The sequence below is a fragment of the Rossellomorea marisflavi genome (assembly GCF_001274775.1).
Lineage (GTDB): Bacteria > Bacillota > Bacilli > Bacillales > Bacillaceae_B > Rossellomorea > Rossellomorea marisflavi.
This window is the reverse complement of sequence record NZ_LGUE01000005.1, coordinates 115343-173013: the sequence shown is the minus strand read 5'-3', so window position 1 is coordinate 173013 and position 57671 is coordinate 115343. Positions and strand designations below refer to the sequence as shown.

At 49.5% G+C, this 57671-nt stretch carries 55 protein-coding genes and 3 riboswitches (1 of these 58 cut by a window edge); of the genes, 7 read left to right on the top strand and 48 right to left on the bottom strand.

The window, feature by feature from the left end; all coding sequences use genetic code 11:
* Positions 1 to 100: 100 nt before the first annotated feature.
* From AF331_RS16075 to AF331_RS16060, 4 genes are all read right to left on the bottom strand, one after another.
* On the bottom strand, positions 101 to 1276 hold the full coding sequence (locus AF331_RS16075) for a phosphoglycerate dehydrogenase (protein ID WP_053429109.1): 1176 nt from the start codon (positions 1274 to 1276) through the stop codon (positions 101 to 103).
* A complete protein-coding gene (gene serC / locus AF331_RS16070) occupies positions 1263 to 2351 on the bottom strand; it encodes a 3-phosphoserine/phosphohydroxythreonine transaminase (RefSeq protein WP_053429386.1) in 1089 nt (362 codons plus the stop codon). Before serC ends, AF331_RS16075 begins: the two co-directional genes overlap by 14 nt.
* Before the next feature lie 194 nt (positions 2352 to 2545).
* Positions 2546 to 3868, bottom strand: a complete 1323-nt coding sequence (locus AF331_RS16065; protein WP_053429108.1) for a TrkH family potassium uptake protein — start codon at positions 3866 to 3868, stop codon at positions 2546 to 2548.
* Between the two features lie 2 nt (positions 3869 to 3870).
* The gene (locus tag AF331_RS16060; protein ID WP_053429385.1) at positions 3871 to 4527 is read right to left on the bottom strand and encodes a potassium channel family protein; all 657 of its coding nucleotides are present in this window, start codon (positions 4525 to 4527) and stop codon (positions 3871 to 3873) included.
* A gap of 168 nt (positions 4528 to 4695) precedes the next feature.
* Positions 4696 to 4826, bottom strand: a riboswitch (cyclic di-AMP (ydaO/yuaA leader).
* Positions 4827 to 5018: 192 nt separating this feature from the next.
* On the opposite strand from AF331_RS16060, the gene AF331_RS16055 reads away from it, so the two are divergent.
* The 3 genes from AF331_RS16055 to AF331_RS22535 all read left to right on the top strand — a co-directional run bounded on the left by AF331_RS16055 (position 5019) and on the right by AF331_RS22535 (position 8150).
* Positions 5019 to 5855 (top strand): DUF1206 domain-containing protein, encoded by an 837-nt coding sequence (locus AF331_RS16055; protein WP_235576420.1) that lies wholly within the window; start codon positions 5019 to 5021, stop codon positions 5853 to 5855.
* 41 nt (positions 5856 to 5896) lie between these two features.
* Positions 5897 to 7114 (top strand): dicarboxylate/amino acid:cation symporter, encoded by a 1218-nt coding sequence (locus tag AF331_RS16050; protein WP_053429107.1) that lies wholly within the window; start codon positions 5897 to 5899, stop codon positions 7112 to 7114.
* 850 nt (positions 7115 to 7964) lie between these two features.
* Positions 7965 to 8150, top strand: coding sequence for a hypothetical protein (locus tag AF331_RS22535; protein ID WP_160316573.1), 186 nt, complete (start codon positions 7965 to 7967; stop codon positions 8148 to 8150).
* Between the two features lie 256 nt (positions 8151 to 8406).
* Here AF331_RS22535 and AF331_RS16045 read toward each other — a convergent pair whose 3' ends face one another.
* From AF331_RS16045 to AF331_RS16000, 10 genes are all read right to left on the bottom strand, one after another.
* Positions 8407 to 8940, bottom strand: a complete 534-nt coding sequence (locus AF331_RS16045; protein ID WP_053429106.1) for a chromate transporter — start codon at positions 8938 to 8940, stop codon at positions 8407 to 8409.
* The gene (locus AF331_RS16040) at positions 8937 to 9497 is read right to left on the bottom strand and encodes a chromate transporter (RefSeq protein ID WP_053429105.1); all 561 of its coding nucleotides are present in this window, start codon (positions 9495 to 9497) and stop codon (positions 8937 to 8939) included. The genes AF331_RS16045 and AF331_RS16040 overlap by 4 nt, the downstream gene beginning before the upstream one ends.
* Positions 9498 to 9532: 35 nt before the next feature.
* Positions 9533 to 11143: a gamma-glutamyltransferase family protein gene (locus AF331_RS16035; RefSeq protein WP_053429104.1), complete on the bottom strand. Its 1611-nt coding sequence runs from the start codon at positions 11141 to 11143 to the stop codon at positions 9533 to 9535.
* Complete coding sequence (locus tag AF331_RS16030) at positions 11140 to 12141, bottom strand: ABC transporter ATP-binding protein (RefSeq protein WP_053429103.1); 1002 nt, start codon at positions 12139 to 12141, stop codon at positions 11140 to 11142. The genes AF331_RS16035 and AF331_RS16030 overlap by 4 nt, the downstream gene beginning before the upstream one ends.
* The gene (locus AF331_RS16025) at positions 12107 to 13114 is read right to left on the bottom strand and encodes an ABC transporter ATP-binding protein (RefSeq protein WP_053429102.1); all 1008 of its coding nucleotides are present in this window, start codon (positions 13112 to 13114) and stop codon (positions 12107 to 12109) included. The genes AF331_RS16030 and AF331_RS16025 overlap by 35 nt, the downstream gene beginning before the upstream one ends.
* Positions 13115 to 13122: 8 nt before the next feature.
* Positions 13123 to 14646 (bottom strand): glutathione ABC transporter substrate-binding protein, encoded by a 1524-nt coding sequence (locus AF331_RS16020; RefSeq protein ID WP_053429101.1) that lies wholly within the window; start codon positions 14644 to 14646, stop codon positions 13123 to 13125.
* 19 nt (positions 14647 to 14665) lie between these two features.
* Positions 14666 to 15550, bottom strand: a complete 885-nt coding sequence (locus AF331_RS16015) for an ABC transporter permease (protein ID WP_053429383.1) — start codon at positions 15548 to 15550, stop codon at positions 14666 to 14668.
* A gap of 32 nt (positions 15551 to 15582) precedes the next feature.
* Positions 15583 to 16524 (bottom strand): nickel ABC transporter permease, encoded by a 942-nt coding sequence (gene nikB / locus AF331_RS16010; RefSeq protein ID WP_053429100.1) that lies wholly within the window; start codon positions 16522 to 16524, stop codon positions 15583 to 15585.
* A gap of 325 nt (positions 16525 to 16849) precedes the next feature.
* The gene (locus tag AF331_RS16005; RefSeq protein WP_048006668.1) at positions 16850 to 17299 is read right to left on the bottom strand and encodes an Lrp/AsnC family transcriptional regulator; all 450 of its coding nucleotides are present in this window, start codon (positions 17297 to 17299) and stop codon (positions 16850 to 16852) included.
* 417 nt (positions 17300 to 17716) lie between these two features.
* Positions 17717 to 18457 (bottom strand): alpha/beta hydrolase, encoded by a 741-nt coding sequence (locus AF331_RS16000; protein ID WP_053429099.1) that lies wholly within the window; start codon positions 18455 to 18457, stop codon positions 17717 to 17719.
* Positions 18458 to 18623: 166 nt separating this feature from the next.
* Here AF331_RS16000 and AF331_RS15995 point away from each other — a divergent pair, with 166 nt between their 5' ends.
* Together AF331_RS15995 and AF331_RS15990 are read left to right on the top strand one after the other, a co-directional pair.
* Positions 18624 to 19520 carry a LysR family transcriptional regulator gene (locus AF331_RS15995; RefSeq protein WP_053429098.1) on the top strand — a complete coding sequence of 299 codons (897 nt, stop codon included), beginning with the start codon at positions 18624 to 18626 and terminating at the stop codon, positions 19518 to 19520.
* Positions 19521 to 19525: 5 nt separating this feature from the next.
* The gene (locus tag AF331_RS15990) at positions 19526 to 20722 is read left to right on the top strand and encodes an MFS transporter (RefSeq protein WP_053429097.1); all 1197 of its coding nucleotides are present in this window, start codon (positions 19526 to 19528) and stop codon (positions 20720 to 20722) included.
* A gap of 46 nt (positions 20723 to 20768) precedes the next feature.
* Here AF331_RS15990 and qoxD read toward each other — a convergent pair whose 3' ends face one another.
* Genes qoxD through qoxA form a run of 4 tightly spaced genes read right to left on the bottom strand, consistent with a single transcriptional unit; the run spans position 20769 to position 24675 of the window.
* Complete coding sequence (gene qoxD / locus AF331_RS15985; protein WP_048006664.1) at positions 20769 to 21068, bottom strand: cytochrome aa3 quinol oxidase subunit IV; 300 nt, start codon at positions 21066 to 21068, stop codon at positions 20769 to 20771.
* Positions 21069 to 21686 (bottom strand): cytochrome aa3 quinol oxidase subunit III, encoded by a 618-nt coding sequence (qoxC, locus tag AF331_RS15980; protein WP_048006663.1) that lies wholly within the window; start codon positions 21684 to 21686, stop codon positions 21069 to 21071.
* Positions 21687 to 21689: 3 nt separating this feature from the next.
* A complete protein-coding gene (gene qoxB, locus AF331_RS15975; RefSeq protein ID WP_152915673.1) occupies positions 21690 to 23660 on the bottom strand; it encodes a cytochrome aa3 quinol oxidase subunit I in 1971 nt (656 codons plus the stop codon).
* Positions 23661 to 23676: 16 nt separating this feature from the next.
* Entirely contained in the window at positions 23677 to 24675 is a 999-nt protein-coding gene (gene qoxA / locus AF331_RS15970) for a cytochrome aa3 quinol oxidase subunit II (protein ID WP_082347012.1), read from the bottom strand.
* A 509-nt stretch (positions 24676 to 25184) separates the two neighbouring features.
* Here qoxA and AF331_RS15965 point away from each other — a divergent pair.
* Complete coding sequence (locus tag AF331_RS15965; RefSeq protein WP_053429096.1) at positions 25185 to 26054, top strand: cation diffusion facilitator family transporter; 870 nt, start codon at positions 25185 to 25187, stop codon at positions 26052 to 26054.
* Between the two features lie 308 nt (positions 26055 to 26362).
* On the opposite strand, the gene AF331_RS15960 is transcribed toward AF331_RS15965, so the two are convergent.
* From AF331_RS15960 to flaG, 30 genes are all read right to left on the bottom strand, one after another.
* Positions 26363 to 27571, bottom strand: a complete 1209-nt coding sequence (locus AF331_RS15960; RefSeq protein ID WP_235576418.1) for a PDZ domain-containing protein — start codon at positions 27569 to 27571, stop codon at positions 26363 to 26365.
* Positions 27572 to 29503: 1932 nt separating this feature from the next.
* Positions 29504 to 30520: an alpha/beta fold hydrolase gene (locus AF331_RS15950; protein WP_053429093.1), complete on the bottom strand. Its 1017-nt coding sequence runs from the start codon at positions 30518 to 30520 to the stop codon at positions 29504 to 29506.
* The gene (locus tag AF331_RS15945; RefSeq protein WP_048006659.1) at positions 30520 to 30726 is read right to left on the bottom strand and encodes a hypothetical protein; all 207 of its coding nucleotides are present in this window, start codon (positions 30724 to 30726) and stop codon (positions 30520 to 30522) included. Before AF331_RS15945 ends, AF331_RS15950 begins: the two co-directional genes overlap by 1 nt.
* A gap of 13 nt (positions 30727 to 30739) precedes the next feature.
* Positions 30740 to 31501 carry a glucose 1-dehydrogenase gene (locus AF331_RS15940; protein ID WP_235576417.1) on the bottom strand — a complete coding sequence of 254 codons (762 nt, stop codon included), beginning with the start codon at positions 31499 to 31501 and terminating at the stop codon, positions 30740 to 30742.
* Between the two features lie 175 nt (positions 31502 to 31676).
* Positions 31677 to 33107: a S41 family peptidase gene (locus AF331_RS15935; RefSeq protein WP_053429091.1), complete on the bottom strand. Its 1431-nt coding sequence runs from the start codon at positions 33105 to 33107 to the stop codon at positions 31677 to 31679.
* A gap of 110 nt (positions 33108 to 33217) precedes the next feature.
* The gene (metX, locus tag AF331_RS15930; protein ID WP_053429090.1) at positions 33218 to 34282 is read right to left on the bottom strand and encodes a homoserine O-acetyltransferase MetX; all 1065 of its coding nucleotides are present in this window, start codon (positions 34280 to 34282) and stop codon (positions 33218 to 33220) included.
* 13 nt (positions 34283 to 34295) lie between these two features.
* A complete protein-coding gene (locus tag AF331_RS15925; RefSeq protein WP_053429089.1) occupies positions 34296 to 35591 on the bottom strand; it encodes an O-acetylhomoserine aminocarboxypropyltransferase/cysteine synthase family protein in 1296 nt (431 codons plus the stop codon).
* A 128-nt stretch (positions 35592 to 35719) separates the two neighbouring features.
* Positions 35720 to 35833, bottom strand: a riboswitch (SAM riboswitch).
* A gap of 131 nt (positions 35834 to 35964) precedes the next feature.
* The gene (locus AF331_RS15920) at positions 35965 to 37104 is read right to left on the bottom strand and encodes a trans-sulfuration enzyme family protein (RefSeq protein WP_053429088.1); all 1140 of its coding nucleotides are present in this window, start codon (positions 37102 to 37104) and stop codon (positions 35965 to 35967) included.
* An 80-nt stretch (positions 37105 to 37184) separates the two neighbouring features.
* Positions 37185 to 37757 carry a redoxin domain-containing protein gene (locus AF331_RS15915; protein WP_053429087.1) on the bottom strand — a complete coding sequence of 191 codons (573 nt, stop codon included), beginning with the start codon at positions 37755 to 37757 and terminating at the stop codon, positions 37185 to 37187.
* Positions 37758 to 37770: 13 nt separating this feature from the next.
* Positions 37771 to 38295, bottom strand: coding sequence for a class I SAM-dependent methyltransferase (locus AF331_RS15910; RefSeq protein WP_053429086.1), 525 nt, complete (start codon positions 38293 to 38295; stop codon positions 37771 to 37773).
* A 196-nt stretch (positions 38296 to 38491) separates the two neighbouring features.
* Positions 38492 to 38845: a hypothetical protein gene (locus AF331_RS15905; RefSeq protein WP_053429085.1), complete on the bottom strand. Its 354-nt coding sequence runs from the start codon at positions 38843 to 38845 to the stop codon at positions 38492 to 38494.
* 21 nt (positions 38846 to 38866) lie between these two features.
* Positions 38867 to 39112, bottom strand: coding sequence for a type B 50S ribosomal protein L31 (locus AF331_RS15900; RefSeq protein ID WP_048016172.1), 246 nt, complete (start codon positions 39110 to 39112; stop codon positions 38867 to 38869).
* A gap of 11 nt (positions 39113 to 39123) precedes the next feature.
* Positions 39124 to 39393, bottom strand: a complete 270-nt coding sequence (gene rpsN, locus AF331_RS15895; protein ID WP_053429084.1) for a 30S ribosomal protein S14 — start codon at positions 39391 to 39393, stop codon at positions 39124 to 39126.
* A gap of 170 nt (positions 39394 to 39563) precedes the next feature.
* A complete protein-coding gene (locus tag AF331_RS15890; RefSeq protein ID WP_048006648.1) occupies positions 39564 to 39836 on the bottom strand; it encodes a hypothetical protein in 273 nt (90 codons plus the stop codon).
* 97 nt (positions 39837 to 39933) lie between these two features.
* A riboswitch (cyclic di-GMP riboswitch) is annotated at positions 39934 to 40020 on the bottom strand.
* Positions 40021 to 40154: 134 nt separating this feature from the next.
* Positions 40155 to 41480: a peptide MFS transporter gene (locus AF331_RS15885; protein WP_053429083.1), complete on the bottom strand. Its 1326-nt coding sequence runs from the start codon at positions 41478 to 41480 to the stop codon at positions 40155 to 40157.
* Positions 41481 to 41842: 362 nt separating this feature from the next.
* On the bottom strand, positions 41843 to 43210 hold the full coding sequence (locus AF331_RS15880; RefSeq protein WP_053429082.1) for a murein hydrolase activator EnvC family protein: 1368 nt from the start codon (positions 43208 to 43210) through the stop codon (positions 41843 to 41845).
* Between the two features lie 39 nt (positions 43211 to 43249).
* Positions 43250 to 44134, bottom strand: a complete 885-nt coding sequence (ftsX, locus tag AF331_RS15875) for a permease-like cell division protein FtsX (RefSeq protein WP_048006645.1) — start codon at positions 44132 to 44134, stop codon at positions 43250 to 43252.
* The gene (ftsE, locus tag AF331_RS15870) at positions 44124 to 44810 is read right to left on the bottom strand and encodes a cell division ATP-binding protein FtsE (RefSeq protein WP_053429081.1); all 687 of its coding nucleotides are present in this window, start codon (positions 44808 to 44810) and stop codon (positions 44124 to 44126) included. Before ftsE ends, ftsX begins: the two co-directional genes overlap by 11 nt.
* Before the next feature lie 471 nt (positions 44811 to 45281).
* The gene (gene cccB, locus AF331_RS15865) at positions 45282 to 45590 is read right to left on the bottom strand and encodes a cytochrome c551 (RefSeq protein ID WP_048006643.1); all 309 of its coding nucleotides are present in this window, start codon (positions 45588 to 45590) and stop codon (positions 45282 to 45284) included.
* Positions 45591 to 45655: 65 nt separating this feature from the next.
* The gene (locus tag AF331_RS15860) at positions 45656 to 46522 is read right to left on the bottom strand and encodes a YitT family protein (RefSeq protein ID WP_053429080.1); all 867 of its coding nucleotides are present in this window, start codon (positions 46520 to 46522) and stop codon (positions 45656 to 45658) included.
* Positions 46523 to 46725: 203 nt separating this feature from the next.
* Positions 46726 to 47827 (bottom strand): peptide chain release factor 2 gene (gene prfB / locus AF331_RS15855; protein WP_152915672.1). Its coding sequence is split into 2 segments (ribosomal slippage): positions 46726 to 47754 and positions 47756 to 47827, totalling 1101 coding nucleotides; the frame shifts between segments, so codons are not numbered across the junction.
* A gap of 76 nt (positions 47828 to 47903) precedes the next feature.
* Positions 47904 to 50414, bottom strand: a complete 2511-nt coding sequence (secA, locus tag AF331_RS15850; protein WP_053429078.1) for a preprotein translocase subunit SecA — start codon at positions 50412 to 50414, stop codon at positions 47904 to 47906.
* Between the two features lie 237 nt (positions 50415 to 50651).
* A complete protein-coding gene (locus tag AF331_RS15845; RefSeq protein WP_053429077.1) occupies positions 50652 to 51764 on the bottom strand; it encodes a YecA family protein in 1113 nt (370 codons plus the stop codon).
* Between the two features lie 129 nt (positions 51765 to 51893).
* Entirely contained in the window at positions 51894 to 52730 is an 837-nt protein-coding gene (locus AF331_RS15840) for a DUF1028 domain-containing protein (RefSeq protein WP_053429076.1), read from the bottom strand.
* A gap of 170 nt (positions 52731 to 52900) precedes the next feature.
* Positions 52901 to 53482 (bottom strand): ribosome hibernation-promoting factor, HPF/YfiA family, encoded by a 582-nt coding sequence (gene hpf, locus AF331_RS15835; RefSeq protein ID WP_048006637.1) that lies wholly within the window; start codon positions 53480 to 53482, stop codon positions 52901 to 52903.
* A gap of 267 nt (positions 53483 to 53749) precedes the next feature.
* Positions 53750 to 54262 (bottom strand): transposase, encoded by a 513-nt coding sequence (locus AF331_RS23190; protein WP_412177726.1) that lies wholly within the window; start codon positions 54260 to 54262, stop codon positions 53750 to 53752.
* Between the two features lie 140 nt (positions 54263 to 54402).
* On the bottom strand, positions 54403 to 54744 hold the full coding sequence (locus AF331_RS15825; protein WP_053429074.1) for a flagellar protein FliT: 342 nt from the start codon (positions 54742 to 54744) through the stop codon (positions 54403 to 54405).
* Positions 54744 to 55148: a flagellar export chaperone FliS gene (fliS, locus tag AF331_RS15820; protein ID WP_048006634.1), complete on the bottom strand. Its 405-nt coding sequence runs from the start codon at positions 55146 to 55148 to the stop codon at positions 54744 to 54746. The genes AF331_RS15825 and fliS overlap by 1 nt, the downstream gene beginning before the upstream one ends.
* Positions 55149 to 55169: 21 nt before the next feature.
* The gene (locus AF331_RS15815) at positions 55170 to 56666 is read right to left on the bottom strand and encodes a flagellar hook-associated protein 2 (protein ID WP_082347030.1); all 1497 of its coding nucleotides are present in this window, start codon (positions 56664 to 56666) and stop codon (positions 55170 to 55172) included.
* A 27-nt stretch (positions 56667 to 56693) separates the two neighbouring features.
* Positions 56694 to 57035, bottom strand: coding sequence for a flagellar protein FlaG (gene flaG, locus AF331_RS15810; protein WP_053429072.1), 342 nt, complete (start codon positions 57033 to 57035; stop codon positions 56694 to 56696).
* A 142-nt stretch (positions 57036 to 57177) separates the two neighbouring features.
* Here flaG and AF331_RS15805 point away from each other — a divergent pair, with 142 nt between their 5' ends.
* Positions 57178 to 57671: the 5' portion of an endonuclease gene (locus AF331_RS15805; protein ID WP_160316572.1), read on the top strand. Its footprint extends 412 nt past the window's final position; the window shows 494 of its 906 coding nt (coding positions 1-494); it begins with the start codon at positions 57178 to 57180; its stop codon lies beyond the right edge, outside the window.

Here is a 57671-nt window from a genome sequence, read left to right as displayed (position 1 = left end):
TTGCCAATGGCAGAAGCCCTTAGCCATAGACTTCCCCGCTTACCTGAATATAAAACAAATCCCCCTTACACGGTGCAAGGAAGGATTTGTTGATTCCATATTAAATCAGTCTGACCGATACGACCCCTTCGATGCTTTCGATCTTCTGCTTCAGTCCCGCCTGCTCTTCTTCCGTCAGGACATGGTCAAGATCGATCATCGTGTAGGCCCATGTAGCCTTGCTTCGATTGATCATATCGGCAATATTGACAGCAAACCCGGAAAGGGCCGTCGTGATCTGGCCAACCATGTTCGGAATATTTTTGTGCATGACAGTGAGTCTCATCTTCCCGCTATAGGGAAGTTCGACATCAGGAAGATTCACGGCATGCTTGATATTCCCGGTTTCAAGGTAGGTCTTCAGCTGCTTCGTCGCCATGACGGCACAGTTCTCTTCCGATTCCACCGTTGAAGCCCCAAGATGGGGAACCGGGACGACATTCTTCATGGAGAGGACCCGGGGATTCGGGAAGTCGGTCACATATTTACCTACAGTCCCAGACTCGAGCGCCTGCCCGAGGGTACTTTCATCCACAAGCTCACCACGTGAGAAGTTCAGGATGGTCATCCCTTCTTTCATCTTGTTGAAGCTCGATCCGTTCACCAAACGATTCGTCTTATCGGTCAGCGGGATGTGGAGGGTGACGAAATCGCACTCCGCCCATACTTCATCGATGTGCATGGCACGGTTGACATCGCGCGAAAGCCTCCAGGCCGCATCCACTGAAATGAACGGATCATACGCAACCACGTCCATTCCCAGGGCCAGTGCATCATTGGCCACGAGGACACCGATGGCACCAAGCCCGACAACGCCCAGCTTCTTGCCTTTGATCTCACTCCCGACAAACTCCTTCTTCTTTGCTTCCACCACAGCTGCCACGTCATCCCCATGTTCCTGGAGGGTTTGTGCCCATCCTACCGCGGAAAAAAGATTCCTAGATGAAGCAATGAGATTGGCAAGGACAAGTTCTTTCACCGCATTGGCATTTGCACCAGGCGTATTGAACACGACGATCCCTTTTTCCGTACACTCGTCGATGGGGATATTATTCACACCGGCACCTGCCCTGGCGATGGCTTTCACAGACTCGGGAAACTCGAAGTCATGTAGATTCTTGGATCTCACAAGAATTCCATCGGGATCACCGCTTCCGTTCAGATAATAATTCAAATCTTCTTCAATAAGGGACAAACCCCTTTGACTGATGGCATTGAATGTATTAATGGTCAACATGTGATGTTCCTCCTTGGTCTGCTTCGAATTCTTTCATGAAATCAACCAGTGCCCTGACTCCTTCAAGGGGCATGGCGTTATAGAGGCTAGCCCGCATTCCGCCGACGGAACGATGACCCTTCAGGAACTCGAATCCGCGCCGTTTCGCCTGTTCCAGGAAGAGCTTATTTACCTCATCACTGTCTGTGGTGAACGGGATATTCATCAGGGAACGGCTCGCTTCCGGAACAGGGTTGGAGAACAGACTGGATTCATCGATACAGCTATAGAGCAATCCCGCTTTTTCCCGATTTAGTGCCTCCATGCCTGCAACACCACCGTTTTCCTTCACCCACTCAAGCACGAGCTTCAGCACATAGATGGCGAATGTAGGAGGCGTATTGAACATGGATCCGTTCTCCACATACGTTTCGTACTTCAACATAGTCGGACATGTCTCCGGTGCTTTTCCGATGAGATCCTTGCGGACGATGGCAACGGTCACCCCGGATGGACCAAGGTTCTTCTGGGCCCCCGCGTAAATCAAACCGAACGAAGACACGTCTATCGGTTCCGAAAGGATATGGGATGACATATCCGCCACGAGGGGAATCCCGCCTGTTTCAGGGTAAGTGGTGTACCTCGTCCCTTCTATTGTATTGTTGGACGTGATGTGGACGTACGATGCCTCAGGAGAGAAATCTTCTTTCGTATAAGCAGGAATGTCTCCCGGTGACTTTATTTGATGGATGGTTCCGATTTTTCCCGCTTCCTTGACGGCTTTCTTCGACCAGCTTCCCGTCACGACATAGTCAGCGACACCATGTTCCCCAAGTAGATTCATCGGGATCATGGAAAACTGAAGTGAGGCGCCTCCTTGAAGAAAAAGAACTTCATACTCTTCAGGAATGTCCATAAGCTCCCTCAGCAAGGTTTCAGCACCCTGGATGATTTCTTCGAACGGACCGGAACGATGACTCAATTCCATGACAGACATGCCAGTCCCGCTGTAGTTCAATAATTCCTTTTGTACTTTTTCCAATACTGGACGGGGGAGAACCGCTGGACCTGCAGAAAAATTGAACACTTGCTTCAACAAAAAACACCACCTGCACATTCGTTCAGAATTTTCCCAAAGTATATGAAGAAACACGGTATCCGTCAACAACCCTGACAAACGAAGAAAACGCTTACGAAGTAGGATTTTAAGAGATAGCGCAAAAATCGTTGGGTTCTTATTGTTTTTGGAATAATCACTTAACCATAAAAAATAAGACAGCAAGAGCTGCCTTATCCTGTCAGTATGTCTTCTTTTGGATAGCGGATCTTCTCTTTACCCGGCCTTGAGAGGGAGTAGGCGAGTGTCAACGGACCCATCTTCCCTGCGAACATGACGAAGATGATGATCCATTTCCCGACGGTGCTTAACTCCGGACTGAAGTTCATAGACAAGCCCACGGTTCCGAAAGCCGATACCACTTCGAATAATAGCGTCTGGAAATCCGCTCCTTTTTCCGAAATGGTAAGGACGAACAACGCCGAGAACACCAAGAGGACACTCAGCGTGGAGATCGCCAGGGATTTCAGGATGATTGTTTGATCGATGGAGCGCCGAAAGATTTTGATATCCTTCTTCTCTCTTAAAAACGCCCCTACTGCCAGAAGAATCATCAGGAATGTCGTCAGCTTAATCCCCCCGCCTGTGGATGCACTTCCGGCTCCGATGAACATAAGAAGGACCGTAAAGAGAATGGTCGGACTTTCCATCTCACCGTAATCAAGCGTATTGAAGCCTGCTGTCCTTGGGGTCACGGCTTGAAAGTAGGAAGCCAACCCCTTATCCCCAAGGGAAAGATGGCCCAGCGTACCCGGGTTGTTATACTCCAGGATAAAAATAATGAGCGTAGCTGCCACGTTGATCATAAGCGTACCCAAAATCATGATCTTGGAGTGGAGGGACAGCTTTCTAAACGCACGGGATTTCCATGCATCTACGAGCACCGTGAACCCTACCCCACCGATGATAAAGAGGAACGACAAAGTGAAATTGATAACGGGATTGCCCACAAACTGCATCATGCTGTCTGACCATAGCCCGAAACCAGCATTATTAAAAGCAGAAACCGAATGGAAGAGGCTATAATAGAGCCCTTGTTCCCAACCATACCGGGGGACCCACTGGGTAGCCAGGAACACCATCCCAATCCCCTCGACCAAAAGCGAGAATGTGAAAAGGTATCTTACTAACATGATCACGCCGCCCACTGATGTCTGATTCAACGACTGCTGCAGCAACAGCCTTTCCTTGAATCCGATTTTCTTCCCGAGCATCATGACAATAAGGACGGCGAATGACATGATGCCAAGTCCCCCAAGCTGTATGAGGCACATGACGACAATCTGGCCGAAAACGGTGTAGACGGAGCCGGTATCGACAACGGCAAGCCCCGTCACCGTCATGGCTGAAGTTGTGGTAAAAAGGGCTTCGAGCCACGTGATCGGCTCAGTCGTCGAGATGGGAAGCTTCAATAGAACCATTCCCACCATGATGAAAAAGGCGAAGACCGCCACCAGCAACTGCGGTGGACTTAACTGGATGACCCTGTACTTCATGGTTATACCCCTTCTTTTTCGAATCGATTGATATCGCGATTATGTCCGATGACAATCAACAGATCTTCCAGTTCAACCGTATCGTCGGCGCTCGGCGAGACAATGACCTCATCTCCCCGGTGGATAGCAATGATATTGCATCCATACCGAGCCCGGACGTCAAGATCCATCAGCGTACGGTTCGCGACTTTGGACGAAGCCCTGACCTCTACGATGCTGTGCTCCTTTGAAAGTTCGATGTAATCGATGATTTTCTCCGATGTCATATGATGAGCGATTTTTTTTGCCATATCCCGTTCAGGATGAATGACCTTGTCTGCACCGATCCTCTCAAGCACCTTCTGATGGTAGGCGTTCGACGCCTTCACCCAAACCTCTTTGACCCCCAGCTCTTTTAGAAGCAGTGTCGTCAGGATGCTCGCCTCCACGCTTTCACCGAATGAAACGATCACGTGATCGAAGTTCCGTAGTCCGAGGGATCTCAAAACGGACTCATCCATGGCGTTGGCCTGGACGGCGTGAGTCGCCACATCCGCGTATCGCTGAACCACCTCTTCGTGCAGGTCGATCGCCAGTACCTCTGTATCAAGCCTGCTCAATTCCTCCACCAGGTTCCCCCCGAATTTTCCAAGACCGATAACGGCGAATTGCTTCTTCATGATGTACTCCTCCAACTGAACGTTACTGATATTTTTGTATCTTTTGTTGTTTCCCACCTGTTCATTCATCTTCCAGGCTTTTGTTTACCTAGGACCTCTTTAAATGAAGGCACAAAAAAAACCGCAGGAACTAAGCCTGTGGTCATCGTCAACACGATTCCAAGGTTCATTCACTCCCATTTACGCTTACGAGGTTAGCTGACGGATTCGGGCCATGGAAGCAGCCCTACCTTAGAAGGATTCACCCCTGTATGAACTCGGGTCCCCCGCTTCTGTAAAGAATTAAGCGATGATATGATATAAAGCAACCAGCTTTGATGATAGATATATTACTCCTAGACACATTCATTGTCTATAACTAATTTAGCCTTTTTTTCGCAAAAAAAGAGAAATGGATGGACCACCATCATTTACTTGCTCCGCCAATGGTTTCGAAGACTTCATTTGGGGAATATTGCTTATAAAATGCAAACTGAAGGGAAGAAGTAGCCATGGCTGACATGACATCAGTCCTGCCTTCCGGTAAGGACAACTCAAAGGATATCAAACCCTGGATCAGGGGGTTCGCCCGCATAGGATTCATATCAAAGGGACTCGTCTATATGCTGATCGGCGCCCTTGCCGTCATGGCGGCATTCGGAGCGGGAGGAAGCACATCAGACTCGAACGGCGCATTCGCAGCCATTGCATCCAAGCCTTTCGGTGAGGTATTATTATGGATCGTCGGTATCGGGCTCCTCGGCGTGGTCATATGGAGCCTCATCCAGGCTATCACCGATCCTGAATACCACGGAGACCAGGGGAAATCCATCGTACGGAGGATCACCCACATCTTTACAGGCGCCGCTTACGGAATCCTCGGCTTCAATGCCATTGCCATCGCTCTTCACGCCAAAGGCGGCTCCAGTTCCGAGCAGACCATGTCTGCAAAACTCCTTTCCCAGCCTTTCGGTCAGTGGATCGTGGGTATCGTAGGGCTGGCCATCATCGGATTCGCCCTTCACGAGCTTTACTCTGCGTATACAGAAAAATTCGCGAAGCAGTTCAAGAAAGGCAGCATGTCAAAGCAGGAGTGGACATTCAGCAAAAGGACAGGAAAAATCGGTCTCACTGCCCGAGGCATCGTATTCCTTCTCGTAGGCTACTTCTTCATCCGGACCGCCATCACGGCAGACCCTGACAAAACAAAAGGTCTGGACGGGGCACTATCCGAAATTGCCCAGCAGCCCTTCGGCAAATGGCTGCTCGCCATCGTGGCAGCCGGACTGTTCCTCTACGGGGTCTTTGAGATCCTCAGAGGGAAGAATCGACATTTAAGCATATTCTAAGCCCATCCCCGGGCTTTTTTATTTGAAAAGAGGTATCAACTATGAAGACATTATGGACGAAATACAAGAGCATATCCCTGATCACGAAAATCACCGTTGCGCTGATCCTTGGGGTCATTGCAGGCGTGACCTTCGGAGAGCGCGCCGCCTCCATTTCCATCCTGGGGGACATCCTTATCCATCTCCTGTCGTTCCTGATCATCCCCCTTATCCTCTTCACACTCATGACAGGGGTGAACCAAACAAGTATAAAAGAACTCGGGAAAACGGGGAGCAAGGTGTTCCTCTACTATCTTCTTTCATCCGCCTTCGCCATCGTCGTGGGGTTGGCTGTCGCGAGCATCTTTCAACCAGGGACAGGAATGGAGCTCGACCAATCCCAATCATTCGATGTTCCCGATGATCCGGGCTTAAAAAGCGTCTTCCTGTCAATCATTCCAGACAATATCACAAAAGCCTTCACCGAACTGAACCTGCAGGGAATCATCTTCACCGCCATCGTGTTCGGGACCGCCATCTCCTATTTGCGTTCCACGAAAGAATACGGTGAACTGGGTGAGCATGTCTTCAAAGTCATCGAGGGACTCAATGAAGCCAGTCTCGCCATCATGAAGGCAATCCTGCACTACCTACCTATCGGCATTTTCGCCATCATGGCCAAAACGGTGGGAGAACAGGGTGCGGGGACACTCCTGTCCCTCGGCAACATGATCATGGTCCTGTATATCGCACTCATCGTCCAGCTGGTTCTCTACACTGTTGCCATGGTTATGGTCAAGATCAACCCCCTTTCGTTTTATTCAAAGGCACGCACTCCCATGATCACGGCCTTCGTGACACAAAGCAGCACCGGCACCCTGCCTTTATCCCTTCAAGCCGCAAGGGAAATGGGGATTCCGAAGAGCCTCTACGGGTTAAGCCTACCCCTTGGTGCAACAATTAACATGGACGGGGCCGCCATCCGCATTGCCGTATCCGCCGTATTCGCAGCAAATGTTGTAGGTGACCCGCTGAGCCTGACTGATATGGTCCTCGTTGTGGTGGTCGGAACCCTCGCCTCCATCGGAACGGCTGGCGTCCCGGGAGCAGGCATCCTCATGATCGCCACGGTGTTCACCCAAATCGGCCTCCCCATGGAAGCCGTTGCCCTCCTGACCGCCATCGACGCCCTTGTCGGCATGGGCTGCACGGCCATCAACATCACGGGTGACCTTGCAGGAACGTCGATCATTCATCGGTTGAGCGGTAGAAAGAAATGAAATAGGGTAAAAGGCTGTCGCGGTGTGCGACAGCCTTTTTGGTGCGGACAATAAGTGAGGTTAAGGTGAATTCTTGTAGAGTAAGTGAATGAGGATGGGACCGTTCCTTTTCGCTACAGGCGCCTGCTTTCCTGCGGGGTCTTGCCATTCTTTCTTTTCAGCTGGAGTCAGGCGTCTTCCACTGCAATTCACTCTTTGGTTCGAGATGAGGTGAGTTTCTATTACTTCTGCACAGTTATCAGAGCCGATTGTTTTTTCGGGTGACACTGTCCGTTACCCATACCGGTTAACTTCATGATAGTGTGCTAAGGTATGGGACCGTTCCTTTTCGCTTCAGACGCCTGCTTTCCTGCGGGAAGGGCGTCAAGCCTCCTCGTGCCTGCGGGGTCTTGCCACTCCTTCTTTTCCGCTGGAGTCAGGCGCCTTTCGCTTCAATCCACTCTTTGGTTCGGGATTAGAGATAAAGGAACCTTAGACTGGTGGGTTTATTTCATAGTTCAGCGATACTGAAAACCAGCGGAGCGGGACCGACTCCAACGGGAAAATGCGGGCAGGGTGAGACCCCGCAAGCATGAGGAGGCTCACCGCACGACCCGTGGAAAGCGGGCTCCCGCAGCGAAACGGAACGACCCCATCTTTCCAGATAACCCCATACTTACAGGATGAGGTCGAAGATAGCCCTATCAAATCCTCCTATAGGCAGAGAATCCCAACCTTCATAGCAAAGAGTGCAGCGATAAGGAACAATCCCCTCTTTTCACTCCCCCATAAATGCTGGATGGGATAAAGGTATCCCTCTCCAAAACCCTTATAGGTGGAGAACTGAATCAAGCTACCACCACACAGTGCAGTGCAGCGGAGGACGGACGACTCCCGCGGGAATAGAGGCAAGGTTGAGACCCTGCAGGCGCAGCCGAAGCGGCTCAACTGCCTCCCCGCAGGAAAGCGGCCGACCGCAGCGAAACGAAACGGTCCCCTCTTTCCACTCCACCCATACCTACTGGATGGGAATGAAGATAGACCGATCAAACCTTAGGTAAAGAACTCAATCACCCTGTAACCAAAGAGTGCAGTGCAGCGGAGGACGGCCGACTCCCGCGGGAATAGAGGCAAGGTTGAGACCCTGCAGGCGCAGTCGAAGCGGCTCAACTGCCTCCCCGCAGGAAAGCGGGCTCACGCAGCGAAACGGAACGTGCCCCTCTTTTCACTCCACCCATACCTACTGGATGGGAATGAAGATAACCCCCCAAAAAAAAATCCCCCACCGGCATCAAACCAGTGAGGGATTTCCCTTATCCTCCAAGAAACACAGCACCGTACACGAGCGCCCCGCCAATCACAAACGCAGGACTCACCTTCCACCTCTCCAACAAGAGATAGCTGGCAACCCCGATAATCAACGTCTGCACAATCCCGATCCCACCATACGAATCCACAAGGAATTCCATCGTCATGATACCAAGCAGGATCGCAATCGTCGGCCTGACGATCGTCGTCATGTTCTTCACCTTAGGAGAATCTTTAAACTTCATCAACAATCCGAGCAAGAACAGCATCAGCAGCAGCGAAGGAGCAATCGTCGAGAACAACCCGATCGCGGCCCCCAGCACACCGCCTTGCTGATAGCCGATATAGCCGGCCATTTTCGTATTGATCGGACCCGGAAGCGCATTGGCAAGGGCGAGCATTTCGCTGAACTGACTATCCGTCAGCCATCCGTACCGGTCCACGACCTCCGCCTGGATAAGGGGGATCGAGGACGGCCCGCCGCCATACCCTAAGATATTCGGAACAAAGAAAGCCATGAAAATATGCACATATGTCATGAAGCTTTCACCTGCTTTTCATTCACAGGTTTCTTAGACATAAGGGCAAGCCCGAGTAACACTGCAATCACAATTCCCGGGTGCACGCCAAGTCCTGAAAGTAGTAACAGGCTCACTGCCAAGAGTCCGATCGTGATTTTCCAGCCGAGGCTCTTCTTCGACTTTTTCACAAAGTCCCACGTCAGGACACCGAGCATGACCGCGACCACGGGGACGACCGCCTGGGACATTCCGTGGACCCACGGGCGGTCCTTGTAGGAATTCAAGGCCGTCAGCATCAGGATCAAGAGCAGGACGGTCGGGACGCTTGTGGCGATGATGCTCACGAGCATGCCGAGCACTCCCCCCACCCGATGCCCGATATATCCGGCCATCTTCGTTGCAATCGGTCCAGGCAGGGCATTTGCCAAAGCGAGGGTATCCGAAAACTCATCGTCACTCATCCATTTATATTTCTCGACTACTTCTTTATGAAATAGTGGTATGGAGGAAGGACCCCCCCCGAATCCAAGCATCCCTACGCGGAAAAATGCCAGAAATAACTGCCACTGTTTCATTCATCACACCTCATTTCAATCGTTAGCGGGGTCTCCTACCAAGCGGAGATGGCCCCGTCCGTACGGGATTCCGTCCCTCCCATTAAAACACCATTGGTAGGGTTTCTCCAAATGATTTGCCCCCGGCCAAATGAACCGTGATCGGTCGCGACCTGAATCTCGTGACCGCGCCTGGCGAGTGCTTGTGCGATGTGATTCGGGAATGTCGGTTCGACAGCTACCTGTTTACCCTTCATCCACTGCCATCTTGGTGCATCGAGGGCAGCCTGTGGATTCAGATGAAAATCAATGGTGTTCATGACGACTTGAAAATGACCTTGAGGCTGCATGTAGCCCCCCATGACGCCGAATGGGCCAACAGCCTCGCCTGCTTTCGTCAGGAAGCCAGGAATGATTGTATGGTATGTCTTCTTTCCAGGTTGAAGGGCGTTCGGATGCGTTGGATCCAAGGAGAAATCATGTCCGCGGTTTTGCAGTCCGATCCCGGTGCCAGGCACCACGATTCCGGATCCGAAGCCCATATAGTTGCTCTGGATGAATGAAACCATATTCCCTTCTCCATCAGCAGTGGCTAGGTATACGGTTCCCCCTTTGGGAGGCTCATATTCCGTAGGGGTGATGGCTTCTTCCCCGATGACAGAGCGCCTTGCTTCGGCATATTCTTCGCTCAGGAGATGCTCAACGGAGACGGGCATATCCTTCTCTTCTGTGATGAACGCTTTTCCGTCGGTAAAGGCGAGCTTCATGGCTTCGATTTGTTTATGGTATGTATCGATGCTCTCCTTCTCCGTGACGTCAAAGCCTTTCATGATGTTCAGCCCCATGAGGGTGACAAGGCCCTGGCCGTTCGGTGGGATTTCCCACACATCGTATCCTTTATAATCAGTAGAAATCGGCTTCACCCATTGTGGTCGGTAGGAGGCGAGGTCCTCTTTTGACAGGAAGCCTCCGCCCTGTTGGACAGCTTCCGCTATTTGTCCGGCCAAGTCTCCCCGGTAGAAGCTTTCCGCCTTCGTTTCTGCAATGGAGCGGAGGGTTTCCGCATGACCTTTCGAAGACCATACTTCCCCGATTTCCGGAGCCCTGCCTTCCGGGGCAAAGGTGTCGAACCACGCCTGATATTCCTCTCCTTTGAAAGAATCTCTGAACTTCTTATGGGCGAGACTCCAATACTTGCCGAGTACCGGGCTGATCGGGTACCCTTCTTCCGCATAGGCGATCGCCGGTGCCAACACCTCGGTCAATGGCAGTTTACCGAAGCGTTCCGAAAGTTCAGCCCATGCTGACGGAGCTCCCGGGACCGTGATGGGAATCGCGCCGTGTACCGGCATGGTGTCGTGTCCCTTTTCCTTCACAGCCTCAATGGAAATGGATGCAGGCGATGGACCACTTGCATTGAGTCCGTGAAGTTCTCCCTTCACCCATACAAGGGCGAATGCGTCCCCACCGATTCCGTTCGAAGTCGGTTCGACGACGGTCAGGGCTGCAGCCGTAGCGATGGCTGCATCAATGGCGTTCCCTCCTTTTTGGAGGATCTCCAAACCTGCCTGGGAGGCGAGGGGCTGGGAAGTCGCCACCATTCCTTTTTTGGCAAACACTGTGTTACGTATGGAGGAATACGGTTGATACAGGTGATCCATGTTCATAAAACTTCACGTCCTTTTTCTACATGATGACAGGCGACAAAATGCTGATCGCCCATGTCCCGCCATTCGGGTTTCTTCTGTTTGCAGAGGTCTGTAGCGATGGGACATCTTGTGTGGAACGCACAGCCTGACGGTGGATTTGCCGGATTTGGGATTTCTCCCTCCAGGCGGATGCGCTTTCGATCCTTCTGAATGGATGGCCTTGGTATCGATGATAATAGTGCTTTCGTATAAGGATGTAGCGGATTGGTGTACAGCTGTTCCGCTGAAGCTAGTTCAGCCGTATTACCAAGGTACATGACCATGACCCGGCTGCAGAAGTAGCGGACGACACCGAGATCATGGGAGATGAAGAGATACGTCAACCCATATTTGGACTGGAGGGTCTTCAGGAGCTTCAGAACCTGCGCCTGCACAGATACATCGAGTGCAGACACAGCTTCATCACATACAACAACAGATGGATTCAACGCAATGGCGCGGGCGATGCCGATCCGCTGACGCTGACCTCCACTGAATTCATGGGGTAGACGATCATAGTGATCTTCCTTCAGTCCGACCTCTCTCAATAAGTCTATCACTTTCTTCTTCCGCTCAGAGGCTGAAAGATCCGTATGGATGACAAATACTTCTTCAAGTGCCGCTCCGATCTTTTGCCTCGGGTTCAGGGATGCGTATGGATCCTGGAAGATCATCTGCATCTGCTTCTTAAATGGAAGACGCTGGCGATTCGAGAGGCTCTGAACCTCTTTCCCCTGGAAGATGACCTTCCCGTCCGTGACATCCTCAAGCCCGAGGATCGTACGGCCGAGGGTCGACTTCCCACACCCTGATTCCCCTACGACTCCAAGGCTCTCACCTTCGAATAACTCGAGTGATACCTCTTCTACGGCCTTCACATGACCTTGGATGCGTTTCAGCATCCCGCCTTTGATCGGGTAATATTTTTTGACTCCTTCGAGTTTAAGAATGGACGGTTTCTCTCGTAGTGCAGACATCCTCATCAGCCTCCTGTAGCCAGCATTTCACCTTGTGTTCACCCGCCACGATGTATTCAGGCGGTGTCTCGGATTTGCAACGGTCCATTGCATATGGACAGCGGGGATGGAACCTGCAGCCGCTGATCTGCTCATCGATGTTCGGCAGGGATCCTGGTATCGCTTCAAGTTCAAAGTCCGGATCATCCAGGTTCGGAACCGAGTTTAGTAGCCCCTTTGTGTAGGGATGCTGAGGGTTTTCGAAGATAGACTCCACGTTCCCTTCTTCGATCTTTTCTCCTGCGTACATGACCATGACGCGATCGGCGACTTCCGCCACGACACCCATGTCATGGGTGATCATCATGACCCCCATCCCGTATTGCTCTTTCGCGTCCTGGATCAGATCGAGGATCTGGGCCTGAATCGTTACATCCAGCGCCGTGGTCGGCTCATCGGCAATCAATAGCTTCGGGGAGCAGGCGAGGGCGATGGCAATCATCACCCGCTGCCTCATCCCTCCGCTTAGTTCATGGGGATACTGCTTCATCCGTTTTTCGGGATAGGGGATCCCTACCTGCTTCAAGAGATCGATTCCTTGCTTCGTCGCCTCGCTCTTCCCGATTTGCTTATGCAGCATCAGCGGCTCCCTGAGCTGGTAGCCGATCGTGAGGACCGGGTTCAAGGCGGTCATCGGTTCCTGGAAGATCATCGACATGTCTTTTCCCCTTATTTTCCTGAGTTGCTCAGGCGAATAGGCAACAAGATCATTCCCGTCGAACTCAATGCTTCCTTCTTTGATCGAGCCATTGCTTGGAAGTAGCCCCATGACGGAGAGGGAGGTAATGCTTTTCCCGCATCCCGACTCCCCTACGACACAAAGCGTCTCACCTTTTTTCACGGAGAAGGAGATGCCCCGCACGGCAGATACTTCTCCGTTAGCTGTGCGGAAGGCAGTGACCATATTCTTTACATATAATAGATCTGTCTTCATCGTTATCCCTACTCTCTGTAAACGTTATAGAGTTTCCAAGAACCTGTCGGATCGAGCTTCAACCCTTTGACGCTCTTATCGGTTGCGGATGTATTCACACCGTGGTTCATGACGACGATCGGGGCATCTTTCACGATCAGCTTGTTGGCTTCATCAAGCTTCTTCGCACGGACGTCTTCATCGATATTCTCACGTGATTCATCTACAAGCTTGTCGAAGTCCGGGTTGTTATACTGAACGCGGTTGGATGATCCAATATTGTCTGAGTGGAAGTTCGGGTAAAGAAGTTCACTTCCATCAGAGGTCGAGTTCGCCCATCCGAGGAATGTGATATCGTACTTGCCATCGCGTACCGTATCGAGGAATGTACCCCATTCCATGGATTCGATCTTCACGTTGAAACCTGCATCCTGAAGCTGTGACTGGGCGATTTCAGCCATGAGCATATAGTTATCACGATTCGGTGTCAGGATGGTGAGTGCTTTGCTTCCAAAGTCATTTTTCTTCACCATTTCTTTTGCCTTCTCAGGATCATAGGCATATCCTGCATCATCTGCAGAGGCGTCGTATCCAAATACTTTCGGACCGATTAGGCTGTTGCCTTCGACACCAAGGCCGTTCATTTTCTTCACGTATGATGCACGGTCAAGGGCATACGCCACTGCCTGACGGAATTCAGGGTTATTCATCGGCTCTTTGCTCATATTGAAACCAAGATATGAAACCGGAGTCCCTTCTTCCTTGGAAACATTGACGTTCTTCAGCGCTTCGATCCGTTTGACCTGTTCAGTGGGAAGGGCATCAAGGAATTGAACCTTTCCTGTTTGAAGCATGGAGATCGCCGTGGATACTTCCGGAACGACTTTGTATGTCACCTTATCGAGTTTCGCTGGATCTCTCCAGTAGTCTTTGTTCTTCTCAAGGACGATTTGATCGCCAGGCGTCCAGCTTACGAATTTGAATGGACCGGTTCCGACAGGCTCTTTCATGAGATCCTGGGATTGATCCGCTTCAGGGCTGACAATCGCAGCGTTCGAGTGGCTCAACGCGGCAAGAAGGGGTCCATACGGATATTTGGTCTTGATCTCCACAGTGTAGTCATCGACCACAGTCACAGACTCGATCGGTTCGAGTAGTGAAGCCCTCGGTGCCGCTGTCTTTGGATCTCTGAATTTATCAAACGTATATTTGACGGCTTCAGCATTGAAGTCCGTTCCGTCCTGGAACTTGATGTCTTTCTTCAATTTGATGACCCAGGTCTGGTCATCAGGCGTTTCATATGATTCTGCAAGGAGCGGTTCAATTTCATTGGTCTTGATGTTCCGTTCGAACAATGTCTCATACACTTGATCGATGACATTCGCCGAAACGGAATCATTCGTCATGATCGGGGAGAGTCCCACGGCATCGGATGTTGTTGCATAGGTCAACTCCTGGGCTGCGCTTCCCCCGCTCTTCTTCTGTCCGCCCCCGCTACAGGCAGCGGTTACCATCATTACGATTGCGACTACTAGTACCAACCATTTCTTCATCTCTTCATTCCTCCTCTTATTATTGGTTCAAGTTCATATTTGGATCGAGGGCATCCCGAAGGCCGTCCCCGACAACATTGAAAGCAAATACGATCAGCATGATGGCGATACCTGGCACGATGGTCATATGAGGTGATGTCCACATGAAGTCCTGCCCTTGTGAGATCATTGCTCCCCACTCCGGTGTCGGAGGCTGAGCCCCGAGGCCGAGATAGCTGAGGGAAGCAGTAGACAGGATGGCCGTCGCCATCCTCATCGTGGCAAATACGATGATCGGTGCCGAACAATTCGGCAGGATGTGCTTTACGAGGATACGGAAATCACTCGCACCGAGAGATTTCATGGCTTGCACGTACTCCTGCTTTTTCACGGATAGGACCGATCCCCTGACGATCCGTGCACAGGTCGGAATCGACCAGATCGAAATGGCGATGGCCACATTCACAAGGCTTGTGCCAAGAACGGCGATGATCAGCATGGCCAGCAGGATTCCCGGGAAGGCAAATAGAAGGTCGACGATCCGCATGATGATTCCGTCAAGTCTCCTATAGTAACCGGCGATTAACCCGAGGGTCACGCCACCTGCCAATCCGAGTCCGACCGCCGTAATCCCTACCAGCAAGGAAATCCTTGCCCCGTACACGATCCTGCTCCACAGGTCGCGTCCGAAGTTATCGGTTCCGAGGAAATGGCCTTCCGAGAAGAGGGGCAGCTCGCTTTGTGCCAGATTCTGCTTGAATGGACTATGTATCGTGATGACCGGTGCGGCAATGGCCATGACCACCTGAAGCAGGATGATGATGAGGCCGAAGATGGCCAGCTTATTCTTCAGCAATCGTTTCATGGTGGTGACAAACGTACGGTCTTTTTTCTTTTTCGTCTGGACGGCTGTTGTAGCAGCCACAGCTTCTGCACTCAATTGCTTCTCCCCCTCTATTAGTCGTAACTGATCCTAGGATCAACGAAGACGTAGATGATATCGACGATCAGATTAACGAGAACAAACAGCGTTGCGACCAGGAGTACCGACCCCTGTACCATCGGGAAATCCCTCGCGGCGATGGCATCGATCATCAAACGACCGACGCCGTTGATGGCGAATACCTGCTCCGTGATGATGGTTCCGCCAAGAAGGAAACCGAAGTTCAATCCGATAACCGTGATGACCGGGATCATGGAGTTTTTCAATGCATGGATCCAGACGATCGTCTTTTCTTTCATCCCCTTCGCCCTAGCCGTCCTGATGTAGTCCGCCCGGATGACCTCAAGCATGGAAGATCGGCTCATTCGGGCAATCATGGCGGCCGATCCTGTCCCTAGCGTAATGGCCGGGAGGATCAACTGTTTAAACCCTTCGGCCGTCCAGAACGAGGCGTCCAGTCCTCCCACCGGCAGGATCTGCAGGTTCACCCCGAAGATGAGAATGAGGAGTGCACCGAGCCAGAAGTTCGGGATCGAGATCCCTGCGAGTGCAACCACTGTACTCGACACATCCAACCAGGAATTTTGCTTCAGCGCCGATATGATTCCCGCACCCAATCCGATGATCACAGCCACGATCATACTCGCCACGGCCAAGTTCAACGTATTGGGGAACCGTACAGCGAGAGCTTCTGAAACAGATTGCTTCGTCTGATAGGAGTACCCGAAGTCCCCTTGAAAAATATTCTTCAGATAGTCCCAATACTGCACCAGGAATGGGTCATTCAATCCCAGGCTATCCCTGATGGCAGCAATATCCGACTTCGTTGCCGTCGGTCCTCCGATGATCGATGCCGGATCACCGGGTGCCAGGTGCATGCTACCAAATACCAAAAATGAAATCCCCACCAGTAACAGCAGGAGTTCTAAAAATCTTCGTCCAATCATTGCAGCCACGTGGACCCTTCCCCCTTTATGAAATAGAGAATAAAAGCATTTCATTTGTTAGGTAAAATAATTATTTAACCTAACAAACGTAACCGTAATTACGATAAATCCGATTATATCGAATGCCGAAAGAAAAATCTATACATTTTTCTAAAAAATAAATTAATTGTGAATATTCACTAATTGTTAGCGTTTTCACTGATATATAAAGAATGTCGAAGTGACGATTTTACAACCTCACCATGACCTTGGTCGCATAAAAATGTTGGGGTTTGCATATTTAGTCGTACATGCAAAAAAAAGAACCCAACCATCGTTGGATTCTTCCTATTCCTTATAGTTTCAAACCGCTGCGGCTTTTAAATCTCCGGAGAAGGATGTGACTTTCCACCCGTGTGATGCCCTCCAATGAATACAGTTCATTGTTGATGAATTGTTCAAGGGCCGCGAAGTCCTCCACCAATACGTGCATGTGCAGGGTACTCGGGCCTGTCATCTGATAGCAGCTCGCCACCGTAGGGTTGTCAGCCAGATTCTGAGCTACTTCCACAAGGAACGCAGGCTCGCAGTCCACCTCGAAGAAGGCCGAAACCCGCTTCCCCACTTTCTCCGAATTGATGACAACGCTGAAGCGCTCGATCACGCCGTTATCCTTCAGTTGATGAACCCTTTCCCTTACCGTCACCCTGGAAAGTCCGAGTGACTTTCCTATATCGGCATAGGACAACCTCCCGTCTTCTGTCAGGAGCTGCAGTATTTTTCGATCTGTCTCATCTATTTTCATTCCAACACCTCTCAGTTTCTGACCCTCAATCGTATCCCTATTATATCGATAAACTAATCTTGTGCAAGCATTTTATCAGAATCTTCCAATAAAACACCGTGAAAAAGAGGTTGAGACAAATCAAAAAAGGGATCATGTAATGACGACCATTATCAGTATAGGTTCTTACTACCGCTCATGATTTCCGTGCAAGACTACGCTTTCCGCGGGTAGCCCGTGAGCCTCCTCGGCAAGCCTGCGGGGTCTCACATCAGCTACTCTTCCCGCAGGAGTCTTCGTCTTGCACTCCAATCAACCGCTGGCAATAATGACATCAAAATGCTCATAAATGAAAAACCCAAACTACCTTGCCTGATCGTAGGCAAATGAATTCGGGTTTTCCCTTGATTAAAACACACTTTTCCCTGCCGTGCTCCACTACCAGTCCAACTTCAGTAAAAAGTCCTTCACATCTTCACAAACTTGCTGTCGCTCTTGATCCAGGGTAATGATATGACCCGATTCCCCGTACCATTTCAATTCCTTCTCTTCACTGAGGATCTCATCATGGATCCTGATGGCACTTTCTTTATAGAGTGCAGCATCCTTGGCTCCCTGCAAGATGAGGGCCGGATCCTTGATGGCGTGGAGGCGGTCGCCCGTATCATCAATGAAGGATTGAAGCTCATCGAGAAAGCTCATGTCCCTTTGTGCCAGTTCATCCATCTCTTTCTTACGCAGTTCCTCCTCTTTCCCTTCAAATGTTTTGAACCGCTCCGCGTAATCAATGACCCTGTCGGCAAGATCGGTACGACTCTTCCCCCTGGTCGGTGCGCACATGGAAACCAGCCCGGCTACAGGGTGCATCATGGCAAGTCGCAGGGCGAATGTACCTCCTAAGGACACGCCGGCAACAGCTATTTTCATGTATCCAAGCTCCCGGAGATAACGATATCCCTCTTGGGCACTCCTCCACCATTCGTCCGGTGTTGTTTGGATCAAGACTTCTGCTTCCCCGCCGTGGCCCGTATAAAGCGGTGCGTGACACGTAAATCCAGCTTGCCGGAGCACCCTGCCAAGACCCTTTACATCGATCGTCGACCCTGTGAATCCATGAAGGAGAAGGACGGCCCGATCCCCTTCTTCATATGTGAACGGTTTTGGAGCCACCACTTTCATTTCGCCATTCCCCGCCTTCTCTTTTTGATGATTTCATTATAGGCGAAGAACAGCCGGCTGAATAATGCCTGGCAGACATCGATTTGATGCATAACAACCATTAGAAGTCATTGCCAATCAGGTGTATGATGGAATTAAAAACATTTTATTAAAGAGAGGTCTCGGCGTGGATTGGCATCAGATCAATTATTTTAGAACGGTTGCAACTATACAGCACATCACAAAAGCCGCCAAGGAGCTCGCCATTTCACAACCTGCCCTTAGCCGCTCGATCGCGAAACTCGAAGACGAACTGGGCGTCCCCTTGTTCGACCGTAAAGGCCGGCGGATTTATCTGAACCGATACGGGAAGATGTTCTTAAGGCGCGTGGAAGAATCCATCATGCAGATTGAAGAAGGGAAGAGGGAAATATGGCGGGAAACCCATCCAGATCACGGGACGATTTCCCTTTCATTCCTGCCTTCTCTAGGAGCAAGCGTGATTCCCGAAATGGTGAGTGCCTATCAGAAAGAACACCCCCATGTGAAATTCCAGCTTGCCCAATCGTCCAATCGGCAGATCATCCATCAGCTAAAGGAGCGTCAGGCAGATCTTGCCCTGATTTCCTATTATCAAGAAGATGAAGAGATCCTTTGCTTCCCTCTCGTCACCGAAGAACTTTTTCTCGTCGTAGCCAATGATCATCCTCTCGCCTCCTTGGAAAAGGTGGAGTTGGACATGGTCAAAGATGAGCCTTTCATCTCATTCAAAGAAGCCAATGAGCTCGGCACCATCATCCATGAGCTTTGCGTATCCGCCGGATTCACCCCGAATGTTGTTTTCGAAGGGGAAGATATCGGGACGGTGGCTGGCCTCGCCGGTGCACGTCTGGGCGTTTCCCTCGTTCCCGATCTGAAGCTTCTGGACCGGGAAAAAGTCACATTGGTGCCAGTCTCTTCTCCGGTATGTGCACGGGAACTTGGACTTGCCAGTTTAAAAAATACCTATCAATCCCCGGTTGTGAGGGAATTCGTCACGTTCGTCCAAACCTTCATAACTGAAAAACAGAATCAAAAGGAATGACAGCCATGAGCTATTTACAACGGAATACCCCGGCTTTCAAGCGGGCCAATCTCGCCCTCTTCGCCGGAGGCTTCAGTACGTTCGCCATCCTGTGGGGAACCCAGCCTCTCCTGCCTGAGATCGCTGATGAATTTCACGTCTCACCGGCCATGGCGAGCCTGACCCAATCGTCTGCAACCATCGCCCTGGCAGTGGGGCTCCTGATTGCAGGATCACTTTCTGAAGTATTCGGCCGCAAATCGATCATGGCCTTTTCTCTCTTCATCTCCTCTGTCATCGCCCTCTTCACGGGACTTTCATCAAGCTTTGAACTGCTGGTCCTGTCAAGGGCTTTTCAAGGGCTGACACTTGCGGGGCTACCCGCTGTCGCCATGGCCTATCTCGGGGAGGAGATCGAGTTCAAGAGCCTCGGGATGGCCATGGGGCTCTACATCAGCGGGAACTCCATCGGCGGGATGACGGGAAGGATCCTCAGCGGGATCTTGACGGACTACTTCAGCTGGCATGTCGCTTTGGCAGGTGTCGGTGCCCTGAGCCTCCTGGCGAGTTTCGCCTTTCTCTTCCTTTTACCGCCTTCCAGGCATTTTGAAGCGAAATCATTCAGTCTGCTTCCCCTTATCCGCTCCATGGGAAGTCATCTGAAGGTAAGGGGGCTTGTGTATCTATTCCTGATCGGATTTCTGCTCATGAGCGGGTTTGTGTCCCTTTATAACTATATCGGGTTTGAATTGATCGCCCCTCCGTACTCCCTTAGCCAGACGCTAGTGGGCTTCATCTTCATCGTCTATATCGTCGGTACATTCAGCTCCACCTGGATGGGGATGCTTGCAGACCAGGTAGGGAAAAAGAAGATCCTGCTTCTCTGTTTGTTCATTTTTCTCGCCGGTACGGTTTGCACCCTCCATCCTGCCCTCTGGATTAAGATCATCGGGATTGCCATTTTCACATTCGGCTTCTTTGCCGCCCACTCCATTGCAAGCAGCTGGGTGGGACTCCTCGCCACACACGATAAAGCTCAGGCGTCCTCTTTGTATCTGTTCGGGTATTATGCAGGATCGAGCATCGGAGGCACCATCAGTGGTTCCTTCTACCACGATTCCGGTTGGGAAGGGATCGTGGGGATGATCGTAATCCTCGGAGCCATTTCGGTCGTACTTGCCCTATCCCTGAACGAACGAGGAAATCTACAGGAAACAAACTAAAAAAACATCCCGCGGGAACCCCCGCGGGATGTTTTTTGTTCTGCAATCAGTGCATGCTGACCATGACCCAGATCGTTCCAAGAACGATGATGAGTACGATCACCGTGGCGGAAATCATCTTTCCGACCTGCCATTTACCTTCGCCTTCGGTCACGTGCATGAACATGAACAGCTGGATCGCTGCTTGAATGAATGCAAGGACGAATACGAGTGGTACCATGACATTGTATGCAAGACCTGCATATAAACCGAACCAGATGGCTAAAAAGGTCAACGCGATCGATAGGATGAACCCTACCACCTGCGTCCAAGGAAATTTACTGTGATTCGCTGTGTTATGTTCCATTTATCCCACCATCCCTAACAGGTACACACTTGTGAATACGAAGATCCAGACGAAGTCAAGGAAATGCCAATATAGACTTGAGATAAAGATCTTTTTGGCATTGTCCGGGTTCAATCCGTTCTTCATCACTTGGATAACCACAAGTATGATCCATAGAATACCTAAAGATACATGGAGACCATGCGTTCCGGTCAACAAGTAGAAGGAAGACCAGTATGCGTTCGTACCGAGTGCCGCACCTTCATGAACAAGGTGGATGAACTCAGTGATCTCCATATAAAGGAAACCAAGACCGAATAGCAATGTGACGGCGATCCAGAAGATCATGGCCTTCACGTTTCTTCTTCTAAGCTCATTGATGGATAAACCGGATGTAAAACTACTGAAAAGTAGCAGTAAAGTCATAATGAGTGTGTTTTTCAGTTCGAATAAATCACTTGGGAGTGGTCCTCCCGCCATGACGCCGTGATCCTTAAGGGCAAAGAATGTGGCGAAGATCGTTGCGAACAACGCCATCTCCGCACCAAGGAAAACCCAGAATCCGAAGATATTCAGTTTACCTGTTTCGGATTGATATTCTAACGGCGTGTTTGGATCTACATTTGTATTATGTGCCATACATCACGCCTCCCTATTCGTCGGATTTTCAAGTTCTTTGATTTCTTCCACCGTTACATAGTAACCTTCATCCTGCTTGCTTGAAGTCATTGAACGGTATGCCATGCATCCAACGGTACCGATACCGCCGAGGATGGCCATCCACCAGATTTCAAAGACGAGACCAAATCCTGCGATGAAGAAGAAGATGCTCATGATGAAAGGTGTACCCGAGTTGCTAGGCATGTGGATCGGCTTGTATTCCACTTCAGGCTTCTCATCGATCTTGAGTGCATGACCGTCTTGTTTAGAGTACCAGAACGTATCAACACCAGTGACTTCAGGAAGTTTAGAGAAGTTGTAGTGAGGTGGTACTGCTGTTGTTGTAGCCCACTCAAGTGTACGGCCACCCCAAGCATCACCAGTAGTCTCACGTTTTTCAAAGCGATAGCTGTAGTATACGTTGTATACGAAGATCAAGAATGCTACACCCATTGCGAATCCACCGATTGTGGATACAACGTTCAGTGCTGTCCAACCGTCTTCTGCTCCGTATGTGTACACACGACGTGGCATACCGGCAAATCCAAGGATGAATTGCGGTAGGAAACATACGTTGAATCCGATTGTGAAGAACCAGAACGCCCAGCGACCGATGCGCTCATTCATCTTAAGACCAAACATTTTCGGATACCAGTAGATGAGACCCGCGAAGCAGGCGAATACAACACCGGCAATCAATGTGTAGTGGAAGTGAGCCACTAGGAAATAGTTATTGTGATATTGGAAATCAGCTGCGGCCATACCGAGCATGACCCCTGTAACCCCACCGATCAGGAATGTCGGAATGAACGCGAGAGACCAGAGCATCGGGGTTGTAACCTCGATCCGTCCCTTATAGAGCGTACCGAGCCAGTTGAAGATCTTGATTCCCGTCGGGATCGCGATGGCCATTGTCGTGATGGAGAAGACGCTGTTTACTGCGGCTGTTCCACCCATTGTGAAGAAGTGATGGACCCAAACGACGAATGACAAACCTGAGATTGCCACAAGGGACAAGATCATGGATTTGTAACCGAATAGCGTTTTTCTTGAGAATGTTGCAATGATTTCCGAAAAGATACCGAACGCCGGCAAGACGACGATGTATACTTCCGGATGTCCCCATAGCCAGAACAAGTTGGCCCAAAGCATGGAGTTCCCTCCAGCTGCCAAGGTGAAGAAATGGGAACCGAATAGACGGTCAAATGTCATAAGGGCAAGCGTCACAGTCAAGATCGGGAATGCAAATACGATGATGAAAGCTGTGATCAGTGTTGTCCAAGTGAACATCGGCATGCGTAGAAGCGTCATGCCCGGTGCACGCATCTTGATGATGGTCACAACGAAGTTGATCCCCGTCAAGAGCGTACCGATACCTGATATCTGAAGTCCCATCAGGTAGTAGTTGATTCCTGGCCCGGAGCTACCTTCGACGGCCAGTGGTGCATAGTTCGTCCAACCTGCATCCGGTGAACCACCGAACACGAAGGAGATATTGAAGATCATGGCACCAATCATGAATGCCCAGAAACTCAAGTTGTTCAAGTAAGGGAATGCAACGTCACGCGCCCCGATTTGAAGCGGTACGGCAACGTTCATCAAACCAATCAAGAACGGCATCGCCATGAAGAGGATCATGATCGTACCGTGCGTGGTGAAGATTTCATTGTAATGCTGAGAGGATAGGAAGTCGTTGTCTGGGACTGTCAATTGAGCCCTCATCAACAGCGCGTCGACTCCTCCACGGAATAACATTAGAAGTGCTGCGATAATATACATGATACCGATTTTCTTATGGTCGACACTTGTGATCCATTCGGTCCAAAGCCATTTCCATTTTTTGAAATAGGTAAGGATGGCTACAACGGCGACGACTGTGAATGCTATGGATACGTTCGCCCCCAGGATGAGGGGATCGTTTAAAATCAAATTATCCTTAATAAAGTCAAACACCTAGATTCCTCCCTTCTTAATGTGCATGCTCGTGAGAGTCGGAGCTGTCCATGTCCATGTCGCTGTGATCCATATCACCATGGTCCATGTCGTGATCCATTTCTTCGTCGGATTCACCATGTTTGCTCGGTTCTTTCACACCATACTTTTCTCGTACTTCCATGGCATAGTTCGCACTACCCATTTTTCCGTGATCTACGTACTCAAGGTGAGTAGAAGAGAACGTCATTTTATCTGATGAACCTGGAAGAAGGAGTTTATCGTACGTTTCTTTCGTCAACTTCGGTTCATTTTCTTGCGAGTCTTTGACCCATTCTTTATACTCATCTTCACTCATGGCCACGAAGTCGAACTTCTGCTGTGCCATTCCTTTACCTGTGAAGTTGGAGTTACGTCCGGCGTAAACACCGTCGTGGTCAGCCTGGAGATACATTTCATTCATCATCCCCGGCATACCGTAGATCTGACCGCCAAGTTCAGGAACCCAGAAAGACGCCATTGAGTCAGCAGCACTGATTTTGAAAAGGACCGGATGACCTGTAGGAACGTTGACGTAGTTGACTGTCTCGACGTTTTCTTCAGGATAAGAGAAGACCCATTTCCAATCGACGGCTGTTGCATGAATGACGATAGGTTCTTTATGTGCGGTGGCTTTAGGAGCTTCTTTCAATTCATAAAGCGCCTGTGTATTCGGGATGCTCAATGCGATTACGATAGCAACAGGTATAAGCGTCCAGATGATTTCAAGCTTATTGCTACCGTGCATGTTCGGCTGATAATCACCGTTTTTACCCTTACGATACTTAATGACGATAAAGGTAAAGAAAGATAATACAACAATCATGATTGCAAGCATATAGTAGATTGATAGCATGATTAAATCCTTTTGAATTTCCCCGACAGGTCCCTTAGGATTCAGGATGATCATATCCGTACCGGCCCCTAGGACAACGATGACGAATAGGGAAATCAAACTGATCAATATGATCAGAAAAGGTTTGAATTTATTAAACATGTATAATCACCTTCCTTTATATAAGATTTATATCGACTAGACATATACTATCAAATTCTCGGAAAAACGAAATACGTTAACGATCATTTCATGTCGATTTGAGTAGATTTTCGAAATTTAGACAAATTTTTTTCACATATCAGTAACATTCGTGGAAAAAATTTCTCTAAGCACAAAAATATAGCCCACCATGGATGATCTTCCAAGAAGATAGATAGACTAGCGGTGAGGTCATACCTGTTACATAACCTCAATTCTTTCATTCTAAACTATTCACAAGCCTATTTAAACAAATAAACCTTTCCAAATGCGTACTTGAAATTTTCGGAACATAGTCATTATTCAGTGCTATATGGAAATCCTCCTTGAGCCGCGCTGTTTCAAGCCTTTGTGAATGACGGATTTCATGTATATTTTACTGTGCCTTTGCACATTCTTTTACATAGGGGATCGCCGTACATATTATACCAAAATAACATCCCACCCTTCCGTGAAGGAGACCTGTCATAATGAACAGCACACCGAAAATTGCCTTTTTATCCGTAATCAGTAACTCGTTCGTCGTCATCCTGAAAATCGTGATCGGACTCATTACAGGGTCTGTAGCCGTCCTGTCTGAAGCGATCCACTCGTCACTTGACCTCATGGCTTCCCTGATCGCCTTCATTTCCGTAAGGGTCTCCGGCAAACCTGCAGACCCCGAGCATCCATACGGACACGGGAAAGTGGAGAATATATCAGGGACAATCGAGACCCTGCTCATCTTCGTGGCCGGTTTCTGGATCATCTACGAGTGTATCCACAAGCTGATCCACCCGGAACCGATCAAACTCCCGGTCCTTGGTATCTCCGTCATGATCATTGGTGCAACCATTAACTTCATCGTATCCCGTATCGTCAGCAAAGAAGCCGACCGCGTCCATTCGGTGGCCATGAAATCAAACGCCTTCCATCTCCTGACCGATGTGTACACATCCCTCGGGGTTGCCGGAAGCCTTTTACTCGTCACCCTGACCGGATGGCACTTCCTTGATCCGATCATCGGGATCGCACTGGCCATCTACATCATGATCGAAGCTGTCAAACTCATGAAAGAAGCCTTCCCTCCCCTCATCGATGCCAGCCTTACGAAGGAAGAAGAATCCGAAATCATGTCGATGATCCAAAGCTTCCATGATGAGTACATCGAGGTCCATGACCTGCGCACAAGACGTTCGGGCGCCCATGAGTACATCGACTTCCATCTGGTGGTGGAGTCGACCGACAGCATCGAAAAGACGCATCGACTCTGCGACCGCATGGAGGAGATGATCATGAAGCATTTCCCCCATGCCCACGTCCTGATCCACCCGGAACCGGAGAGCAAGCGGAAATCATGACCAAAGGTTGGGATAAAATGCAAAAGGGATCATTTCGCGACGAATACGATCAGTCTCGTTTCTTTATACCGTTCATGATTTCCGTGCAAGAATTTAGTTTCCTTGGGTAGCCCGTGCTCCTCCTTGGAACGCCTGCGGAGTCTCACATAAGCTACTCTTGCCGAAGGAGTCTTCGTCTTGCAATCCAATCAACCTCTAGAAACGATGTTCATGAAACAAATGAAAAAACCGAATTCTTTGCCTGATCGATGGCAATCGAATTCGGGTTTTCCTATGACTAAAACTTATTTGTCTCAAGCTCTTTCCCTTTAGGACACTTGGTCGGTTTCCCACCGTTCATCCTGATACGTAAATAACAGACCGAGTTCATGATGGTCCCCTTCGTAAAGGGCACCCTGGGTGAAACGATTTTCCGCATTCGTCCCGATGACCTCGAGCTTGCAGTATGCACCGTTCTTCTGTAGCGCTTCATAAAATTCCCTCTCATTGGAAATCTCATTTCCATTTACCTTCAGAATGATTTCCCCTACTCTCAGGGAAAGGGTTTCAGCAGGCGAACCCGGGATGATACCGAGGATCATGAGCCCGGCAGGCTGACGTTTGAAGTAATAAGGTTTTTCTGCTTCTTTTTTCGACGTACTGACCGCCATCCAGATGCGGGCCAGCAACGCCAGAGCACCGGCAGCGATGGACGCCTCTGTCACCCAATAACCCGCGGCCGCTACCGTTGTGATGAAGGCACCGAACCAGAATACATTGGCTCCAACCGGTCTAACGACGATTGCCGGCAGCGCGCTTCGCACGAGTAGGCTGAAACCAAGCAGGAACGGAACGCACACAAGGGCCAGATCCGTGTTCCCGAGTGATACGACCGGCCACCAGTCAAAGATCGGCGGCAGGCTTCCCTCCGGAACGAAAAGGATCATCGGTACCAGCCAGAGCTTCTTGCTCTGAAGAGCGCCAACCTTCATCCCCCGCGGACTTTTAATCCACTTCGGCGAGGTACCCTTCCAGCCCGACAGTCTGATGAGGATCCCCTCGATCATGAGGAGAAGCCCGGCCAGTAAAGGAAGGAACCCTAAAAGATTACCGTTTTCCAGTTCAGGTATGTACGGAATATCCAAGCCGGAAAAGTCCCATGCCCATAGGAGCAGATAGGAAAAACCGACTGTAATGCCTGCTGAGAGCAGTTGAAAACGACCTGTCAGGGCAAACAGGATCGTGACGGCTCCGATGACGACGAGTGAGATGACCGGCACGGTCAATCCGAGGCCCAGGGTCACGATGGAAAAGGCAAGGCCGAGTACGAGTCCATAGGATAGCAGGACCCTCAGATCATTGTAGCCGTCGAGCAGCCTTGTATGGAAATCGCTTCTTTCACGCTTCACCCGGAAGTATCCGACCAGGATGGCGAATAGGAGCGAGAGGGGAAATAATGGGTTCAAGACGAATTTCCCGAGGCTTTTTGCGATTTCTAGTAACCAGGTTTCCAGCAACGAAACGTCACCACCTTTCATGTGTGTATCTATGTTTCATTCTATCAAATTCCCATAGTAAAGCCTATTGCAACTTTGTGGGATTGTGCCTTTGTTTTCGACACCATTCCCCGGGAAATGATGGGGAGGTATGTAGAATGCCGTTCTTTTGGAGGTGGTTCCATATCTCATTTGTGACTGGTGATGAGTGCTTCATTAATTATTATTTTCTATGTAGAGCGCTCCGTTTCGCTGCGGATTCCCGCTTTCCACGGGGCTCGCGGTGAGCCTCCTCATTCTTGCGGGGTCTCACCCTGCTCGCTGTTCCCGTTGGAGTCGGGCACCCTTCGCTGCACTTCACTCTTTGATATTGGAATGGCTAGAAAATGTCTGTAGCACTGGTTGTTTGATTCACATCATCCTGTCCGATGGGAATGTTGAGTTTTAATGTCTTGCCGGGCAATAGCGAGTTTAATTCTGTTTTGAGAAATCAACACTCTTGGAGGTGATTCTACATCCCGTTTATGACTGTTGGTGAGTCCTTCATTAATCATTTTTCCCTATATAGAGCGTTCCGTTTCGCTGCGGGTGCCCGCTTTCCACGGGGCTCCCGGTGAGCCTCCTCATTCTTGCGGGGTCTCACCCTGCTCGCTGTTCCCGTTGGAGTCGGGCACCCTTCGCTTCACTTCACTCTGTGATATTGGAAGGGGCTAGGAAATGTATGTGGCACTGGTTGTTTGATTCACATCATCCTGTCCTATGGAAATGTTGAGGTGAATGGCTTCCTGGTTCATAGCAAGTTTAATTCTGTTTTGAGAAATCAACACTCTTGGAGGTAATTCTACATCCCGTTTTTGAGTGGTGGGGAGTCCTTCATTAATTATTATTCCCTATGCAGAACGCTCCGTTTCGCTGCGGGTGCCCGCTTTCCACGGGGCTCCCGGTGAGCCTCCTCATTCTTGCGGGGTCTCACCCAGCTCGCTATTCCCGTTGGAGTCGGGCACCCTTCGCTTCACTTCACTGTGTGATATGGGAGGGGGCTATGGGAATGGATGTGACAGTGGGTGGTTGATTCATGGTAATGTCACTTTTCATTTGTTCTAGAAGCCATCTAATTTAGTCCGATAATGGTAGGGTGGTTCATTTAATGATGCCCCCACTTACTAGTATATGAACCATCACTCCCCTATTTATAAACCACAGAGTGGATTGAAGCGGAAGGCACTTGACTCCTGTGGAAAAGGAGGGGGGTGAGACCCCGCAGGCACGAGGAGGCTCAACCCCCTCCCCACTGGAAAGCAAGCGCCTGAAGCGGAAAGGAACGGTCCCCTTTCCATCACTCACTAATATAAATCGGGATCCACCACCACGCTTATTGAAGAATAAAAACCTATTTTACCCCTATTAAAAACCACAGAGTGCATTGAAGCGGAAGGCACTTGACTCCTCTGGAATAGGAGGGAGGCGAGACCCCGCAGGCACGAGGAGGCTCAACTCCCTCCCCACTGGAAAGCATGCGCCTGAAGCGAAAAGGAACGGTCTCTTTTCCTATTCTCACTACTATCCACAGGGATCCATCACTCATACTGGGGAATATACCGTCGCTTCCCCATTCAAAACCATAGAGTGCATTGAAGCGGAAGGCGCTTGACTCCTGTGGAATAGGAGGAGTGACGAGACCCCGCAGGCACGAGGAGGCTCGGCACCCTCCCCACTGGAAAGCAAGCGCCTGAAGCGAAAAGGAACGGTCTCTTTTCCATCTCTCCACTATAATGAGGAATCCCTCACCACAGAGTACATAAGCGAAAAAGAGCTTGCCTCCCCCTAGCGGAAAGCAAGCTCCTACATTGGAAAGGTAGGATACCATTCCAATCATTCACCATCACCATCAATACCAAATACTCTTCACAGTCTCCCTGAACACAAAATAACCAAACCCTAAATACTCATACGGATACATACTGCACCTCCTTTCTACGAATGCTCTCTCAACCAGCCCATCAGCCGTGAAGACACGCCATCTTTGATCAGGCTCGCGTGCCCTCCTGGAACCTCGATGAACTGTTTCTCCTCACTTGAAACAAGCTCCATCAGCGGATAACTGATCGCAGCCGGTACCATCTGATCAAACGTTGAACAAACCATGTAGAGATTCGATTGAATTCTTGCGGGATTGATTTCCCTTCCCCTGAGGGTCATGCCCCCGTTCATCAACGCATTTTCCTTAATGAAGTAATGAAGCAGATCCCGGAGGAACGCCCCTGTCATCGGGATGTGGTCATTGGTCCACTGATTGAATCGGTACCAGTGCTCCGTGTAGGCAGGGTCGTATGCGCGGTTGAGGAGGGACAGATACGGGGAATAGTAGACGGGTGCCGTGATGAGGCGCATTCCGTAGCGGATCTGTTCGGCAGGGATGATGCCTGTGACCGGTGCAAGGACAGCCGGATCGATGTCCCCAGATTGGATGGCTTTGATCCACTCCCGGAAGTCCGGCAGCTGGTTGAAGTCGATGGGGGTCACAAATAAGAGAAGGTTATGGATGCGGTCCGGGTAGAGGGCTGCATAAAGAGCTGCAAGGGTTCCGCCGAGGCAGAAGCCCGCAAGCGTCAGCCGGCCGGTTTGTTGATGCTGCAATACCGTCTTCACGGCTCCATCGATATAATCGAAGAGATACGATTCAAGACCTGTATCCTTGTCCCGCTCATCCGGTATCCCGAAGTCGAGGAGGAATACGTCATAGCCATTTCCCAGGAACTCTCCGATCATGCTGTGCTGTTCTGTAAGATCCAATATGCTTGGCTTATTGATATGGGAGTAGACCATCAGGATCGGGAGTGCCCCGTTCCTTTCTACTGCAGGATAATGCCACAGGGTGGCCCTGCCGATTTCCTGTATGGCATTCCGCGGGTGGTGCGGTTTCCATTCTTCTTTTCTTGTCAGGGTTTCGAAAAAACCCCTCCATCTGTCTTTCTCGGTTTTCCTTTCCATTACAGTTCCCCCTCTGATCGGACGAACTGCGGGAAGAGCCAGTCGATAATCTTGCGGATGAAGGTGATGATCAAGTCGGCCAGGACCATCCAGTTTTTCGCCATTTCCACTACGGCAGGCTGGTCGAGTTCTGATTTGATCAGCTGATTCGCGGCATATTCCCACTCCCTTCCCGTCAGCTTCAGTTGCTCATAGAGTGCTTCCATTTTCCTTTCCTCCTTATGCCATCGCCTGTATGCCGCCGTCGACGACGAGGATATGGCCGTTCATATAGTTTGACGCTCTTGACGAAAGAAACACGGCTGCACCTCTCAAGTCATCACCTTCGCCGAATCGTCTTGCCGGGATGAATTTCCGGATCTGATCGCCTTGCTTGGCGAAGAGCTCTTTCGTGATCTTTGTAGGGAAGAATCCCGGTGCGATGGCGTTCACTTGGATATTGTGATACGCAAGCTTCACGGCGAGATCTTTTGTGAGGGTCATGACGGCGCCTTTGCTCGTATTGTAGGGAAGGGTGTCCATCACAAGGGGGCTCGTCCCCCCGAATCCCGAGACGGAAGCGATATTGATGATTTTCCCTGCCTTACGGGCCATCATGGATGGTGCCACTGCCTGTGAAAATAAAAAAGCCCCTTTCACATTCACTTCCATTACCTTGTCCCACTTATCCTCCGGAATATCCACCATCGGTCCGGCCCAGGATGTGCCGCTGTTGTTGATGAGAATATCGATTTTCCCGAAGACGTCCAAGGTCTTTTCCACCACGGCGGTGACCGACGCTTTATCGGTGACATCGCATGCCACGGCGATTGATCGTACCCCCAGGGCTTCAATTTCCTTCGCTGTGGCCTCGCAGGCCGGCAGATTCCTCGAGCATACCACTACATGGGCGCCTGCTTCTGCTAGAGCGAGAGCCATCTCGCGGCCGAGACCCCTGCCGCCTCCAGTGACAATCGCCACTTGATCTGTCAATGTAAACATCATTCTTCTCCTTTCTAGTATCCATGGCTGCGCGTATTGAGACCATGAATCTATCTAGTAAACTAGTTCTCTTTCTATAATAGTGAGGATCGATAGAATCGGTTCCTCATTTGTGAAAGAAAAGGCGCTCAACACCAAAAAAGGACTGCAGGCCATGGCCCACAGTCCTTCCTCCCTATCGATTTGAACGCTGGATATATTCAAGTGCCGCTTGCAGCTGGGTATCATTTTCTTCATCCTTAACAGCTTCATAGATATCCGCCTGCAGTTTTTCAGCCGTATCAGGCGTGATGGTCCCGGTTGCTTTCATCTCGTTTTTCTTCTGGAACTGCTTTACGGCCGCTTCTGTCTTCTTGCTGTAGTACCCGTCGGTCCGGTCGATCTCATATCCGAGGCCCTGGAGCATTTCCTGGGCGTTCTTCACCTGTTCATTATTCATCTCGGCCTTCAATGGCTCTTCCACTTGAAGGGGATGGGCGTAAAAATATGCAGGCTGCCTCACCGGGATATCCGGTTTTATCCCTTTCTTATGGATCCAGTTGCCATCCGGCGTCAGCCACTTGAACATGGTCAGCTTGATGTTGCTTCCATCCCCCATCGGCACGGCCTGCTGGACGGTTCCCTTCCCGAAGCTCTTCGTGCCGATCAGTGGGTAGCCTTCCGTTTCCTTCAGGGCACCCGCAAGGATTTCGGAAGCGGACGCACTTCCTTCATCGATGAGGACCACCACCGGGTAGGCTTTTTTCTTTTCTTTGTCGGAGAAGCTCTTCATCACTTCACCGCTCCGCTCCTGGATCTGGACGAACGGCTTATCCTTCGTCACGAACTCCTTGAGGATTTCATTGACGGATGACAACAGGCCTCCCGGATTCCCACGGACGTCGATGACGAGACCTCCAAGATCCTTCCCTTCAAGTTCCTTGAGCTGCTTCTTGAAATCATTCGCCGTATTTTCGGAGAATGTGGTGATCTGGATGTAGCCCATCTCTTTGCCGTCCACTTTCTTTATGTCCGAATGAACGGTTTCAACGGGGATGTCGTCCCGTTTGACCCCGATGGTGAGAGGCTCAGACAAGCCTTCCCTCTTGATGCCGAGCTTGACTTCGGTCCCTTTTTTGCCGCGGATCTTCAAGGTGGACTCAAACAGATTGAGTCCCTTGATGCTCTCTCCGTTCACGGAGATGATTTCATCATTCGGCTTGAGACCCGCTTTTTCTGCCGGTGAATTTTTAAATGGTGCGACGATCACGAGCTTTCCGTCGAGGATCGTGATTTCGGCTCCGATCCCTTCGAAGGAAGAATCCAATGCGTCGTTGAACTGCGCTGCCGTTGCCGCATTCATATAGACCGAATACGGATCATCGAGCGTTTCGAGCATCCCCTGGATGGCTCCTTCCACCAGCTCCGATTTGTCGACGTCCTGGAAGAATTTATCGCTGATGAGGTCATAAGCGACCTCCACCTTATGGAGCTTATCATTCGCGCTCTGATCCAGTTCCGCAGTTTCATCGGGACTGCCCGTCCATTCCAGTCCCCCGTACATGGCTCCCGCCCCCACAAGCATGCTGAGTGTGATGGTCATGAGCTTCTGGCCCTTCCTGTTCATACGTCTCCCCCCGCCTCTTCATAGAAAAAAGACACCGCACAAGAACGCGCTGGTCAGCGGTGCGATGTCTTTGCTTATTCCACTATATGATGACGGGGGACAAGTTATGATCATTTCACCCTTGAAACAAGGGGCTTGTTTTCTTCAAGATGGGAAGACAGGAGCCCTCCCCATTTCTCGAATTCAACGAGGAATCCATCATGACCGAACTTCGTCGGGATGAAATAATGCCTTCCCTTCGGCACGGAGCACGCGAATGCTTCCAAGGAGGCGGATGGATACACGAGGTCTCCTTCGTAGCTGATGGCAATCAGTTCCGGATAAAAGGAGTCAGCGGGGTCGTGATCGCGCCCCCTTTGGAGGTCATGAGAGTTCATCGCCTTCAAGAGGGTCAGATAGCTGTTTGGGTCAAAACGCCGCCCGAGCTTCACACCTTGATAGTCCAGGTAGCTCTCTACGTTATAGACGCCTTCCTTCTCCTGCCGTTGGAATCGATCATCGAACAATTCCGACGTGCGGTAGGTGACCATCCCCACCATGCGCGCCACTTCAAGCCCCTTCAGCCTGGTGCCGGGAGGATAGTCTCCTCCGTTGAAATCAGGATCCTGCTCGATGGCCGTGATGCCGATATGATTGAAGGCGAGGCCGTAATCGTTCAGTGCAGGCGTGACGGCGAGGGCGAAGATCTTTTTCATGAAGCGGGGATGCAGGATCCCCCATTCCAGGGCCTGCATTCCCCCGAGAGATCCGCCGACAACGGCTTCCACCTTGTTGATGGCAAGCTCCCTGAGGGCCAGGTACTGGGCATTCACCATGTCCCGGATCGTGATGACAGGGAAATGGGATCCATATCGCCTGCCGGTTTCGGGATCCTCTGATGCAGGACCCGTGGCCCCCTCGCAGCCTCCGAGGACGTTGAAGGCGATGACGTTGTAGCGGTTGGTATCGATGTATGAGCCTGCACCGATCATGCCGTCCCACCATCCCTTATCTTCACTCGTCCCTTTCACGATATGGGTGCCGGTGAGGGCATGGCAGACAAGGATGACGGGACCTGATTGATTCCCCGTACGTTCATAGGGCAACCTGACATTCCGGAGGGTTTCTCCGTTTTCGAGGACAAGGGACGGAAGGGTGACGGTGTTCAATTCATATGGTGTCGTATCGCTACTCATTCCTCCGCCTCCTTCACACGTTTGACGTTTCGCGCGCCTTCTCGATGGCTTCATCAAGGGAAGAGATCAGATCCTTTGCCGATTCAAGGCCGACAGACAGCCTGACAAGTTCTTCCGTCACGCCCGTCGCCCTGATCTCCTCGTCGTTCAGCTGCTGATGGGTCGTGGAAGCAGGGTGGATGATCAGGGATTTCGCATCCCCCACGTTGGCCACATGGGACCAGAGCGTGATATTGTCCACCACCTTGCGTCCTGAATCGCGGCCGCCTTTGATGCCGAATACGACGATGGAGCCGGCACCGTTCTCCAAGTATTTGTTGGCCAATTGGTGCGATGGATGCGAAGCGAGTCCAGGATAGGAGACCCATGCAACCCCATCATGGGATTCAAGATGCTCGGCGATTTTCCGTGCATTCTCTGTATGGCGTTCGATGCGAAGGTGCAGCGTCTCCAGTCCCTGCAGGAGGAGGAAGGCATTTTGCGGGCTCAGGCAGGCGCCAAGGTCACGAAGCAGCTGGACCCTTAGCTTGGTGATGAACGCCGCCGCCCCGACATCCTGTGCATAGCGGAGGCCGTTGTAGCTTCGGTCCTCTTCAGTGAACCCCGGGAACTTCTTGTTGTTCCAATCGAACTTCCCTCCGTCGATGACGACGCCTCCGATCGCCGTACCATGACCACCGATCCATTTGGTGGCCGAATGGATGACGATGTCTGCTCCCCACTCGATGGGCCTCGTCACATATGGCGTGGCAAATGTGTTATCGATGATAAGCGGGATCTCATGTTCATGGGCGACTTTGGCGACCGCTTCGATATCAAGGACATGAAGGCTAGGGTTGCCGATTGTTTCGGCGAATACGGCCTTCGTCTTCTCGTTGATGGCGCTTCGGAAGTTTTCCGGATCTGTCGGGTCGACGAAGCGCACGGTGATGCCGTATTTCGGCAGGGTGGTGGAGAAGAGATTGTAGGTTCCTCCGTACAGGTTCGTTGCTGCTACGATTTCGTCCCCGGCTCCGGCGATATTCAGGATCGAGAGGGAGATCGCCGCCATGCCCGATGATACTCCGAGGGCTCCGATGCCGCCTTCAAGGAGGGCCAGACGTTTCTCCAGAACGTCCACCGTCGGGTTCATGATCCGCGTATAGATGTTCCCCGGCTCTTCCAGTCCGAAAAGCTTCGCAGCGTGCTCACTGCTGTCAAACACATATGAAGTAGTTTGGTAGATCGGCACTGCGCGTGATCCCGTGGCAGGATCCGCTTCCTGTCCTCCGTGAAGCAAAAGTGTGTCAAAATCGAATGAATTCGTCATCGTACATTCCTCCTGAGTGTTTGTTTTAATGATTGGGTTTGTTCTGTGATGGATGATGGTCGGGGATGAAAAGGGGCAAAAATAAAAACCCCCTTCCTAAGAAGAGGGTCTAATTGAATAGGGTCCTCCTCTTATCTTTCAGGCAATGCGCCTGCAGGAATTAGCACCTTTTCATGGCAAGTATGCACATGAAGGTTGCCGGGTTTCATCGGGCCTAGTCCCTCCACCTCTCTGGATAAGAGCATTAAGTTGTAAGTGTTCGTTAGCAAGAATTATAAAGGCTATCCACGCTGGGAGTCAAGGGTATTTTTAGAATTTTTCGTCTAATCTCCCATTGACGCCTGCCACTGCTGGCTTCAAAGCGTTGTTCTTTTTAAATTTCATGACACTTGCTGATCGCTGAAAGCATTTGGGATTTGATGTCTTCCGGGTCTTCGATTCCAAGTGAAATCCGGACCACATGCGTATTGATCCCGAGCTTCTTCTGCGCTTCTTCGGGCAGGGATCTGTGGGACGTCCCCAACGGATAGGAGACCGTCGTTTCCACCCCGGCAAGGGACGGGATGATCTTGATCCAGCCAAGGGACTTGAAGAACGTACTCATATCGGCGGATGGTTCAAGCTCGATGGTGACGATGGCTCCATGACCCTTTTCAGATAGATTATTCGGGTAGTAGACGTGTTTGACCCATTCGTGCCTCCTGAGTTCGACGGCAAGGAGCTCGGCATTCAATGCCTGCCTTTCCATACGGAGGGCAAGGGTCTTCGCTCCCCGGCATGTGAGCCACGCCTCGAACGGGCTCAGATTGGCACCAAGATTGACGATCTTCGCTCTCGCCTTATCCACCAGATCCTGCCTTCCGGTCACAACACCCGCGGTGACGTCACTATGTCCGCCTATGTACTTCGTTGCGCTGTGGGCGACGATATCAATGCCTTCAGTGAAAGGCTTACGGAGGAACGGGGTCGCAAACGTATTGTCGATCATCGTCGTGAGACCATGTTCTTTCGCCATCTCCACCATGGCCGGTATATCCTCTACCCTCATGAAGGGATTCGTCACCGTTTCACTGTAGAGAAGCTTTGTCGAGTCGGTGATCGCTTCTTCCACTGCATCCCGGTCGGTGAAGTCCACGAATGAAGTGGAAATACCGAAGCCCGCAAGCTCTTCCTTCAGCATATGGAAAGTCCCGCCGTACAGATCTTCAGCAGCGATGATGTGATCCCCCGCTTGGACGACAGACAAGATCCCTACGAGGATCGCAGATAATCCCGATGAAGCGGCGACTCCTGCCGGTGCCCCTTCAAGGGCTGCTACAAGACCTCCCAGCTCATCAGGGTTGGGATTCCCCGTTCGTGTGTATAGATAGGGAGATTTCCCTTCATAGAACCCTTCCAGTTCCTCCAGTGATGAAAAGGAAAAAGCAGATGTTTGATAGATCGGTGTGGTTTTACTTTTGATTTCCTCTGTTCCTTTCAACTGGCTATGTACGACCTTGGTGGTGAAATTCATCTCGTGGCCATCCTCTCTCTACGAAAATAGGTATGTAGAAGAGTGTACCATATTCAGAAGATTCCGAGAAGAAAAGAGGTTCAATTCATGCCATCTACCATCTCTTTCATCATTTCCTGGTTCATCGGCCCGAGGATTTTATGCTGGATGATTCCCTCCGAGTCGATTATGAACGTGGTCGGGATCGTAATGATGCTGTAGGCATCCCCGACGGCTCCGTCTTTATCAAGGAGCACCGGGAACGTGATCTTGTATCCGTCCACGAACGTTTGCGCGGCTCCGTCCATGCGCTCCTGGGACGTGAGGTTCACGGCAAGGATTTCTGCGCCGGGCTCTTTCTGATAATAGTCTTCCATATGGGGCATTTCAGCCTTGCAGGGAGGACACCACGTCGCCCAGAAATTCAGGATGACCTTCTTTCCCTTGTAATCTGAAAGGCGCACTTCTTTTCCTTCCAGTGTGGTCAGGGTGAAGTCGGGTGGCTGATCACCTTTGGAAAGCCCCGTCTCGACATCGGACAAGTCCATGGATTCACTCGCAAGCTGGGTTGCTTCTTCTTTTTCCTTCTGTTCTTGCTGATGCCGGACGAAATTCACCAGGAAGATGGCAACGAGGACACCTATGAGTCCCAATGATAGTATTCGTTTGTTCATGTAATCCCTTCCTTTATAGGCCGGGCCTCCGCACAGCCTTTCTGGCAATCAAATAGTAAATCGTCGATCTCAAATACCCTCTCTTCACTTCATAGCCCGCAGACTGAAGCTTCCTCACCAGGTCATCGGAAGAAAGGCTGTCCCCCTGTGGGAGCGCTTCCGTTTCAATGATCAGCCAAAGACCGTCGTCCCTGAGCATATCCCTGAGGTCCTGGATCACTTTGACAAGGTTCGGCAGCTCATGGAGCACGAATCTCGTAATGACCTTATGAAGTGTGTTCTGTGAAAAACGGATATATTCAAATGACATATGTTCATATAGGATGTTTTCTACCTGCAGTTCCTCCGCACGCCGCTTCAGCTCTTCCAGGGCACCCCGGTCGAGGTCGACGGCATGCACATCGGTACTGACGATACGCGCAATCGGAATTGTCAAAAAGCCTGTACCGCAGCCGAGGTCGGCCACATGATCCCTTTCATTCAACTCAAGTAGATCCAGCAGCTCTTCAGACGTGATTGAATTTGTTTCGGCAGCCAAGGGGACTCCTCCTTCAGAGTGAAGATATCCCTAGCTTGCCCCTCATATGAATTATTACAGATGGAGGCGAAAAATCAACCCGATTCAACACAAAAAAGATCCCATAAGCGGGATCTTTTTTGTGAACATTTATCAGGTCGGGTGAGATGAACGGAGGATTATCCGTAATCATTCCGATTTAAAGAGCATGGGAAGGCTACTTCTCCTCCGGTTCCATGGAGAAATAGAAGTACTGGGTATCATCCTGTATGAAGCGGTCGGTGCAGTCGATCCAAGTCATGCGGCTCAGGCGCAGGTCCATCTCGGCGTTGATCGTCTCTTCGATCTTTCTCATTGTCTGGATGAATTCACCGAATGACAGGCTGAAATGGGCTGCTGCCTGGCGGTGGGGGGCATGCTTGACCAAGAGCTGCATGAACTCCTCTGATGTGGCAGATATGCTCGCATATTCGTCTTCAAGAGCCGTGACGAACTCATACATGCTTCTTTCCGGTGCCGGCAGTGACGCCACGATTTCCCTGCCGATGATTTCCATTAAGTGTTCATTCATCCCAACCACTCCTGATCGTCCTTACTTCATATTGTATTTTTTCATGAATCGTTCTGCGCGTCCATCCCTGTCGGTGAATTTTTCACGGCCCGTATAGAATGGATGACTGTCCGAGCTGATCTCAACCTTCAAGAGAGGATAGGTTTTCCCGTCTTCCCACTCCATGGTTTCATTCGACTGTTTTGTTGAACCTGTCAGGAAGGTGAATCCGCTATTTGTATCCATGAACAGGACCTCTCTATACTCTGGGTGTATGTTTGTTTTCATGTTTTTTCCTCCTACCAGCTTGATTTTTTGACTCCCGGGATCTGACCTTTGTGGGCATATTCCCTGAAGGCGATCCGTGACATATTGAATTTCCTCATGTATGCCCGTGGTCTGCCAGTTACTTCACAGCGACTTTTGAGTCTCGTTGGGGAAGAATCCCTCGGAAGTTTGGCAAGAGCCTCGTAATCGCCCTTTTCTTTCAGCTCCCTGCGGAGTTCCGCGTATTTCGCCACGATTTCTCGGCGCTTCTTTTCTTTGACCACTTTTGACTTTTTGGCCATTTCATCACCTCTTATATTCAAATTCACAAACAAATCGTAATCATTACGTTTTATAACGTATGACTATATTAAACCATATCACCTCATGAAATGCAACCACCCTGTTTTTCCCCATGAAAAAGACCCCTTCCACTAAGAGAACGGGTCCATCTGCACAGGTTCATCAATCATCAATGAACCAGCGAATCTTCATTTTCCAGATATTCCTTCAGGGCGTCCAGAATCAGGATCAAGTAAGAGGTCGAGTTTCCTCCCCGCTGGTCGATGAGGCGGATATCCTGCACAATCCGTTTGACTTCTTTCAATTCGAGCGTTTGGACAAGGATGTCGCTGACCTGTTCTGCTGAGTAGTTACCAAGATAGGTTTGCTTGAGGGTGGTGCGGCTTCTTCTGCAGAAGCTCTTCAGTAGCCTTCTAGCTTCATGTGCCTTGAGCGTTTCCATGTTTTCACCTCGCAAATGAAAATCGTATGTACCATAAAAAAAGCCTGCCAAAAAAGAATGGCAGGATTAAATGCTTGGCATTTAATGGTCATTCCTTTTCGGTAACCCGGCGATCATAGTTTTTCCAAACCTTAGACCCGTGGCTTTGCGTCCCGGCCTTTCAACCGGTTTGCCTTTATCGAAGAAATTCGCTGGCTGGCTTTCCTATTACTAGGTATTACAACAATTATACTAGAAAACGTAATAGTTGAAAACAGAGAGTTCATATATGTTCTAAAATAGACATTTTTACACTCTGTGACCACTCTTTTGCAGCAACTACTCCATCAATTTCGCAATCGGTTTTGATACAAACAGGACGATGACCCCAAGGACGATCGTGACAATCCCGATCAATCCGAAAATATCGAAGTATCCAAGAGATTGAGTGTACGTTGCAAGGACACTTGCAAGCTTATTGGCTACGGCTGAACTGGCAAGCCACACACCCATGAGTACAGATGTCAATTTGAGCGGAGACAGTCTGCTGACCATGGATAGACCGACAGGTGAAATCATTAATTCCGCCAACGTATGAAGGAAATAGGTGAAGACCATGAACAGCATGTTCACTCTCACCTGTGAGTCATCACCGACCATCACAGTGGCCGGGATCAGGACTAGGAACCCAAGTCCTACGGTAATGAGACCCATCCCCATTTTTGTCGGCGTCTTGAAGTCACCATTTTTCGTCTGGGAAAGCTTGAACCAGAGCATGGACATGACCGGTGCCAGCAGCATGATGAACAAGGAGTTCAATGACTGGAACCATTCGGTCGGGATGATGAAATCACCGAGATGACGATCGATGTTTTCCTCTGTGAACAGTGTAAGCGAGCTTCCCGCCTGCTCAAATGCCGTCCAGAACGCAATCACGATGATTGCAAGGATGACAATGGCGATCGTCCTGCGCACTTCCTGCTTCGTCAGGGGTGCCTTGCTGACAGTCTGTGTGTGCTCCTGCACTTTCTTGGCCGACTCTTTACCGATATCGCCGAGGTATTTGTTCCCAAGCGTATTGAATAGTACCTGACCGACGACCATACCGATTGCGGCTGTCAGGAAGCCGTATCTATAGTCCATGAGACCGACGACAAGTGGTGCAACGAACGCACCCAGATTCACACCCATATAGAAGATGGTGAACGCCCCGTCCCGTTTCGGGTCATTGATATGATAGAGCTCGCCGACGATCGTCGAGATATTCGGTTTGAAGAATCCATTCCCGATGATTAAAAGGGCAAGACCCAAGTAAAGGGCTCCCATGCTTTGATGAAGGAAGATCGAGAAGTTCCCGAGTGCCATGAGGACTCCACCGATGGTGATAGCCGTCCGCCTAGGCAGGAACCGGTCCGTCAGATATCCTCCGATGATCGGAGTAAGATAAACCGCTGAGGTGAATGTACCGTATAAGCTGATTGCCGTCGTCTTATCGGCCCCCAGTCCACCGTTGATGGCAGTGGCGGTCAAATAAAGAACAAGGATCGCCCTCATCCCGTAATAACTGAATCGCTCCCATGCTTCTGTTGCAAATAGAAGATAAAGCCCAGGAGGATGCTTCTTTCTGAACTCCGATGACTGCTCTTGATGTATGTTTGCTTCCAAGATGATGAATCCTCCTTTGAAACTGTAAAACACAAACTCTGCCGACACGGGCAGAAGCGGGTAAAGCTGTTGAAATAGAAAGAAAATAACCTAGCTGCGAGGGGGTATTTATTCATTCTAATGAATGTTTATAATCATTGTCAAACATATATTATGAATTCATAATATTAAATTTTTAATAGTTAAGTTAGTGTTCTATTATTTGGTTTTTCTTCCGTAATCATCCTTACGTAAGGGTGAAAGGATAAATGGATTATTAAGGAAAAATGAAACTTTTATCGGGCTTGTGCGTATCTATTACTAAGACATCGCAAAATCTGCACAAAAAAGCATCCCCTCCGATTGGAAGGGATGCTTGGGAATTAGAAGTTGATGTATTGACGCGGGTTGACCGCATTGGATTTCGCTGCATTCCAAGGTCCTGCGTGAAGCTCGAAGTGCAGATGCTGACCGAAAGAGTAACCTGTGTCACCCATGTATCCGATCTGCTGTCCTTTTTTGACCGATTGACCATTACCCACAAGTGCAGAAGACATATGAGCATATACAGTCGTGAAAGTTTTACCGTTGATGGAGTGAGTCATGTACACAACGTTACCGTAGCTTGAGCTGTACTCGCTGCGGATGACGATTCCATCAGCTGCTGCAACGATCGGAACACTTCCGCGTGCTGCAATATCAGTACCCCAGTGCATACGAGGCTTGCCGTTCAGGATATCTGTACCAAAGTTCGTTGTGATCGCTCCAGATGCCGGACGAGTCCATGCGCCTGAGCTGACAGTTGGTGCAGGTGCTGGTGCGGCCGATTTGGCTGGTGCTGAAGAGGCTGATGCAGATGATGATGAGCTGCTGCTTGCACTTGCCTGAGCTGCTGCCTGCTCTGCTGCACGCTTCTTGGCTGCTTCTGCTTCCTGACGCTTACGCTCTTCTTCTTGCTTACGAGCAAGTTCTGCCAGACGTTCTTGTTCAGCCTGGATTTCACCTTCGATGCTCTTTTCACGTTTGGAAAGCTCATCTGATTCTTGTTGAAGGTCAGCTTTTTCAACTTCCAAAGATTTCTGTTGTTTTTCAAGCTGCTTGAACAATTCGGCTTTTTCGGCTTTTTGACTGTCCAATTCTTTTTTCAAGGTTTGAAGGCTCGCTTTATCCTTTTCAAGGGACGCAAGCTTTTCTTCTACCTGTTTCTGTTTCTTTTCAAGTTCTTCTTGATCACGCTTTTGCTCGTCCATGATCTTTTTGTCCGCACTTACGATCGTGTTGACTGCTGTTACACGGTTGACGAAGTCTCCGAAGCTGTCAGCTCCAAGAAGGACGTCTACATAGTTAGCTGATCCGCCTTTTTCCTGGATGGCACGCGCACGCTCTTTAAGAAGTTCATTACGCTCTTCGATCTTTTGCTTCAATACCTCGATCTCTTCTTTAAGCTTATTGATTTCAGCGGTCGTATCATCGATTTCTTTCTCTTTGTCTTTGATCTTTGATTCTGTATCGTTCAGTTGTTTACCAAGTACATCGATCTGTCCTTGGATATCTTTTTGTTTGCTGACATTATCATTGATCTCAGACTTCTTAGAATCGATTTTACCGTTGACTTCCTCTTTCTTTGAAGAAACGTCATCCTGCTGCTTCTTCAGATCGTCCACTGAAGAGTGGGCGCTTGCAGAGGTGCCAAGACCTCCGATTGTCAATACTGCTGCGATGGATAATGAGACGAAATACTTCCTGTTCAAGCGGCATGCTCCTTTCAGCTTCTATCAACCTATCAAATTTTACACTCTCAAGAATTTACGGACGGACATGAAGCTTCCCCATGCCCCTATGAGACAACCCATCAATAGGATCAATCCGTTTACCTGGTAGATGAACGGGGTAAAATCTAATACCTGAATAAAGTGACCTTGTAGTTTTGGTTTAATAAACTCGTATGCGTAGTAATAGCCTGTTGTAACAAGAGCAATCGGGATAATAGAACCTAGGATTCCGAGCCAAAGCCCTTCCAGTATGAATGGCCAGCGTACGAACCAGTTGGTTGCACCGACCAGTTTCATTATTTCGATTTCTCTTCTTCTGGCAACAATCGTGATTTTAATCGTATTCGAGATGAGGAACATCGCCGTGAATAATAGACCGATGATGAGGACAAGCCCCACGTTCCTGCTCATTTCCAATACATTGAATAACTTCTCAACTTTCGCTTCCCCGTATAAGGCTTCATCGACGTGATCATACGTGCTGATCTCTTTTGCGATTTTACCGGTTTCGACTGGGTTGGTCGCTTTTACTACATAGACATCGGATAGTGGATTATCCTGTTCAAAGAGTCGGAAGTCATCTCCCATATCCTTCACAAGATTCTTGAGTTCATCTTCTTTCGAAGAATACTCGATCGATTCCACTCCGTTGAGTTTTTCAATTTTATCGTTGATTTCCTGCGATTGTTCTTTTGTCGTTCCGATATCGAGGAGTACCCGTACTTCTACGTCCTTCTCGATGTCTGTCGCGACTTTGTTCATATTGAGCATCAGTACGACGAATACTCCTACCAATAGGAGCGTCACCGTCACTGCACTGACCGATGCAAAGGTCATCCAGCCGTTACGTCCGATACTCTTGAAACTTTCCCTGAAATGCCGGCCATACGTTCTAGCTTTCATAACCGTAGTCACCTCGCTGTTCGTCTCGCACGATCCTGCCGTTTTCGATGGCAATGACTCGGTGCTTGATTGTATTTACGATTTCCCGGTTATGAGTAGCCATGATGACCGTAGTCCCACGGTTGCTGATTTCTTCAAATATATTCATGATGTCCCAAGAGGTCTCCGGGTCAAGGTTCCCGGTCGGCTCATCGGCAATGACCAGCTTCGGGGTGTTGACGATTGATCGTGCAATCGATACCCTCTGCTGTTCTCCTCCGGACAATTCATCCGGCAGCATCCTTGCCTTATGTTTGAGTCCTACGAGATCCAACACTTCCATGACACGCTTCTTGATATTCTTCGGGTGCTCTTCAATGACTTCAAGTGCGAAGGCAATGTTTTCATATACGTTCATTTTAGGAAGCAGTTTGAAATCCTGGAAGACGACCCCTACATTTCTTCTGAGGTAAGGAACTCTACCATTCTTCAATTTCGCTAGATTGATACCGTTCACGATGATATCGCCTTTGGTCGGCTTCTCTTCACGGTACATCATCTTAATGAAGGTCGACTTACCGGCCCCACTCGGCCCAACGACATAAACAAACTCTCCTTGTTTGATGCTGACGTTGAAACCATTCGCAGCCATGACCCCATTGGAGTACTGCTTATATACGTCTTTCATTTCGATCATTCAATCACCTAATTTTTTATGTAGTTCCCCTCTTGGCTGTCGGTCATATGTACTCGTCGGGATGATTCTCACATTAGACACGCTTTGGTGAAAAAACTCGAATCGTGCTCCCGAAAATTATTATAACATCACTTCTTTCGATGTTAAGGAAAAAAATTATTACAGTTTCGTTTCAAGAAAAGGGTAAATGTGTAATATATCCCTTTTTTCATAGGGTTTTTAAAGGGTTTTCATGTGTTTGATAGGAGGATTTGACTAGTACCTGGTAATAAGTACTGATCATGATACCTGGATGGGTTATAGGGAAAAACGTTGATAGATAAGAGGTTTGCAGTAGGAGAGTTGGTTATAAAAAAAGGAATATTCTGACGAATGATAGGGGCGGTCAAGGTGTTTCGGGGTTTGTAATATAATCTTAAAGAAAGGATTGGGGTAAGAAGAATCCACTAAGGGATCCTTCTTGATAGTGCGTTATTTTTTGTTGGAAAGCCATTCGGCAACGGCATCCGCCTCTTCACCTTTGATCAGGTTCTTCGGCATTTGGCCTTTTCCGTTTTCAATGACGTGAAGGATTTCATCCTTGCTGAGCCTCTCACCCACATTATTGAGAGCAGGCCCCATGCCTCCTTCAAGGTTGCCACCATGACAGCTTGTACACTTGTTGTTGACGATCTTCTCGGGATCTACCTGGCCGGTACTTGTTTCCGTACTTTCGTCGTTGCCACAAGCAGCGAGGACAAGTGAAGCGCCAAGGAGGGCACCAATGAGTTTCTTCTTCATTCATTCTCCCCCTAGGAAAAATTTAGTGAGGTCCACTTCCTCATTATACGATCATTATACCAGCGTTAGACCCGTTTGAAACCTTCCCCCAGGACCTCTGAAGCATCCATGGTGACGACAAATGCTGATGGATCAATGGTTTTGACCAGTTGTTTCAGTTTTGTGAATTCCGTTTGATCGACGACGACCATAAGGATCGGGCGTTCATCATCGGTATAACCACCGTATGCTGATAGTTTTGTCACACCGCGATCGATCTTATGCAGGATCCCTTCACGGATCTCTTCCTGTTTGTTCGTGATGACCAGCGCCATCTTCGACCGGCTGATGCCGACCTGGACGAGGTCGATCGTCTTGCTTGTCACGTATAGGCCGATGAGGGCGTAGAGACCACGCTCGATATCGAAGACGATGGCCGCCGAAAGGACGATCATCCCATCGATGAGGGCTACACATGTACCAAGGGAAAGACCGGTAAATTTATTGACGATCTGAGCTGCCAGATCGGTCCCTCCAGTAGATGCTTTCCCCCTGAAGACGATTCCTAAACCTAAACCGACTCCGATTCCGCCAAATAGCGCTCCGAGAAGGGGATCCGTCGTCCAAGGCTCCCAGCTCTCTGTGAGGAATACAACTAATGGAAGAAAAATGGTTCCGATCGCTGTTTTCACTCCGAACTGAAGACCGAGGAAAATCAATCCGGCAATGAATAAGGGGATATTGAACGCCCATTGCACATACGCTGGCTTCCAATCTAGGACCCCTTTCAAGATCGTGGATATTCCGCTCACCCCGCCGGAGGCTACTTCATTCGGCAGTAGGAACACGTTGAAGGCAATGGCCACGATGGCCGAGCCGATGATTACAAATACATATTCAAGCCATTTCTCCCGGGCTGGATCTATATTCCGCCCTCTCCCCTTCAATACCATGTATCTCCCGACTCCTTTTTTATCCGTTACGTTAGTATGAGTAATTCAAATGCTTTGCATGCAGGGGCGTAAATCCCCTCCATATCAACCTTTGAGAGTATAGCATGGGGCCGGGGTAGTGTAAATGACAGTCCAATGCCGTATTAAAGTGGTAGTGCGTCGGGATGAAAAAAGGCCGATCCCTTTTGGGACCGGCCTCAGTCTTATTGGATTTTCGAACGCAGGTACGCGTTGATGAACGGATCAAGATCTCCGTCCATGACCCCTTGAACATTTCCTGATTCCGTATTCGTACGGTGATCTTTCACCATGGAGTACGGATGGAATACGTACGAACGGATCTGGCTTCCCCAGCCGATCTCTTTCTGCTCTCCGCGGATTTCGGCAAGCTCTTGCTCCTGCTCTTCGATCCTGCGCTGATAAAGCTTCGCTTTCAGCATCTTCATGGCTGACTCACGGTTCTTGATCTGTGAACGCTCGGACTGACAGGTCACGACGACGTTCGTCGGAAGATGCGTGATCCGTACGGCGGAGTCGGTCGTATTGATATGCTGACCACCGGCACCACTTGCACGGTACGTATCGATCTTCAGATCCTCTGTACGGATTTCGATGTTGATCTCTTCATTGAATTCCGGCATGACCTCACATGACACGAAGGACGTGTGACGACGGCCTGACGAATCGAACGGCGAGATACGGACCAGACGGTGAACGCCTTTTTCCGCTTTCAGATAGCCGTAGGCGTTATGCCCCTTGATGCCGAGCGTGACGCTCTTGATCCCGGCTTCATCGCCTGGAAGATAATCCAGGGTTTCCACTTTGAATCCGCGTTTCTCTGCCCAGCGCGTGTACATACGGAGAAGCATGGAGCCCCAGTCCTGTGACTCGGTACCACCAGCACCCGGATGAAGCTCAAGGATGGCATTATTTTTATCATGTTCTTCACTGAGTAGAAGCTGAAGTTCGTAGTCATTCAAACGGGTGATGAGCTCTTCAAGCTCGCCTTCAAGCTCCTCTTGAAGCTCTGCATCGGGCTCTTCCTTCAATAGTTCGAGGGTCAGCTCGAGATTCTCATGAGATTCAAGGAGTGCCTTGTATTCATTCACGAGATCTTTCAGGCCGTTCCCTTCATTGATCAAGCCTTGTGCTTTTTGTTGGTCATCCCAGAAATCGGGTTGGACCATGATTTCATCGAGCTCCTGGATTCGTGCCTCTTTGTTTTCTAAGTCAAAGAGACCCCCTGAAGTCCGCTAATGTCTTAGCTGATTTTTCTAACTCTGATCGAATTTCTGCATGTTCCATTTTATTCACCTCTAGTAGTATTCGGGTCCTTCTTTTCAGAAAAGTACCCGGAGCAGGGCTCCAGGCAGTTTTCCTCTTATCCGGTTATCCCGTGGCAGTGCTTATATTTTTTCCCGCTTCCGCATGGGCATGGATCATTTCGTCCGATGCTTTCCTTGCGGCGGAGGGGCTTCCTTTTCGCCTTCTCACCGTCTTCCTTCGGGTTGACGGCCTGGCCTTTGGCCACTTCCTGGCGCTCAAGGTTGTTTTTGATTTCAGCCTTCATGATGTATTTCGCGACATCTTCCTCGATGGAGATGATCATGTTCTCGAACATGGCGAAACCTTCATGCTGATATTCACGCAGCGGATCGGTCTGACCGTACGCACGGAGGTGGATACCCTGTCTGAGCTGATCCATGGCATCGATATGATCGATCCACTTTTGGTCGACAGCGCGGAGAAGGATGACTTTCTCGAACTCACGCATCTGCTCTTCAGACATATCGTCTTCTTTTTCATTAAGCTGGTGATGGACATCCTGGAAGATGATGTCGACGATCTCTTCCGGCTCTTTGCCGCGAAGCTCGTTTTCATTGACTTCACCTTCAGGGAGCAGGTTGGCATTGACGTAATCAATGAGACCTTGAAGGTTCCAGCTTTCCATCTCTTCTTCCTGCGTATGGGCAGCCACCTGACGCTCGATGACCGATTTGATCATGCCGTCCACGATGTCGCGGAGGTTTTCTGAGTCGATGACTTCATAACGCTGCTTGTAGATGATCTCACGCTGTTGGCGAAGGACATCATCATATTGAAGGAGCTGCTTACGGGCATCGAAGTTATTCCCCTCGACCCGTTTCTGGGCGGACTCAACGGCACGGCTGACCATCTTGCTTTGGATCGGCTGTGTATCATCCATCCCGAGGCGCTCCATCATGCTCTTCATGTTGTCGGAGCCGAAGCGGCGCATCAGCTCATCTTCCATGGAAAGATAGAATTGAGTGACACCCGGGTCCCCTTGACGTCCGGAACGTCCACGGAGCTGGTTATCGATCCGGCGGGATTCGTGACGTTCTGTACCGATGACGGCCAGTCCGCCAAGTTCGATGACGCCTTCACCCAGTTTGATATCCGTACCACGACCGGCCATGTTCGTGGCAATCGTAACGGATCCAGGTTGTCCCGCTTCCAGGATGATTTCCGCCTCACGACCGTGGTTCTTCGCGTTGAGGACGTTATGGCGTACGCCTTTTTTCGTCAGGAGCTTCGAGATGAGCTCGGATGTCTCAACGGCGACTGTACCGACGAGGACCGGCTGCCCCTTCTCATGACGCTCCTTGATATCCTCGACCACTGCAAGGAACTTCCCTTCCATGGACGCATAGATCAAGTCGGCACGGTCATCACGGACGATTTCCTTATTCGTCGGGATGACGATGACGTTCATGTTATAAATATTGCGGAATTCCTCTTCTTCCGTCTTCGCCGTACCGGTCATACCGGAAAGCTTTTCGTACATACGGAAGTAGTTCTGGAATGTGATGGTGGCCATGGTCATGCTTTCGTTCTGGATCTCCAGGCCTTCCTTCGCTTCGATGGACTGATGGAGACCGTCGCTGTAGCGGCGTCCTTTCATCAAACGTCCCGTGAAGGAATCGACGATGATGATTTCGCCTTCCTGTACCACATAGTCCACGTCGCGGTGCATGCTCACATGAGCTTTCAGCGCTTGGGTGATATGGTGGTTCAGGGTGACGTGGGTGATATCGAAGAGGTTGTCGATGTGGAATGCCTTCTCGACCTTGCTGATCCCGTCTTCGGTCAGCTGGACGCTCTTCGTCTTCTCATCATACGTAAAATCGTCCTCTTTGTTCAGGGTGCGCACGACGGCGTTCGCCTGGATGTAGAGCTGAGGCGTACGCTGTGCGTTACCGGAAATGATAAGCGGCGTACGGGCTTCATCGATCAAGATGGAGTCGACCTCATCGATCACGGCGAAGTGAAGGGGGCGCTGTACCATCTGCTCTTTGTAAAGGACCATGTTATCACGCAGGTAGTCGAACCCGAATTCATTGTTCGTACCGTAGGTGATGTCGGCGCCGTATGCTTCGCGCTTCTCTTCTTTCCCCATGGAGTTGAGGTTCAACCCGACGGAAAGACCGAGGAACTCATACAGTCTTCCCATTTCTTCGGCATCACGACTGGCCAGGTATTCATTGACCGTGACCACGTGGACGCCTTTGCCTGTGATGGCATTCAGGTAGACCGGCATCGTCGCCGTCAATGTTTTACCTTCACCGGTTTTCATTTCGGAGATGTTTCCTCCATGAAGGGCGGCACCCCCCATGAGCTGGACGCGATACGGATAAAGACCGAGTACACGGCGTGCCGCTTCACGAACAACGGCAAACGCCTCGACGAGCATATCATCGAGTTCTTCCCCTTTTTGATAACGCTCCTGGAAGCGGACCGTACGCTCACGGATTTGATCATCCGTCAGGCGCTCCATTTCAGGACCGAGGGCTTCTATTTGATCAGCAAGCTTTTCGAGCTTCTTGATTTCTCTTTTATTTCCATCAAACACTTTATTCAATAATCCAAGCATTCATAAACGCTCCTTTATCTGTGTTTACGGTGAGGGCTTCATCCATTATAAACGTCTTACATGAGATTCCCATGAGAAATGTGCTCTATCCTTATTCGAGACAGAGTCCTTGAATTCCTTCATGCGTATACCTACTAATCTTACCACTATCATAGGGGGGTTACAACATATTGGGAAAATGGGACCCTTGTAAAAAGACCGCCACTTCTGTATGAAAGGGCGGTCTCCTTTTATGTCTTAAGCCTTTTGTTCCTTCAACATGCTGTACACGGTGTCCTGGTAGCTCTCCCAGATCTGCTTGCTCCGTCTCGAGATGCTGTTGGCCGACACGTCGAAATGCTCGGCAAGCTCCTTCTGCACGTGACGGATGCTGATGTCGTCGATATTCTTTGCCATATCGACCATGGCACCTGAATAGATCTTCGGATTGCGGATCGTCGGACGCTCCGTGTAGAAGTACTTCTCAAGCACCGCAACCAGAAGGGCGCTCTCCTTCTTGTTCTCCCCTTTTTCCTCCAGGTAATCCTGAAGGGCCTTGATGGCCTCTATGTACTCAGGGGTCTTCCAGATCTCGACGCCTTCGATGGCTCCCGTCGTCTCCTCTTTCTCCTCTGTCGGGGCAGGCGTTTTCGCAGCCTTGCGCTTCTCGGCACCGTACAGGACGAAGCCGACGTCTGCAAGCTCAAGATACTGCCCGGCAAGGTACTCTTGCAAGTCGTCAAACTCGCCTTGCTCGAAGCGGATCTTCACCATCTCCGAAGCCCCTTTCTGAATGATCGGATAGATGAAGTACTGAGCGAACGGGATGTAGCTGTCGCCATTCGGCAGCAGAAGCCCAAGGAAGAAGCTGCCCTCTTCCATGTGTCCGAACGCTTCTTTCACCAACAGCTCATCGCCCGTGATGGCTTCCGTCACGCGAAGCGTCTCGTCATCGACCTTCTCCACGCTACCCGCTGTGATCCGTACCTTCTTCCAAGACTCAAGACGTTCTGCCGTCTGTGGACGGGTCACCGTCTGCTTGTCCACGAACCGGTCGATGAGACGAAGCCCTTCCTCATCCTTCTGGGTCACCCCATACCAGCTCACGAACGCCATCTCATAAATATCGGGATCGGCCTTCATCAGCTCCATCTTGGAAAGATACTGATGATACAGCTCCTCCATGTGGGGTGATTGCGTCGTCGCAATGAAATCATACGCCTGTGCCTGAAGTACATCCAGCTCCTGCTTGACCAGCGCATCGATATCGATGGCATTTTCTTTTCCGTGACATTTCTTATATTTTTTCCCGCTGCCACAAGGGCAAGGTTCATTTCGTCCAACTGTATTCATTCCTGTTACCTCATTCATTGTTGTTACCTCCAAAATAGTTCACGACCTTCACACAAACATTCATTATATAACAAGTAAGCCTTACTATAAACCGTTTTATCGCAAGAAAAAAGAACCAGCCCCTGTTCCAGGCTGGTTCCCGTCTCTTTAACACCCCTGATTTTTCATGAAATCGAGGACATCAAGGTCGATATAGCTTTCATCCTGCTCCCGCATCTCGAAGTTCTCTGTATGAAGATAATCCGTCAGGCTCTTATGCAGCGACTTCTGAGGGTCCTTGTACCCTAAGCGCGTCAGTTCCCTGTCCAATTCATCACGGAGCGTCCCTTCAATCAGGACGACCCGGCCGGAATCGGACGGTTTGAAGTAGAGCTGGTGCATGCGGAAAATCCGTTTCAGCTCCTCGATCGGCGATGGATGGTCGTCCACACGAAGATCGATGTAGCGATCATTGAATCCTCCGTAGCCGCCCTCTTCTTTGACGACGAGAAGGGCCGCAGACTGCATCCCCCTCGAGTCTCCACCCGCATCCTGTCCGGCAATCAGGGCGGTGAGAAGCCTTTCAGCAAGGGAGCCATTGGTTGCTTCGAAGGTATCGAGCATGACCTGCACCGTTTGTTCATCGACAAGGATATTCCCCTGAACGGCCACATGCTCCCCGATCATCCCCCCAGCCCAGTCATAGCAGCCTTCCCCAGTATACGTGGCCGGATTGCCATGGGCGTCGATGATTCCCACCTGGCGCAGATGGCGTTCAGGATCGTCTTTTGTGATGAGCTCTAATGTTTCCTCTGCCGTCTTTCCTTCTTCGAGGAGACGGAGTGCTTCAGGACCATAAGCGGTATTGGCATAGGACTGGGTGGCGATGGCGCCACCGCCTGCTTTGGCAAACGGGACGACGGAACCGACAGCCAGGAATTTGGACTGGACGGCAATGCCCCATTCCTGGGTTTCGGGGTCATGGGCGACGATGGAGTAGGTCATGTTTGGGTTCCTCCTTTATGGTGGGTTGTGCAGATCATGTCCTGCAGGACTATGTGTGCGTCACGACGTTGAGGTGTTTTGCTACACCGCTTAGCGTGCGGGTCGGACGCCTTCCCGTAAACGGAAAGGGTCCTGCGGTCTGGTGAGACCGCAGGACCCTTGGCTATTCATTAATGCGTTTCGATCAGGCCATACTTGCCGTCTCTACGCTTGTATACGATATTCGTTGCATTCGTCTCCGCATCCGTGAAGATAAAGAACGTGTGCCCGAGCATATTCATCTGAAGGATCGCTTCCTCGCTGTCCATCGGCTTCAGATTGAAATTCTTCGTACGCACTACTTCCGTATCATCCTCGAGCTCATCCACCTCAGGCTCTGCCACCCCGTTCGGTGCCACATTCCCAAGATCCTCCTGAGCCGCGAAGAACTCTTTCGGACTGCCCTTCTCACGCATCTTGCGGTTCACCCGCGTCTTATGCTTGCGGATCTGACGCTCAAGCTTATCGACTATTAAATCGATCGCCGCATACATATCCGTGTTCCGCTCTTCTGCGCGAAGCACCAGATTCGGCATCGGGATCGTCACTTCCGTCTTGGTATTTTTATCAGGATAGACTTTCAAGTTAACGTGCACATTTGCATCAGGAGTTTCATTGAAATAACGCTCCAACTTACTGATCTTCTTCTCCACGTGTTCTCGAATAGCTGGAGTTACCTCAATGTTCTCGCCACGAATGTTGTAATTCAACATGTAAACTCCTCCTTTAAAAATAAAGCTATGTTGTATATATTCTGCATTCCCTTTCGTATTCCTGCTTAAACTTTCTTAATTATTTGTCAATATTGTGGAGGTGGTGTAGAAAATGGTAGATTGGTGGCGGGGATTTGGGGATTGGGGGGGGTGTTGTGGGGTAGATTGGCGGGGTTTGTCGAGGGGTGGTGGATTATAGCCTTTTTGTGCCTGGCACCTTTTTGCCTTTTTGTGCCTGGCTCACTCAAAGAGTATCTAAGTCATTTGTTAAATATTCCATGCATTAATCTTTCGCTTGGTTTCAACAAATAATTGATATTTCCGATGAGGATTCTCTCCCAGTAGCGATAGAATCTTATCCATGTATATGATTGTTGACTTGGTTGGGGTAAGGAAAGCCCCGTAGCTACTCCACAGGTAATCTTCCGGTAGTTTCGTATAGTTTGCTTTTACAGGGTTGAGGTGAATGTAGGCACTTGTGTCAAGGAGTTGTTTGTGATTGCGGATTTGTTTTAAATAGAATCTGCCTTGGATTAGATGGCCGACGTAATCGTAGCGGTGGTTGAAGTAGCGGGCATAGACTGAGTGTAGGTAATGAATTAATTCAGTCGGGGTGTGGTTGATGGTGCCGAGAATGAGGTGAAGGTGATTGGGCATAAGGCAATAAGCGTGGAGATCAGTGGGGTAACGTTGAAGGGCTGTGTGCAGTAATGCCAAATAATGCTGGTAGTCCTTTTTATCTCTGAATAAGTTGCTTTTCCGGTTTCCTCTTGCCGTAATATGATAGGTCCCTCCGGGTGTCCAAATTCATTTAGGTCTTGGCATATCAAGCTCCTCTCAATATTAGTTAGATTCTGTATTCGACAATCTCCCACAAAACCCTCCAAATGAAACGAAAAAACCTCCCAATCAAGAGAGGTCTAATTCCGTTTATCATAAAACATTCCATCTGTCTGCATTGACTCATACGGATTAGTATATCTCTGAACGGTCGTTTTTGTTTTACTAATGCCATTCATATCCCGCTTTATATCAATCTTCAAACGCGCCAACTTTTGATCGATCTGTTTGTTCCATAGGACGATTTCTTTTCCCATTCGCTGTTCCTCTAAAGAGTACGGTGGAGTGATTGAGGGCAAAAGCTGCTCTCTTTCCACTAGAAGGCTATCGATGGTATTAATCTTAGACTCACGGTCGTCTTCTCCATCCAAGAGGGTTTTCAGCTGTTTCGTAATGCCGTGGCATTCAAGGACAGCGCTCATTACGCTTGTCCACTCTGGCCAGCGTATTGCTTTTGGCGATTCATCTGAATTACTTGTTTCCATGTATTCCGGAAGTCAGTGACATAGCCCTCTACTTCTTCCAAGATAGACAGGTCGTTTTTAATGTTGGCTTCAGTCAGTCGGTGATTGATGTATTCGTATAATGACAGGAGATTCTTCGAGACTTCGACATTCGGATCCAATGTGACCATAAGTTCGTGAATAATCGCTTGAGACTTTTGGATATTGGTGTTTTTCAATTCAATGTTTTTTTCGTTTATGGCTTGTTTTGCAATGTGAAGAAACTTCAGGCAGCCATTGTAGAGCATAAGGGTGAGTTCCCCTGGTGCCGCGGTATTGACCGAGTTATTCTGGTATGCGGCATATGGGTTGTTGATGGCCATGGTGACACTCCTTTATTTCAATTATGAGAACTGTTGCATGAGATAAGCAGACTGGGAATTTGCTCGTTGTACTGCTTTTTCCATAGCCGTAAATTGGCTCCAGTAACGGGTTTCGACCTGCTTCATACGCTCTTCAAATCGCGTGATTTGCGAATCCATGTTCTTCAGTAACTTTCCGATTGAAAATGTATCGTTCACAGCTGAAGTTTTCCCAGCTTTCTTTTCGACATTTTCCATGGTTGATTTAAGTGTATCCCTCATCCTACGTGCAATCCCCTGCTCAGCCGAGGTTGTACCATTCTTGGCAAAAAGATCATAAATGGCGTTCGGATCTTTTGAGATGGCTTCTTTGAGCTTGGATTCATCTATGATTAACTTCCCTCGGTCAAGGTAGTTACTAGACGTTTTGATTCCTATTTGTGTAAGCTGATTAACATCCTTGCTCCCACCAGAGACCGATGTATATAGATCTGTACGCATTTTGTTCAATCCAGATGTGAGGACTGAATCATTGCGGAGAGTTCCGCTCCGGGCTTTTTCTTCCCACAGCTTAATTTCATCTTCCGACATATCCTTCTTCTGTTCAGATGTTAGAGGCTGAAAGTCACGGAACTTCGATTTGTTCACTTCGCCGTTGACCTTTTCGATCAGTTTGTTGTATTCATCTACAAACTTGACGATGGATTCCATGATTTTATCCACGTCTGGTGCCGAAGAGAAGGTTACGTTCGTGTTGGAGGCATTCTTCAGGGTTATTTCTACTCCGTTAATAACGAAGGTGTTGGAAGATCGCTCTGTCTTCATGCCGTTATAGGTAAAAATGGCGTTTTCTCCAACCGATCCTCTTCCTGCATCTTTTGCCATTACATTCGTAGCATCAAGGCCCATTTTCCCGAAGAAATCTCCTTCCAGCTGAATTTCAGCTTCAGAACCCCCACTCCCACTATTTTTACTCATCACAGACATCTGTTTCGTCTTTTCATCAAAAAACATGGTGACCCCGGTTTTCGAGTTGATTTTCGAAAGAAGGCTTTCCATTGTTTCTGCCGTTGGGTCGAATGCAATCTCCGTGAATTTATCCGGCATTGTACCATCTGCATTAATAGCCTTCACTTTAATGGTTTGTTGACCTGTTAATTGCAAGGAGTCGCTTAGTTTTTTCTTTGGGTCAAAACCTGCATCTACTTGCTGACCATACATAGTTGCAGAGGTTGCCAGTTTCTCAACTTTGATCGTTCCATTAAAGTCGGAAGTTGATGCCAGATTCTTAATTGAAATGTCATTCGGGTTAGATATATTTACCGTCTTTTGGATGTATGTCGCCTGCTTCATGACACCATCAAAGATCATATTACTGAAATTGAGCATTTGGCTATTCATTTCCCGGTAGTCATCACGCTGCCACTCGAGATACTGCTTCTTTTGATTCAATTTATCTAAAGGGATTCGCTCTGCCTTCATCAAGTCGCTGATGATTTGATCGGTATCCATACCACTGGCGAGTCCGCCCACTCTCATATTCGCCAAGAACTACACTTCCTTCCTTTACGCTTTCTTATCTACTACTAATCCCATAAATTCAGCCATATCTGCATGCATATCTAAGAATTTTTTTGCGGGAATCTCTTTGACTATTTCTTGAGTAATATCATCCACGATGGTTACATAATACTCATTGAGTCGGTCATGATATTCAAATTTCAGATGAGTATTGGCCGACGATACAAATTCGTTCATACCGTTCAATGCAGTCTTTACGGATGTTTCTGAAACAGGTTTCTCTATTGGTGCGGACTGCTTCTCCTCTACCCTTACATTATGTATCAACTCGTTCATGTAGTTGCTTACTTTTTGTTGAGTGTGTATCCCAATTGTTCCACCTGCCATAGCCTGAAACCCTCCTGGTTATTATAGAAATAATATCGGTCATTTCCGAGAGAAAGTTTAGTCTTTCTTGCAAGTTCACTAATAAGGGGGTTACTATTATGTTATAGGAACATTCGTTCTGTTAATGAAGGGTGGGATGATCTTGACTTCTATTCATTCAATGCTGTGCGGTAAGCTATTAGGCGACGGATCCATCACACAACAAGCGGGAAGGAAGCCACGATTCGCTTTCAATCATGCAGCCAAGGATAAGGAATGGTGTTTTTATTGCTATCACTCTTTAAATCCATATATACCTCTATCTCCCCCTGCTTACAAAAGATCAATGGATCCAAGAATTAAGAAGGGATTCTCAGAGTCATACTATGTTCAGTCCAAATCCAACCCTCTAATTACAACCCTTCGCTCGATTTGGTACCCTGACAACAAAAAAAGTCTTCCGCATGATTATATCAGCAGGCATCTTGATACTTTAGCGTTGGCATGGTGGTATCAGGATGACGGACACTTGAAAAAAGAAAATGAAATTCCTCGCAAGATCATATTATCTACAGAGAGTTTTACTCATGTAGAAAACAAATTTTTAATAAACCTTCTCTATAATAGATTCAATCTGCATTTTGCTCTGGACGGTCA

Coding starts and splice junctions, on each gene's coding strand:
- AF331_RS16075 (WP_053429109.1), bottom strand. CDS start 1,276: ATGTTGACCATTAATACATTCAATGCCATCAGTCAAAGGGGTTTGTCC.
- AF331_RS16065 (WP_053429108.1), bottom strand. CDS start 3,868: ATGAAGTACAGGGTCATCCAGTTAAGTCCACCGCAGTTGCTGGTGGCG.
- AF331_RS16060 (WP_053429385.1), bottom strand. CDS start 4,527: ATGAAGAAGCAATTCGCCGTTATCGGTCTTGGAAAATTCGGGGGGAAC.
- AF331_RS16055 (WP_235576420.1), top strand. CDS start 5,019: ATGGCTGACATGACATCAGTCCTGCCTTCCGGTAAGGACAACTCAAAG.
- AF331_RS16050 (WP_053429107.1), top strand. CDS start 5,897: ATGAAGACATTATGGACGAAATACAAGAGCATATCCCTGATCACGAAA.
- AF331_RS16045 (WP_053429106.1), bottom strand. CDS start 8,940: ATGACATATGTGCATATTTTCATGGCTTTCTTTGTTCCGAATATCTTA.
- AF331_RS16040 (WP_053429105.1), bottom strand. CDS start 9,497: ATGAAACAGTGGCAGTTATTTCTGGCATTTTTCCGCGTAGGGATGCTT.
- AF331_RS16035 (WP_053429104.1), bottom strand. CDS start 11,143: ATGAACATGGATCACCTGTATCAACCGTATTCCTCCATACGTAACACA.
- AF331_RS16030 (WP_053429103.1), bottom strand. CDS start 12,141: ATGTCTGCACTACGAGAGAAACCGTCCATTCTTAAACTCGAAGGAGTC.
- AF331_RS16025 (WP_053429102.1), bottom strand. CDS start 13,114: ATGAAGACAGATCTATTATATGTAAAGAATATGGTCACTGCCTTCCGC.
- AF331_RS16020 (WP_053429101.1), bottom strand. CDS start 14,646: ATGAAGAAATGGTTGGTACTAGTAGTCGCAATCGTAATGATGGTAACC.
- AF331_RS16005 (WP_048006668.1), bottom strand. CDS start 17,299: ATGAAAATAGATGAGACAGATCGAAAAATACTGCAGCTCCTGACAGAA.
- AF331_RS16000 (WP_053429099.1), bottom strand. CDS start 18,457: ATGAAAGTGGTGGCTCCAAAACCGTTCACATATGAAGAAGGGGATCGG.
- AF331_RS15990 (WP_053429097.1), top strand. CDS start 19,526: ATGAGCTATTTACAACGGAATACCCCGGCTTTCAAGCGGGCCAATCTC.
- qoxD (WP_048006664.1), bottom strand. CDS start 21,068: ATGGAACATAACACAGCGAATCACAGTAAATTTCCTTGGACGCAGGTG.
- qoxC (WP_048006663.1), bottom strand. CDS start 21,686: ATGGCACATAATACAAATGTAGATCCAAACACGCCGTTAGAATATCAA.
- qoxA (WP_082347012.1), bottom strand. CDS start 24,675: ATGTTTAATAAATTCAAACCTTTTCTGATCATATTGATCAGTTTGATT.
- AF331_RS15965 (WP_053429096.1), top strand. CDS start 25,185: ATGAACAGCACACCGAAAATTGCCTTTTTATCCGTAATCAGTAACTCG.
- AF331_RS15960 (WP_235576418.1), bottom strand. CDS start 27,571: ATGAAAGGTGGTGACGTTTCGTTGCTGGAAACCTGGTTACTAGAAATC.
- AF331_RS15950 (WP_053429093.1), bottom strand. CDS start 30,520: ATGGAAAGGAAAACCGAGAAAGACAGATGGAGGGGTTTTTTCGAAACC.
- AF331_RS15945 (WP_048006659.1), bottom strand. CDS start 30,726: ATGGAAGCACTCTATGAGCAACTGAAGCTGACGGGAAGGGAGTGGGAA.
- AF331_RS15940 (WP_235576417.1), bottom strand. CDS start 31,501: ATGTTTACATTGACAGATCAAGTGGCGATTGTCACTGGAGGCGGCAGG.
- AF331_RS15935 (WP_053429091.1), bottom strand. CDS start 33,107: ATGAACAGGAAGGGCCAGAAGCTCATGACCATCACACTCAGCATGCTT.
- metX (WP_053429090.1), bottom strand. CDS start 34,282: ATGAGTAGCGATACGACACCATATGAATTGAACACCGTCACCCTTCCG.
- AF331_RS15925 (WP_053429089.1), bottom strand. CDS start 35,591: ATGACGAATTCATTCGATTTTGACACACTTTTGCTTCACGGAGGACAG.
- AF331_RS15920 (WP_053429088.1), bottom strand. CDS start 37,104: ATGAATTTCACCACCAAGGTCGTACATAGCCAGTTGAAAGGAACAGAG.
- AF331_RS15915 (WP_053429087.1), bottom strand. CDS start 37,757: ATGAACAAACGAATACTATCATTGGGACTCATAGGTGTCCTCGTTGCC.
- AF331_RS15905 (WP_053429085.1), bottom strand. CDS start 38,845: ATGAATGAACACTTAATGGAAATCATCGGCAGGGAAATCGTGGCGTCA.
- AF331_RS15900 (WP_048016172.1), bottom strand. CDS start 39,112: ATGAAAACAAACATACACCCAGAGTATAGAGAGGTCCTGTTCATGGAT.
- rpsN (WP_053429084.1), bottom strand. CDS start 39,393: ATGGCCAAAAAGTCAAAAGTGGTCAAAGAAAAGAAGCGCCGAGAAATC.
- AF331_RS15890 (WP_048006648.1), bottom strand. CDS start 39,836: ATGGAAACGCTCAAGGCACATGAAGCTAGAAGGCTACTGAAGAGCTTC.
- ftsX (WP_048006645.1), bottom strand. CDS start 44,134: ATGAAAGCTAGAACGTATGGCCGGCATTTCAGGGAAAGTTTCAAGAGT.
- ftsE (WP_053429081.1), bottom strand. CDS start 44,810: ATGATCGAAATGAAAGACGTATATAAGCAGTACTCCAATGGGGTCATG.
- cccB (WP_048006643.1), bottom strand. CDS start 45,590: ATGAAGAAGAAACTCATTGGTGCCCTCCTTGGCGCTTCACTTGTCCTC.
- AF331_RS15860 (WP_053429080.1), bottom strand. CDS start 46,522: ATGGTATTGAAGGGGAGAGGGCGGAATATAGATCCAGCCCGGGAGAAA.
- secA (WP_053429078.1), bottom strand. CDS start 50,414: ATGCTTGGATTATTGAATAAAGTGTTTGATGGAAATAAAAGAGAAATC.
- AF331_RS15845 (WP_053429077.1), bottom strand. CDS start 51,764: ATGAATGAGGTAACAGGAATGAATACAGTTGGACGAAATGAACCTTGC.
- AF331_RS15840 (WP_053429076.1), bottom strand. CDS start 52,730: ATGACCTACTCCATCGTCGCCCATGACCCCGAAACCCAGGAATGGGGC.
- hpf (WP_048006637.1), bottom strand. CDS start 53,482: ATGTTGAATTACAACATTCGTGGCGAGAACATTGAGGTAACTCCAGCT.
- AF331_RS15825 (WP_053429074.1), bottom strand. CDS start 54,744: ATGAGCGCTGTCCTTGAATGCCACGGCATTACGAAACAGCTGAAAACC.
- fliS (WP_048006634.1), bottom strand. CDS start 55,148: ATGGCCATCAACAACCCATATGCCGCATACCAGAATAACTCGGTCAAT.
- AF331_RS15815 (WP_082347030.1), bottom strand. CDS start 56,666: ATGAGAGTGGGCGGACTCGCCAGTGGTATGGATACCGATCAAATCATC.
- flaG (WP_053429072.1), bottom strand. CDS start 57,035: ATGGCAGGTGGAACAATTGGGATACACACTCAACAAAAAGTAAGCAAC.